General features: G+C 71.1%; 51 protein-coding genes and 1 pseudogene (2 of these 52 cut by a window edge). 29 read left to right on the top strand and 23 right to left on the bottom strand.

The window, feature by feature from the left end; translation table 11 throughout:
- Together malQ and CRP56_RS15000 are read left to right on the top strand one after the other, a co-directional pair.
- Window positions 1-1,563 carry the 3' portion of a 4-alpha-glucanotransferase gene (malQ, locus tag CRP56_RS15005; RefSeq protein ID WP_097264194.1) on the top strand. The gene continues 543 nt to the left of window position 1, outside the view, so 1,563 of the gene's 2,106 nt are visible here — the last part of the coding sequence; the start codon falls outside the window, past its left edge; its stop codon occupies window positions 1,561-1,563.
- A gap of 115 nt (window positions 1,564-1,678) precedes the next feature.
- Window positions 1,679-1,954 carry a hypothetical protein gene (locus CRP56_RS15000; RefSeq protein WP_097264192.1) on the top strand — a complete coding sequence of 92 codons (276 nt, stop codon included), beginning with the start codon at window positions 1,679-1,681 and terminating at the stop codon, window positions 1,952-1,954.
- Window positions 1,955-2,070: 116 nt separating this feature from the next.
- Here CRP56_RS15000 and CRP56_RS14995 read toward each other — a convergent pair whose 3' ends face one another.
- A complete protein-coding gene (locus CRP56_RS14995) occupies window positions 2,071-2,661 on the bottom strand; it encodes a TetR/AcrR family transcriptional regulator (protein ID WP_097264190.1) in 591 nt (196 codons plus the stop codon).
- A gap of 142 nt (window positions 2,662-2,803) precedes the next feature.
- Between CRP56_RS14995 and CRP56_RS14990 the strand changes: the two genes are divergently transcribed.
- On the top strand, window positions 2,804-4,282 hold the full coding sequence (locus CRP56_RS14990) for an FAD-dependent monooxygenase (protein WP_097264188.1): 1,479 nt from the start codon (window positions 2,804-2,806) through the stop codon (window positions 4,280-4,282).
- 26 nt (window positions 4,283-4,308) lie between these two features.
- Here the strand turns inward: CRP56_RS14990 and CRP56_RS14985 are convergent, their stop codons facing one another.
- Window positions 4,309-4,818: a MarR family winged helix-turn-helix transcriptional regulator gene (locus tag CRP56_RS14985; protein ID WP_097264186.1), complete on the bottom strand. Its 510-nt coding sequence runs from the start codon at window positions 4,816-4,818 to the stop codon at window positions 4,309-4,311.
- A 107-nt stretch (window positions 4,819-4,925) separates the two neighbouring features.
- On the opposite strand from CRP56_RS14985, the gene CRP56_RS14980 reads away from it, so the two are divergent.
- Genes CRP56_RS14980 through CRP56_RS14970 form a run of 3 tightly spaced genes read left to right on the top strand, consistent with a single transcriptional unit; the run spans window position 4,926 to window position 7,768 of the window.
- On the top strand, window positions 4,926-5,879 hold the full coding sequence (locus CRP56_RS14980) for an EamA family transporter (protein WP_097264184.1): 954 nt from the start codon (window positions 4,926-4,928) through the stop codon (window positions 5,877-5,879).
- A gap of 41 nt (window positions 5,880-5,920) precedes the next feature.
- Window positions 5,921-6,826 carry a DMT family transporter gene (locus tag CRP56_RS14975; protein ID WP_097264182.1) on the top strand — a complete coding sequence of 302 codons (906 nt, stop codon included), beginning with the start codon at window positions 5,921-5,923 and terminating at the stop codon, window positions 6,824-6,826.
- An 18-nt stretch (window positions 6,827-6,844) separates the two neighbouring features.
- A complete protein-coding gene (locus CRP56_RS14970; protein WP_097264180.1) occupies window positions 6,845-7,768 on the top strand; it encodes a LysR substrate-binding domain-containing protein in 924 nt (307 codons plus the stop codon).
- A gap of 310 nt (window positions 7,769-8,078) precedes the next feature.
- On the opposite strand, the gene pepN (CRP56_RS14965) is transcribed toward CRP56_RS14970, so the two are convergent.
- Entirely contained in the window at window positions 8,079-10,655 is a 2,577-nt protein-coding gene (gene pepN / locus CRP56_RS14965; protein ID WP_097264178.1) for an aminopeptidase N, read from the bottom strand.
- A 166-nt stretch (window positions 10,656-10,821) separates the two neighbouring features.
- Here pepN (CRP56_RS14965) and CRP56_RS14960 point away from each other — a divergent pair, with 166 nt between their 5' ends.
- A complete protein-coding gene (locus tag CRP56_RS14960; RefSeq protein WP_097274063.1) occupies window positions 10,822-11,295 on the top strand; it encodes a DUF1203 domain-containing protein in 474 nt (157 codons plus the stop codon).
- Here CRP56_RS14960 and CRP56_RS14955 read toward each other — a convergent pair.
- Window positions 11,292-12,308 (bottom strand): aspartate-semialdehyde dehydrogenase, encoded by a 1,017-nt coding sequence (locus tag CRP56_RS14955; protein WP_079308467.1) that lies wholly within the window; start codon window positions 12,306-12,308, stop codon window positions 11,292-11,294. The genes CRP56_RS14960 and CRP56_RS14955 overlap by 4 nt on opposite strands.
- A gap of 107 nt (window positions 12,309-12,415) precedes the next feature.
- Window positions 12,416-14,461 (bottom strand): TerD family protein, encoded by a 2,046-nt coding sequence (locus CRP56_RS14950; protein ID WP_097274061.1) that lies wholly within the window; start codon window positions 14,459-14,461, stop codon window positions 12,416-12,418.
- 112 nt (window positions 14,462-14,573) lie between these two features.
- Between CRP56_RS14950 and CRP56_RS14945 the strand changes: the two genes are divergently transcribed.
- The 7 genes from CRP56_RS14945 to CRP56_RS14915 all read left to right on the top strand — a co-directional run bounded on the left by CRP56_RS14945 (window position 14,574) and on the right by CRP56_RS14915 (window position 18,995).
- A complete protein-coding gene (locus CRP56_RS14945; protein WP_059191817.1) occupies window positions 14,574-15,113 on the top strand; it encodes a sigma-70 family RNA polymerase sigma factor in 540 nt (179 codons plus the stop codon).
- A 1-nt stretch (window position 15,114) separates the two neighbouring features.
- Window positions 15,115-15,816 carry a hypothetical protein gene (locus CRP56_RS14940; RefSeq protein WP_097264176.1) on the top strand — a complete coding sequence of 234 codons (702 nt, stop codon included), beginning with the start codon at window positions 15,115-15,117 and terminating at the stop codon, window positions 15,814-15,816.
- A 62-nt stretch (window positions 15,817-15,878) separates the two neighbouring features.
- On the top strand, window positions 15,879-16,406 hold the full coding sequence (locus CRP56_RS14935) for an RNA polymerase sigma factor (RefSeq protein ID WP_097264174.1): 528 nt from the start codon (window positions 15,879-15,881) through the stop codon (window positions 16,404-16,406).
- Window positions 16,403-17,134 (top strand): hypothetical protein, encoded by a 732-nt coding sequence (locus CRP56_RS14930; RefSeq protein ID WP_143664908.1) that lies wholly within the window; start codon window positions 16,403-16,405, stop codon window positions 17,132-17,134. The genes CRP56_RS14935 and CRP56_RS14930 overlap by 4 nt, the downstream gene beginning before the upstream one ends.
- A 106-nt stretch (window positions 17,135-17,240) precedes the next feature.
- A complete protein-coding gene (locus CRP56_RS14925) occupies window positions 17,241-18,005 on the top strand; it encodes a hypothetical protein (protein ID WP_143664907.1) in 765 nt (254 codons plus the stop codon).
- A gap of 82 nt (window positions 18,006-18,087) precedes the next feature.
- The gene (locus CRP56_RS14920) at window positions 18,088-18,612 is read left to right on the top strand and encodes a hypothetical protein (RefSeq protein WP_143664906.1); all 525 of its coding nucleotides are present in this window, start codon (window positions 18,088-18,090) and stop codon (window positions 18,610-18,612) included.
- On the top strand, window positions 18,609-18,995 hold the full coding sequence (locus CRP56_RS14915) for a hypothetical protein (RefSeq protein ID WP_097264166.1): 387 nt from the start codon (window positions 18,609-18,611) through the stop codon (window positions 18,993-18,995). The genes CRP56_RS14920 and CRP56_RS14915 overlap by 4 nt, the downstream gene beginning before the upstream one ends.
- A 116-nt stretch (window positions 18,996-19,111) precedes the next feature.
- Here the strand turns inward: CRP56_RS14915 and CRP56_RS14910 are convergent, their stop codons facing one another.
- Window positions 19,112-22,411: a S8 family serine peptidase gene (locus CRP56_RS14910; RefSeq protein WP_097264164.1), complete on the bottom strand. Its 3,300-nt coding sequence runs from the start codon at window positions 22,409-22,411 to the stop codon at window positions 19,112-19,114.
- Window positions 22,412-22,577: 166 nt separating this feature from the next.
- Entirely contained in the window at window positions 22,578-23,105 is a 528-nt protein-coding gene (locus tag CRP56_RS14905) for a CGNR zinc finger domain-containing protein (protein WP_097264162.1), read from the bottom strand.
- A gap of 121 nt (window positions 23,106-23,226) precedes the next feature.
- On the opposite strand from CRP56_RS14905, the gene CRP56_RS14900 reads away from it, so the two are divergent.
- From CRP56_RS14900 to CRP56_RS14870, 7 genes are all read left to right on the top strand, one after another.
- Window positions 23,227-23,670 carry a VOC family protein gene (locus CRP56_RS14900; protein WP_097264160.1) on the top strand — a complete coding sequence of 148 codons (444 nt, stop codon included), beginning with the start codon at window positions 23,227-23,229 and terminating at the stop codon, window positions 23,668-23,670.
- 2 nt (window positions 23,671-23,672) lie between these two features.
- The gene (locus tag CRP56_RS14895) at window positions 23,673-24,557 is read left to right on the top strand and encodes a pyridoxamine 5'-phosphate oxidase family protein (protein ID WP_097264158.1); all 885 of its coding nucleotides are present in this window, start codon (window positions 23,673-23,675) and stop codon (window positions 24,555-24,557) included.
- A gap of 9 nt (window positions 24,558-24,566) precedes the next feature.
- Window positions 24,567-25,010, top strand: coding sequence for an NUDIX hydrolase (locus CRP56_RS14890; protein ID WP_097264156.1), 444 nt, complete (start codon window positions 24,567-24,569; stop codon window positions 25,008-25,010).
- 236 nt (window positions 25,011-25,246) lie between these two features.
- Window positions 25,247-27,022: a TIGR03767 family metallophosphoesterase gene (locus CRP56_RS14885; RefSeq protein WP_097264154.1), complete on the top strand. Its 1,776-nt coding sequence runs from the start codon at window positions 25,247-25,249 to the stop codon at window positions 27,020-27,022.
- Window positions 27,023-27,113: 91 nt separating this feature from the next.
- Window positions 27,114-28,244, top strand: a complete 1,131-nt coding sequence (locus CRP56_RS14880) for a serine hydrolase domain-containing protein (protein WP_097264152.1) — start codon at window positions 27,114-27,116, stop codon at window positions 28,242-28,244.
- A gap of 143 nt (window positions 28,245-28,387) precedes the next feature.
- Window positions 28,388-29,545, top strand: coding sequence for a glycosyltransferase (locus CRP56_RS14875; RefSeq protein WP_097264150.1), 1,158 nt, complete (start codon window positions 28,388-28,390; stop codon window positions 29,543-29,545).
- A gap of 73 nt (window positions 29,546-29,618) precedes the next feature.
- The gene (locus tag CRP56_RS14870) at window positions 29,619-30,281 is read left to right on the top strand and encodes a hypothetical protein (protein WP_097264148.1); all 663 of its coding nucleotides are present in this window, start codon (window positions 29,619-29,621) and stop codon (window positions 30,279-30,281) included.
- 83 nt (window positions 30,282-30,364) lie between these two features.
- Here CRP56_RS14870 and CRP56_RS14865 read toward each other — a convergent pair whose 3' ends face one another.
- Both CRP56_RS14865 and pepN (CRP56_RS14860) read right to left on the bottom strand, forming a co-directional pair.
- A complete protein-coding gene (locus tag CRP56_RS14865) occupies window positions 30,365-31,411 on the bottom strand; it encodes a hypothetical protein (protein WP_097264146.1) in 1,047 nt (348 codons plus the stop codon).
- A gap of 228 nt (window positions 31,412-31,639) precedes the next feature.
- Window positions 31,640-34,213 (bottom strand): aminopeptidase N, encoded by a 2,574-nt coding sequence (pepN, locus tag CRP56_RS14860; protein WP_097264144.1) that lies wholly within the window; start codon window positions 34,211-34,213, stop codon window positions 31,640-31,642.
- Between the two features lie 149 nt (window positions 34,214-34,362).
- Here pepN (CRP56_RS14860) and CRP56_RS14855 point away from each other — a divergent pair, with 149 nt between their 5' ends.
- The gene (locus CRP56_RS14855; RefSeq protein WP_097264142.1) at window positions 34,363-35,025 is read left to right on the top strand and encodes a mycothiol-dependent nitroreductase Rv2466c family protein; all 663 of its coding nucleotides are present in this window, start codon (window positions 34,363-34,365) and stop codon (window positions 35,023-35,025) included.
- Between the two features lie 3 nt (window positions 35,026-35,028).
- Here the strand turns inward: CRP56_RS14855 and CRP56_RS14850 are convergent, their stop codons facing one another.
- Window positions 35,029-35,256 carry a hypothetical protein gene (locus tag CRP56_RS14850; RefSeq protein ID WP_097264140.1) on the bottom strand — a complete coding sequence of 76 codons (228 nt, stop codon included), beginning with the start codon at window positions 35,254-35,256 and terminating at the stop codon, window positions 35,029-35,031.
- A 139-nt stretch (window positions 35,257-35,395) separates the two neighbouring features.
- On the opposite strand from CRP56_RS14850, the gene CRP56_RS14845 reads away from it, so the two are divergent.
- The 3 genes from CRP56_RS14845 to CRP56_RS14835 are packed head-to-tail and all read left to right on the top strand — an operon-like array spanning window position 35,396 to window position 38,241.
- Window positions 35,396-36,829, top strand: a complete 1,434-nt coding sequence (locus CRP56_RS14845) for an FGGY-family carbohydrate kinase (protein ID WP_097264138.1) — start codon at window positions 35,396-35,398, stop codon at window positions 36,827-36,829.
- Window positions 36,826-37,452, top strand: a complete 627-nt coding sequence (locus CRP56_RS14840; RefSeq protein WP_097264136.1) for a histidine phosphatase family protein — start codon at window positions 36,826-36,828, stop codon at window positions 37,450-37,452. The genes CRP56_RS14845 and CRP56_RS14840 overlap by 4 nt, the downstream gene beginning before the upstream one ends.
- A 12-nt stretch (window positions 37,453-37,464) precedes the next feature.
- On the top strand, window positions 37,465-38,241 hold the full coding sequence (locus CRP56_RS14835; RefSeq protein WP_097264134.1) for an SAM-dependent methyltransferase: 777 nt from the start codon (window positions 37,465-37,467) through the stop codon (window positions 38,239-38,241).
- A gap of 117 nt (window positions 38,242-38,358) precedes the next feature.
- Here the strand turns inward: CRP56_RS14835 and CRP56_RS14830 are convergent, their stop codons facing one another.
- The 9 genes from CRP56_RS14830 to CRP56_RS49285 all read right to left on the bottom strand — a co-directional run bounded on the left by CRP56_RS14830 (window position 38,359) and on the right by CRP56_RS49285 (window position 47,017).
- The gene (locus tag CRP56_RS14830) at window positions 38,359-39,006 is read right to left on the bottom strand and encodes a superoxide dismutase (RefSeq protein WP_097264131.1); all 648 of its coding nucleotides are present in this window, start codon (window positions 39,004-39,006) and stop codon (window positions 38,359-38,361) included.
- 104 nt (window positions 39,007-39,110) lie between these two features.
- Complete coding sequence (locus CRP56_RS14825) at window positions 39,111-40,490, bottom strand: amino acid permease (protein ID WP_097264129.1); 1,380 nt, start codon at window positions 40,488-40,490, stop codon at window positions 39,111-39,113.
- Window positions 40,491-40,601: 111 nt separating this feature from the next.
- The gene (locus CRP56_RS14820; RefSeq protein WP_097264127.1) at window positions 40,602-41,492 is read right to left on the bottom strand and encodes a TauD/TfdA dioxygenase family protein; all 891 of its coding nucleotides are present in this window, start codon (window positions 41,490-41,492) and stop codon (window positions 40,602-40,604) included.
- Between the two features lie 12 nt (window positions 41,493-41,504).
- Complete coding sequence (locus CRP56_RS14815; protein WP_097264125.1) at window positions 41,505-42,839, bottom strand: LLM class flavin-dependent oxidoreductase; 1,335 nt, start codon at window positions 42,837-42,839, stop codon at window positions 41,505-41,507.
- Window positions 42,840-42,873: 34 nt separating this feature from the next.
- The gene (locus CRP56_RS14810) at window positions 42,874-43,599 is read right to left on the bottom strand and encodes an ABC transporter ATP-binding protein (RefSeq protein WP_097264123.1); all 726 of its coding nucleotides are present in this window, start codon (window positions 43,597-43,599) and stop codon (window positions 42,874-42,876) included.
- Complete coding sequence (locus tag CRP56_RS14805; RefSeq protein WP_097264121.1) at window positions 43,575-44,414, bottom strand: ABC transporter permease; 840 nt, start codon at window positions 44,412-44,414, stop codon at window positions 43,575-43,577. Before CRP56_RS14805 ends, CRP56_RS14810 begins: the two co-directional genes overlap by 25 nt.
- Window positions 44,411-45,478, bottom strand: coding sequence for an ABC transporter substrate-binding protein (locus CRP56_RS14800; protein WP_097264119.1), 1,068 nt, complete (start codon window positions 45,476-45,478; stop codon window positions 44,411-44,413). The genes CRP56_RS14805 and CRP56_RS14800 overlap by 4 nt, the downstream gene beginning before the upstream one ends.
- Before the next feature lie 198 nt (window positions 45,479-45,676).
- Window positions 45,677-46,864, bottom strand: a complete 1,188-nt coding sequence (locus tag CRP56_RS14795) for an ROK family protein (protein WP_097274059.1) — start codon at window positions 46,862-46,864, stop codon at window positions 45,677-45,679.
- Between the two features lie 66 nt (window positions 46,865-46,930).
- Window positions 46,931-47,017, bottom strand: a complete 87-nt coding sequence (locus CRP56_RS49285) for a putative leader peptide (RefSeq protein ID WP_373559756.1) — start codon at window positions 47,015-47,017, stop codon at window positions 46,931-46,933.
- Between the two features lie 273 nt (window positions 47,018-47,290).
- Between CRP56_RS49285 and CRP56_RS14790 the strand changes: the two genes are divergently transcribed.
- Complete coding sequence (locus tag CRP56_RS14790) at window positions 47,291-47,869, top strand: biotin transporter BioY (RefSeq protein ID WP_097264117.1); 579 nt, start codon at window positions 47,291-47,293, stop codon at window positions 47,867-47,869.
- On the opposite strand, the gene CRP56_RS14785 is transcribed toward CRP56_RS14790, so the two are convergent.
- Window positions 47,859-49,148, bottom strand: a complete 1,290-nt coding sequence (locus tag CRP56_RS14785) for an FAD-binding oxidoreductase (RefSeq protein WP_097274057.1) — start codon at window positions 49,146-49,148, stop codon at window positions 47,859-47,861. The two genes, CRP56_RS14790 and CRP56_RS14785, sit on opposite strands and share 11 nt — an antisense overlap.
- A 77-nt stretch (window positions 49,149-49,225) precedes the next feature.
- Window positions 49,226-49,945: a hypothetical protein gene (locus tag CRP56_RS14780; RefSeq protein WP_097264115.1), complete on the bottom strand. Its 720-nt coding sequence runs from the start codon at window positions 49,943-49,945 to the stop codon at window positions 49,226-49,228.
- A 285-nt stretch (window positions 49,946-50,230) separates the two neighbouring features.
- On the opposite strand from CRP56_RS14780, the gene CRP56_RS48355 reads away from it, so the two are divergent.
- Entirely contained in the window at window positions 50,231-52,627 is a 2,397-nt protein-coding gene (locus CRP56_RS48355) for a protein kinase domain-containing protein (protein ID WP_373559755.1), read from the top strand.
- Between the two features lie 7 nt (window positions 52,628-52,634).
- On the opposite strand, the pseudogene CRP56_RS14770 reads toward CRP56_RS48355, so the two are convergent.
- Window positions 52,635-53,459 (bottom strand): annotated as a pseudogene (locus CRP56_RS14770) (RNA-guided endonuclease InsQ/TnpB family protein).
- 209 nt (window positions 53,460-53,668) lie between these two features.
- Window positions 53,669-55,090, bottom strand: a complete 1,422-nt coding sequence (locus CRP56_RS14765; RefSeq protein ID WP_179851023.1) for an amino acid permease — start codon at window positions 55,088-55,090, stop codon at window positions 53,669-53,671.
- A gap of 215 nt (window positions 55,091-55,305) precedes the next feature.
- Between CRP56_RS14765 and CRP56_RS14760 the strand changes: the two genes are divergently transcribed.
- Window positions 55,306-55,794 carry a ribose-5-phosphate isomerase gene (locus tag CRP56_RS14760; RefSeq protein WP_097264110.1) on the top strand — a complete coding sequence of 163 codons (489 nt, stop codon included), beginning with the start codon at window positions 55,306-55,308 and terminating at the stop codon, window positions 55,792-55,794.
- A 34-nt stretch (window positions 55,795-55,828) separates the two neighbouring features.
- Window positions 55,829-56,457, top strand: the 5' portion of a protein-coding gene (locus CRP56_RS14755; RefSeq protein WP_097264107.1) for an Fpg/Nei family DNA glycosylase. 193 nt of this gene lie beyond the right edge of the window; the window shows 629 of its 822 coding nt (coding positions 1-629); the start codon lies at window positions 55,829-55,831; the stop codon falls past the right edge of the window.

The raw sequence follows: 56,457 nt of genomic DNA, 5'->3' as shown, positions 1-56,457 counted from the left end.
GGACGCGCGCTCGGCGCCGGATTCGTGCAGGTCAACCCGTTGCACGCGGCCGTGCCCGGCGACCCCACCGACCCCTCGCCGTACCGTCCCTCCTCCCGCCGCTTCCCCGACCCGGTGCACCTGCGCGTCGAGGACATCGACGAATACCCGTACGTCACCGACCGCGACCGCGTCCGCGCGCTCTCCGAGCGAGCCGCGCTCTTGCGTGAATCGGTCCTGGAGAAAGGGGCGTTGATCGACCGGGACGCCGTGTGGGAGCTCAAGCGCGAGGCGCTCGAACTCGTCCATGAAGTCCCCCTCGGGCCCGGCCGGCGCGCCGCCTACGCCGACTTCCTCGCCCAGGAGGGCGAGGCGCTGGAGGACCACGCCACCTGGTGCGCGCTCGCGGAGGTGCACGGCTCGGACTGGAGCCGCTGGCCGGCCCCGCTGCGTGACCCCCGGTCCGCCGAAACCGCCCGCGCCCGCGCCGAGTTGATGGACCGCGTCGACTTCTGGTCCTGGCTCGCCTGGCTCACCGACGCCCAACTCGCCGCCGCCCAGCGCGCGGCCCGCGACGCCGGGATGGGCGTCGGCGTCGTCCACGACCTCGCGGTCGGCGTGCACCCGCAGGGCGCCGACACCTGGGCGCAGCAGGAGTACTTCGCCGCCGGGATGTCGGTCGGCGCCCCGCCGGACGCCTTCAACGCGCGCGGCCAGGACTGGGGGCTGCCGCCCTGGCGCCCCGACCGCCTCGCCGAGTCCGGCTACGCGCCGTACCGCCGCCTGCTGCGCGCCCTGTTCCGCTATGCCGGCGCGCTGCGCATCGACCATGTGATGGGGCTGTTCCGGCTGTGGTGGGTCCCGCAGGGCCTGCCGCCGACCGAGGGCACCTACGTCCGCTACGACGCCGAGGCCATGCTCGCGATCCTGGTGCTGGAGGCCTCGCGCGCCGGGGCGATGGTCATCGGCGAGGACCTGGGGACCGTGGAGCCCGGGGTGCGCGAGACGCTGCGTGAGCGGGGGGTGCTCGGGACGTCGGTGCTGTGGTTCGAGCGGGACTGGGAGGGGGACGGCCGGCCCCTGCCGCCGGAACGCTGGCGCGCCGACTGTCTCGCCACCGCCACCACCCACGACCTGCCGTCCACCGCCGCGCGGCTCACCGGTGAACACGTCGAACTCCGGCACCGGCTGGGGCTGTTGACGCGCGGGCTGGCGGAGGAACGGGCCGAGGCCGCCGCCGACACCGGGGAGTGGCTGGAGGTGCTGGCGCGGCTGGGGCTGCTGCACGGTGCGGGGGGTGGGCGCGGGACGTCGACGGAGGAGGCGGAGGTGCAGGCCGTGCACCGGTTCCTGCTGCGTACGCCGGCGCGACTGGTGGGGGTCTGGTTGCCGGACGCGGTGGGGGACCGGCGGCCGCAGAACCTGCCGGGGACGTGGGATCAGTATCCGAACTGGCGGTTGCCCATCGCGGACGCCGAGGGGAGGGCGGTGACGTTGGAGGAGTTGGCGGGGGAGCCTCGGGTGTACGCGTTGGTGGAGGTGTTGCGGGAGAGGGGAGCGGAAGGGGCTGCGGGGGAGGGGTGAGCGGGTGTTGCTGGGTGCGGCTGGGTGGGGGTTGAGGTCGGGGCGTCGCGCTTGCCGACAGCCCATACGCACCCCCGGGCGCGCGGGCTCAACCCGCGTTCGATACTTTGGCACCGTGGACAAGAAGAACGCCCTGCGCGCCGGTGCTCTGGCTGCCGGTACGACGCTGATGATGCTGCTCATGACGTCTCCCGCGCTCGCGCTCACCCGGGACGACGGTGACGACCCCGGGTCCGGCCTGAGCGTCATCGAGACGCTGGGACTCTTCGTCGCGGCCCCGCTCGTGATCTTCGGGGTCATCGCGGGCCTGGTGCTGGTCCTGGACAAGTCGCACGCGGACCACCGGGTGAGCGTGCCCAAGAGCAAGGCGAAGGCCAAGGCCAACGCCTGACCGGGGTTCACCCAGGTCAACACAGGTTTCACGAGGGCGCCGGCCCCGTCCCGCGTACGCGCGTCCGCCGTACGGGGTGAGGTCGGCGCCCTCGGTGTGTTCGCGGGGCGGTGCTGCTACGGGTTCGGCGCCGTGAGATACCGCTGCACCGTCGGGCCCAGCCACGCCACGATCTCCTCGGGGTGCAGCGCCACCGCCGGCGGAATCCGCAGCACGTACCGGGTCAGCGCCAGCCCGAGCAGCTGCGACGCCGTGAGCGCGGCCCGCACCGGGATCTGCTCGGGGTCGGGGCACACCTGCCGGGCCACCGGCAGCAACTGGTCCCGGAAGATGCCCTGCATGCGCTCGGCCCCGGCCTGATTCGTCGCGCCGACCCGGAGCAGGGCGGTGAGGACCTCGTCGTCCTCCCACATGTCGAGGAAGTGCCGCACCAGGACCGCGCCGACGTCCCGCGGGGAGAGTCCGCCGACGTCCGGCAGCTTCAGGTCGACGGCGACGGCCGCCGCGAACAGGCCCTCCTTGTTGCCGTAGTAGCGCATCACCATCGACGGGTCGATGCTCGCGTCCTTGGCGATCGCGCGGATGGTGGCCTTCTCGTACCCGTCGGTGGCGAACCGCTCCCGGGCCGCGACGAGGATCGCGTCACGGGTCGCCTCGGAGCGACGGGGGCGAGGGCGGGGGTTGGGGGGTGCGGGCGTGGCGGTCATGCCTACGAGCGTAGGCCAACATCTGTTTGCCAACAACTGTTGACTTCCCGGCGTGCCCAGCCCTACTCTCGTCAGCGAGCGTTGGCAAACAACCGTTGGCAAACGCACGTTGGCAAACGCACGTTGGCAACAGGAGGCCACCATGAACGGCACCGGCACCGACAGCACCACACACCCCGTGATCGTCGTCGGCTCCGGCCCCACCGGCCTGCTCCTCGCCGGTGACCTCGCCGGCGCCGGCGTCCCGGTCACCCTCGTCGAGAAGCGCCCGCACCAGATCAGCAACCTCTCCCGGGCCTTCGGCGTCCACGCCCGCACCCTGGAGCAGCTCGACGCCCGCGGCCTCGCCGACGACCTGCTGGCCACCGGCGACACCATCACCGGCCTGCGGCTCTTCCGGCGGCTCTCGCTCGACCTCGGGACGCTGGAGTCCCGCTTCCCGTTCCTGCTCATCACCCCGCAGTACGAGGTCGAGCGGCTGCTGGAGCGGCGGGCGCGGGAGGCTGGGGTGGAGTTCCGGTACGAGAGCGAGGTCGTCGGGCTGCGGCAGGACGACGCCGGGGTCGACCTCGACGTGCGCGGCCCGGACGGGGCGACCGCCACGCTCCGCGCGGACTATGTCGTCGGCACCGACGGCCACCGCAGCGCCGTGCGCCGCGCGATCGGCGTGGACTTCCCCGGCGTCGCCGTCATCAAGTCCCTGTTCCTCGCCGACGTCCGGCTCGCCGAGCAGCCCGAGGGCGTGCTCACCGTCAACGGGGCGGACGACGCCTTCGCGATGATCGCCTCCTTCGGCGACGGCTGGTACCGGGTGATGGGCTGGAACCGCCGGCACGAGGTGCCCGACGACGCCCCGCTCGACCTGGACGAGATCAAGGAGGTCACGCGCCGCGCCCTGGGCACCGACTACGGCATGCACGACGCCCGCTGGCTCTCCCGCTTCCACAGCGACGAGCGCCAGGCGCCTCGGTACCGGGTCGGCCGGGTCTTCCTCGCCGGGGACGCCGCGCACGTGCACTCCCCGGCCGGCGGCCAGGGCATGAACACCGGCCTCCAGGACGCGGCCAACCTCGGCTGGAAGCTGGCCGCGGCCGTCCAGGGCCGGGCCCCCGAGGGGCTCCTCGACACCTACGAGGCCGAGCGGCACCCGGTGGGCAAGGCGGTGCTGCGCAGCAGCGGCGGGCTGGTCCGGCTGGCCCGCGCGCAGAACCCGGCGCTGCGTGCCGTGCGGGGCCTGGCGTCGGCCTTCGTCAACGTGGCCCGGCCGGTGCAGCGCAAGGCGCTGGGCCAGGTCTCCGGCATCGGCTACCGCTACCCCGCCCCCCGCGGCGCCCACCGCCTCACCGGCACCCGCGTCCCCGACGTCGCCCTGACGGGCGGCCGCCTCTACGAGGCCCTGCGCGGCGGCCGGTTCGTACTGATCGCCCCGGCGGCCGACTCGGAGGCGTACGACGACCAGGGCGCCCGCAAGGACCGGCTGACGGTGGCCCACTGGACGAGCGACCGCCGTACGACCGTGCTGGTACGGCCCGACGGATACGTGGCCTGGGCGGCGGACGGGGCGGACGCGGCGGACCCCGCCCGGGTCGAGGCGGCGCTCGCCGCCCACCTCGGGAGCTGACTGCTCACCTCGGCAGCTGACCGGTCCTAGCTGCCCGTCCCCTCCGTGCCCGCGAGCAACTCGCGCAGCAGGTCGGCCAATTGGTCGGCCTGTTCGGCGTTCAGGGTGGACAGGGCCGTCGTCTCGGCGGCCAGGCCGGCGCCGACCGCCTCGTCGACCGTGGTCAACCCCTTCTCCGTCAGGGTCACTTGGAGGCCGCGGCGGTCGTGGGGGTCGGGGGAGCGGCGGATCAGGCCCGCGCGTTCCAGCTTGTCGAGGCGGCCGGTCATGCCGCCGGTGGTGAGCATCAGCGTGCCGGAGAGCTGGCGCGGGGAGAGGGTGTAGGGCTCGCCGGACCGGCGCAGGGTGGCCAGGACATCGAACTCGCCGCGGGCGAGCCCGTGGGGGGCGTACGCCCGTTCCATGCGGTCGCCCATGGCGCGGGAGAGGCGGAAGATCCGTCCGAAGACCTCCATCGCCTTGGTGTCGAGGTCGGGCCGTACGGCCGCCCACTGGTCGACGATCGCGTCGACGGGGTCCTTGCGCGGTGCACTCATGCGGAGAGTATCCGCCCGGTTCCGGTTGCCCGCAAGAAAGTGGGTTGACAGTAAGTAGCTTAGTGCTAAGCTAATTACCACCAAGCGACCTTCAGAAGGGTGTCGTCGTGAACCGCGCCGCGACCGTCCTGCTCACCGCCCTCGCCCCCATCTCCTGGGGCACCACCTACGCCGTCACCACGGAGTTCCTCCCGGCCGACCGCCCCCTGTTCACCGGCCTCATGCGGGCCCTGCCCGCCGGCCTGGTCCTGCTCGCCCTCGCCCGCGTGCTGCCGCGCGGCATCTGGTGGGGGAAGGCCGCGGTGCTCGGCGCGCTGAACATCGGCGCCTTCTTCCCGCTGCTGTTCCTGTCGGCGTACCGGCTGCCCGGCGGGATGGCGGCGGTCGTCGGGTCGGTCGGGCCGCTGTTCGTGGTGGGGCTCTCGGCGGTGCTGCTGGGGCAGCGGCCCACGACCCGGAGCGTGCTCACCGGGGTCGTGGCGGCGTTCGGCGTCAGTCTCGTCGTGCTGAAGGCGGCCGGGGCCCTCGATGCCGTCGGCGTGCTGGCGGCGCTGGCGTCCGCCGCCTCCATGTCCACCGGCACCGTGCTGACCAAGCGCTGGGGCCGACCCGAGGGGGTGGGCCCGCTGGCGCTCACCGCCTGGCAGCTGACCGCGGGCGGGCTGCTCATCGCGCCGCTCGCCTTCCTGGTCGAGGGTGCCCCGCCGGCGCTCGACGGGCGGGCGATCGGCGGCTACCTCTACCTCGCGCTCGCCAACACGGCCGTCGCCTACTGGCTGTGGTTCCGCGGCATCGGCCGCCTCACCGCCACTCAGGTCACCTTCCTCGGCCCGCTCTCCCCGCTGACCGCGGCGGTCGTCGGCTGGGCGGCGCTCGGACAGGCGCTGACGCCGGTCCAGCTGGCGGGCATGGCGCTGGCGTTCGGGGCGACGGTGTTCGGCCAGCTCCGGCAGCGGAGCCCGGGGGCGACCGCTGGTACCCCGATCCGAACGTTCAGTTTCTCTGAAAAGAACGCTCGAAAAGATTCGATGGACGTGACAGGTCCGGCGCTGCGACGGTAGATCCACCGAGATCACCCAGCAGGTGCAGTGGAAGGACCCAGGTGACCGACGTCCTCGAAAGGACCCCCACCCGTACGACCCCGAGGGCCGCGCAGACCGCCGCCCTCGGGGTCGTTTGCGCCGCCCTCGCGACCGTCGTCTGGTCGGGCAGCTTCGTCACCTCCCGTGCGCTGCACGACAGCGTGCCGCCCGTTCAGCAGGCCTTCTGGCGCTGGATCGTCGCGCTCGTGGCGGTCGCCCCGTTCGGGGCGCGGCAGGCCTGGCGGCAGCGGGCGGCGATCCGCCGGCACCTCGGTTACGTCGTCCTCGCCTCGCTCCTCGGCGTCACCGTCTACAACACCCTCGTGAACCAGGCCGGGTTGACCACCCCCGCCGCCACGATGGGCATGATCATGGCCGCGTCGCCGGTGCTGATGGCGGTGTTCGAGCGGGCGTCCGGCGTATGGCCGGGGCGGCGCCGGGTCGCCGGGCTGCTCGTGGCCTGCGTGGGAGTGCTGCTGCTGATGGGGGGCGGTGCCGGGTTCGCGGCCGGGGACCTGTGGATGATCGGCGCGGCCTGCTGCTTCGCCGCGTACAGCGCGCTGTTGCGGCGCCGGCCCGCCGAACTCGGGGGTACGGCCTTCCTGTTCACCACGTTCCTCGTCGGCGCCGGGCTGCTGCTGCCCGCGCAGGGCGTGAGCCTGGCGGTCCAGGGCGGGTTCACGCCGACGACCGCGACGGTGCTGCCGCTGCTGTACGTCGGAGTCGCCTCCTCCGCCGTCGCCTTCTTCGCCTGGAACAAGGCGATCGCCCTGGTCGGCGCGGCCCGTGCCGGGGTCGTCTACTACCTCCAGCCGGTGTGTGTGGCCCTGCTGTCCTGGGCGGTGCTCGGGGAGACGGTCGGGCCGGTGCAGGTGCTGTGCATGGCGCTGATACTCGGCGGGGTGATGTTGGGCGCCGCCTCCTAGCTTGCGTAGGTTGCCCTCATGGTCGAGTGGGACATCCGGAAACTGCGCATCCTGCGGACGCTGCGGGAGCAGGGCACCGTGACCGCGACGGCCGAGGTGCTGCGGATGACTCCGTCGGCGGTGTCGCAGCAGCTGACCAATCTGGCGAAGCAGGTGGGGGTGCCGCTCCTGGAGGCGCAGGGGCGGCGGGTGCGGCTCACGGACGCGGCGCTGCTCGTGCTGCGGCATGCCGAGGCGGTGTTCGAGCAACTGGAGCGGGCGGACGCGGAGTTGGCGGCGCATCTGCGGGGTGAGGTGGGGGAGGTGCGGGTCGGCGCCTTCTCGACCGCGGTGCCCGCGCTGGTCGTACCCGCGGTGCGGGCGCTGCGGGAATCCGCTCCCGGGGTGAGGGTGAGGGTGCGGGTGCGGGAGGCGGAGGCGGGGGAGGCGTACGAGCTGCTGGCCGCGGGGGAGGTCGACCTCGCGCTGTCGCTGGCCGTGCAGGCGCCGGTGGTGGGGGACGGGCGGTTCACGCGGGTGCAGCTGCTGGCGGACCCGCTGGATGTGGCGTTGCCGCGGGGGCATGCGCTGGCGGGCGTGGCGGGGCTGCGGCTGGCCGACCTGGCCGGGGAACCGTGGATCTTCGGGGGGAGCGGGCCGTGGTCGGACATCACGCGCGGGGCGTGCGAGGCGGCCGGGTTCACGCCTCGGCAGGGACACTCGGCGGCGGGGTGGACGGCGATCCTGGCGATGGTGGAGGCGGGGATGGGGGTGGCGTTGGTGCCGCGGATGGCTGCGGTGGGGAGGGGCGGGGTGGTGATGCGGGAGCTGGGGGCGGACCGGCCGGTGCGGCATGTGGTGGCGGCGGTACGGAGGGGTAGTGAGGCGGGGGTTGTGGTGGGGCGGGTGCTCGGGGCGTTGGAGGGGGTTGCTGCGGGGTGGGCTGAGGGTGCGGCGGGGTGAGGGCTGAGGTCACGGGGTGTCACTCACCCGCGTTGGCGGGGTGCCGCTGCGCCCACCCGTGCCGCCCCAGCGGCACGACTGCCCGCAGCTACGCGGCTTTGTGGCTGCCCGCAGCTTCGCCGCTTCGCGGCCACGGCGCTGCGCGGGGATGCAGGCGCGGGCGTATGTCATCGGCGCCCGCTGCAGGTGCCCAAGGGGCGCGGGGAACTGCGCGACCAGCCCCCACCGGCCCGCGCCCGCGCACACTCCTGGCATCCCATGACAAGGGGCGCCCGGCATCGCACCGGGCGCCCCATCGACGTACCGCCTACTACTCCGTAGCGGCCGCGTCCGCCGCCTGGGCCTTCAACGCGCGTTCCACGCCCGAGCGGGATTCCGAGACCAGGCGGCGCAGGGCCGCGTTGGGCTCGGCCGAGGTCAGCCACGTGTCCGTCTTGGCCAGGGTTTCCTCGGAGACCTGGACGGACGGGTAGAGGCCGACCGCGATCTGCTGGGCGATCTCGTGGGAGCGGGTGTCCCAGATGCCCTTGACCACCTCGAAGTACTTGTCGGTGTACGGGGCGAGCAGCTCACGCTGGCCGGTCTGGACGAAGCCGCCGATCACCGCTTCCTGGACCGCGTTCGGGAGCTTGTCGGACTCCACGACCTGCGCCCAGGCCTCCGCCTTCGCCTCCGCCGTCGGACGGGCCGCGCGGGCGGTCGCCGCGTGGCGCTCACCGGCCGCCGTCTTGTCCCGCTCGTACTCGCCGGCGATCTCGGCCTCGTCGAAGCGGCCCACCGCCGCGAGGCGCTCCACGAACGCCCAGCGCAGCTCCGTGTCCACGGCCAGGCCCTCGATCGTCTGCGAACCGTCCAGCAGGGCCTCCAGGAGGTCCAGCTGCTCCGGCGTACGGGCCGTCGCCGCGAACGCGCGCGCCCACGCCAGCTGGTGGTCGCTGCCCGCGGTCGCCGACCGCAGGTGCGCCAGCGTGGCGTCGGTCCAGCGGGTCAGCAGCGCCTCGCGGGCCGCCGGGTCGGCGTACAGCTCGATCGCCAGCTTCACCTGCCGGTGCAGGGACTGCACGACACCGATGTCCGACTCCTTGCCGATGCCGGACAGGACCAGGGAGAGGTAGTCGCGGGTCGCGAGTTCCGCGTCGCGCGTCATGTCCCAGGCCGACGCCCAGCACAGGGCACGGGGGAGGGAGGACTCGAAGTCGCCCAGGTGCTCCGTGACGAACGCCAGGCTCTGCTCGTCGAGGCGGACCTTGGCGTACGACAGGTCGTCGTCGTTGAGCAGCACGACCGCCGGGCGGCGCTTGCCGACCAGCTGCGGCACGGCCGTCAGCTCACCGTCGACGTCCAGCTCGACGCGCTCGTCGCGGACCAGCTTGCCGCTGTCCTCGTCGAGCTCGTACAGGCCGACCGCGATGCGGTGCGGGCGCAGCGTCGGCTCGCCCTGCGCGCCCGCCGGGAGGGCCGGGGCCTCCTGGCGGATGGCGAAGGACGTGATGACGCCGTGCTCGTCCGTCTCGATCTCCGGGCGCAGGATGTTGATTCCCGCCGTCTGGAGCCACTTCTGCGACCAGGTGCCCAGGTCACGGCCGGAGGTCTCCTCCAGCGCGCCCAGCAGGTCCGACAGCCGCGTGTTGCCGAACGCGTGCCGCTTGAAGTACGCCTGCACGCCCGCGAAGAACTCGTCCATGCCGACGTACGCCACGAGCTGCTTGAGGACGCTCGCGCCCTTGGCGTACGTGATGCCGTCGAAGTTGACCAGGACGTCGTCCAGGTCGCGGATCTCCGCCATGATCGGGTGCGTGGAGGGCAGCTGGTCCTGGCGGTACGCCCACGTCTTCATCGAGTTGGCGAACGTCGTCCACGAGTGCGGCCAGCGGCTGTCCGGCGCGTACGCCTGACAGGCGATCGACGTGTACGTGGCGAACGACTCGTTCAGCCACAGGTCGTTCCACCACTCCATGGTGACCAGGTCGCCGAACCACATGTGGGCCAGCTCATGGAGGATCGTCTCGGCACGGACCTCGTACGCGGCGTCCGTGACCTTCGAACGGAACACGTACTGGTCGCGGATGGTGACCGCGCCCGCGTTCTCCATCGCGCCCGCGTTGAACTCCGGCACGAACAGCTGGTCGTACTTCTTGAAGGGGTACGCGTAGTCGAACTTCTCCTGGAACCAGTCGAAGCCCTGTCGCGTCACCTCGAAGATCGCGTCCGAGTCGAGGAACTCGGCGAGCGAGGGACGGCAGTAGATGCCGAGCGGGACGGACTGGCCGTCCTTCTCGTAGACGCTGTGCACGGAGTGGTACGGGCCGACGATCAGCGCCGTGATGTACGACGAGATCCGCGGGGTGGGCTCGAACTCCCAGACGTCGTCCTTGGGCTCCGGCGTCGGGGAGTTGGAGATGACCGTCCAGCCGGTCGGCGCCTTCACGGTGAACTGGAAGGTGGCCTTCAGGTCCGGCTGCTCGAAGGAGGCGAAGACGCGGCGGGCGTCCGGCACCTCGAACTGGGTGTACAGGTACGCCTGCTGGTCGACCGGGTCGACGAAACGGTGCAGGCCCTCGCCCGTGTTGGTGTAGGCGCAGTCCGCCGCCACGCGCAGGACGTTGCGGCCCTGGAGCAGGCCGGGGAGCGCGATGCGGGAGTCCTTGAAGACCTCCGCCGGGTCGAGCGCGTCGCCGTTCAGGGTGACCTCGTGGACCTCGGGGGCCACCAGGTCGATGAAGGACTCCGCGCCGCTCTCGGCCACGTCGAAGCGCACCGTGGTCACGGACCTGTAGGTACCGCCCTCTTGCGCGCCGGAGAGGTCGAGATCGATCTCGTAGGACTCGACGGTGAGCAGCTGGGCTCGCTGCTGAGCCTCTTCGCGAGTCAGGTTTGTGCCAGGCACGCGGTCATCTCCTCGTTATGGGTAGGTTCGGCGGTTCCGCCATCCTTCCATGGGAGCCGGACGAAACGCGATGTCCGGAACCCGCCGGTGACCGGGGAAGACAGGCGGGAGGGTGGAGTCCATGGCACCCATGACACCCACGGCACACATGACACCCGTGACGCACATGACCACCTACACCGCACGCCCCGTCCCCCCGTCCGCTCTGAAAGAGCTCCGCTCCACCGACGACTCGGGGCGCGAGATGGTTCCCGTGACCGACGACGAGGGCGGCGCGCCCCTCCGGTGCTGTCTGCGCCGCAGCGTGCCGGGGGAGCGGATCGCCCTGGTCTCCTACGCCCCGCTGCGCCGCTGGGCCGCGGAGACGGGCGCCGAGCCGGGGGCCTACGACGAGCAGGGCCCCGTCTTCATCCACGCCGAGGAGTGTCAGGGACCCGAGGGCGACGGATATCCGTTCGACAACGCCCACCGGACCGTCCGGCGCTACTCCGCGGACGGGCACATCCTCGGCGGCGAGCTGGTCGCCACCCTCGACGACGACGCCTTCCGGAACGCGTTCGACGACCCGTCCGTGGCGCTCGTCCACGTCCGGGCCGTCGAGTACGGCTGCTTCCTCTACGAGGTGCGCAGGCCCGCCTAGCCCTTCAGCTCCGCCGCCACCAGCTCCGCGATCTGCACCGCGTTCAGGGCCGCGCCCTTGCGGAGGTTGTCGCCCGAGACGAACAGGGCGAGGCCGTTGTCGACGGTCTCGTCGCTGCGGATGCGGCCGACGTAGGAGACGTCCTTGCCGGCGGCCTGGAGCGGGGTCGGGATGTCGGAGAGCGCGACGCCGGGGGCGCCGGCGAGCAGCTCGGTCGCGCGCTCCGGGCTGATCGGACGGGCGAAGCGGGCGTTGAGCTGGAGCGAGTGGCCGGAGAAGACCGGGACGCGCACGCAGGTGCCGGAGACCTTCAGCTCGGGGAGCTCCAGGATCTTGCGGGACTCGTTGCGGAGCTTCTGCTCCTCGTCCGTCTCGTTGAGACCGTCGTCGACGAGGTTGCCGGCGAAGGGCAGCACGTTGAAGGCGATCGGACGCTTGTAGACCTGCGGCTCGGGGAAGTCGATCGCCTCGCCGTCGTGGGTCAGCTTGTCGGCGTCGGCGACGACCTTCTGGACCTGGCCGTGCAGCTCCGCCACGCCCGCGAGGCCGGAACCGGAGACCGCCTGGTAGGTGGTGGCGACCAGCGCCGTCAGGCCCGCCTCGGCGTCCAGCACCTTCAGGACCGGCATCGCGGCCATGGTGGTGCAGTTCGGGTTGGCGATGATGCCCTTGGGGCGGTCCGCGATGGCGTGCGGGTTCACCTCGGAGACCACCAGCGGCACCTCGGGGTCCTTGCGCCAGGCCGAGGAGTTGTCGATCACGACCGCGCCCTGCGCGGCGACCTTCTCGGCCAGCGCCTTCGAGGTCGCGCCGCCCGCCGAGAACAGCACGATGTCCAGGCCCGTGTAGTCCGCCGTCGCCGCGTCCTCCACCGTCACGCCGTCCAGGACCGTCCCCGCCGAGCGGGCCGAGGCGAACAGACGCAGCTCGGTGACCGGGAACTCCCGCTCCACGAGGATCCTGCGCATGACCGTGCCGACCTGGCCGGTGGCTCCGACGATTCCTACCTTCACGACGACTCCTTCTACATGGCGGGTGCGTGGCCTGGACGTTTCCATCATGCGTCTCTTACCGGCCGGTGTGTCCAATCGTTTGCCCGAGGCGTGGGACGGCATGCCGGTCAGGGCCGCAGCTCCAGCGTCCACTCCCCGAGGCACCGCACGTGGAGGATCGAGTCGGATATGCGGTACGGACCGGAAGAAGCGGTGAGTTTCCGGTGCGGGAAGAGATTTTCGTCCAGTTCGAAGACATGGATCATGGCCGTTCCGACGACCACCAGCTCGGCCTCGGGCCCGGTGTGACGTACGACTCCATACCAGCCACCCGGCGTCCGCGCGCCGAGCACGGGGGCCGCGCCGATCGGGGCCGGCTCCAGCCGCCACTTCGTGTCCTCGGCGGCCCGGACCGTGACGAAGCAGGTGCCGCCGGGGTCGACCCACACCGGACCCAGGGTGGGGCGGCGCCGGCCGAGCGTGTCGGCGATCATCGCCGACTTGCCGTAGGGGTGGTTCAGGGACCAGGCACTGAGGTGCTCGTCGTTGCCCCGTGACGTCCGGGTCACCGTCATCAGGGTCGGCGGGCCCTGGTAGCGCAGGACGGTGCTGCCGCGGCCCTCGGCCGGGCCGGTGAGGAGCGGCGCCTGCTCCTCGGGCAGCAGCCGCAGCGTCCAGTCGCCCGCGCACGTGACCCGTACGGCCTGCTCGGCCCTGCCGTCGGCGAACAGCACGGCCGTCCCCCGGGTGCCGCGCTGGCGGCCGGTGAGCCACTCGTCCTCGTCGCCGTACTCATCGACGAGCTTGACTTCGAGGCTGTAGTCGGCCTTCGCGCCGGGGAAGTCGTACTGGACCAGGGCCGGGCGCCCCGGGCGCGGGTTGCGGAGCGTGATGGTCCGGTCGCCGCGGCCCTCGTAGGCGCCGGTCTTGACACCCGTAGAGGGGTCCCGGACGGGCAGCGGCTTGGCGGTGAGCTCCCAGGTGCCGTCGCCGTGCTCGACGACGAGGAGCAGCGGGCCGTCGGGGACCGGGACGGTCTGCTTGAGCTTGCCGGTCTCGTTGCACAGCATGTCGTGCTCGTCGAGGTCGTCGAGGTGTTCGGCCTCGTGGCAGTTCAGCACGAACCACTCGTCGCGGTCGGCGCCGCCGTCGAAGCGGACCTTCACATCGGCCATGGTGCCGGTGTACGAGACGACGTCGGGGCCCCGGCCCGTGAGCGTCTGCGGGCCGAGCGGACGGGCCGCCGACAGCGGCAGCACGCTGATCGTCCAGTCGTCCTCGTAGGAGACCTTCATCCGCAGCGGGCGGTCGCGCGGGGGCTGCACCAGGGCGCGGCCGTGGAAGTCGCGCAGGGTGGTGTTGAAGACGGTGTCCTCGTCCTTGTTGCGCCGGTTCAGCGTCTCGACGAGCAGCCACTCGTCGCCCCGGACCCGCGCCTCCACGATCACCGGTCCGGGCGGCAGCGGTACGTCCACGGAGACGACGCCGTTGCCGCGGCCGCTCTGGGTGTGCGGCCGGAAGTCGGCGCCGAGGGGGGTGGGGGCGGGGACGGGGGTGTACGCGGACGGCGGTACGGCATCGGCGATCGGCGCTACGGCCGCCTTGGTGACCTCGGTCTGCATCACCGGTACCGGAGCGGCCGCCACCGGTTCCTCCACCACGATCCCGAAGTCCGTGGCCAGCCCCGCAAGCCCCGACTCCCACCCTTGCCCGACCGCCCGGAACTTCCACGCCCCGTTGCGCCGGTAGAACTCCCCGAGCACGAACGCCGTCTCCCCGGCGGCGTCCGTCACGTCGTAGTGCGCGACGATCGTGCCGTCGCCCGCGACGGTCTGCAGCGCCAGCCCCGGCACCGCCCCGAACGTGCCGCCGTCGCAGGACGCGGCGACCAGCACCCGCTGCACCGCCGGCTCCACCCGGGGCAGGTCCAGCTCCAGCCACTCGGCGAGCTGGTCCACGCCGTCCCCGGTGCCGAGGTGCCGGACCGCGCCCGACGGATGCGCGGGCTGGTTGTGGAAGACGAGGTCGGCGTCGCCGCGCACCTTGCCCGTCGCGTCCAGCAGCAGCGCCGAGACGTCCACGACCGGCGACCCCGGTACCTTCCGGCGGCAGACGGCAACCCTCAGAGAACCGGTGGGGACAGGGGTGTTGGCCCCCTTCACGATGTGGGTCATGGGGCACATGGTGACAGTGACGATCATGTGAAGAAAGAATTCCGCGCATCGGGCCGAACGTTTCCGCCCGCACCGGCGTCATAGAGGAAACGCGGCGAGGAGAGGGGGAGCCGTGCTGCGCAGAAAGGCCCGCCGCGGCCAGGGGGAGGGCGTCCACGACGGGCCGGACGACCCCCTCGACGCGGCCCAGGAACGTCGGGTGCGAGCCGTGCTCGCGCTCGGCGGCGTACCGCAGGCGGACCTGCCGGACGGGGTGCAGCAGGTCCGTCTGCGGTTGCTGGAGCGGGCGGCCAAGGGGTACGAGGCGCCGCGCGACGTCTCCGCGTGGGCGGCCGTCGTCGCCTCCAACCTCGCCATGGACTGGCACCGCGCCAAGCGCCGGCAGGAGCGCATCGGCGAACGCCTCGCCTCCCTGCGGCAGTTGGAGCACCCCTCCGGCGAGGACACCAGCGTGCTCTCGCTCGCCGTCGCCCAGGGGCTGGACGAACTCCCCGACGCCCAGCGCCAGGTCCTCGTCCTGCGGTTCTACGCCGACCTGCCGGTCCGGGACATCGCCCAGGAACTCGGCGTCCCCGAGGGCACGGTCAAGAGCAGGCTGCACACGGCGGTCCGCGCGCTGCGCGCCCGTCTGCACGAGGACGAGGTGGTGTGACATGACCGCCGAACACCGGGACGTCGACGCGCTGATGGCCGCGCTCACCGGCGAACCCCTGCCCGACGACGCGGACGCCGCGCTCCGCGCCGAACACCGGGCGGCCAGCGATGACATCACCCTGCTGCGTGAGCAACTCGGCCTCATCGGAGATGCGTTGGCGCACGATCCGCGCCCCGCGCCACGACCTGCTCCGGTACGTCCCTCACGCGTCCGCGTCTGGGCCCCCAGGCTCGCCTTCGGCACCCTAGTGGCCGCCGCGGTGGCCTCCGTGGTGACCGGGCTCGGCTGGCTGGTCGCGACGGGCGGCAACGACAGCGCGGACGCCGGCAGCAGCGCCAGTGACAAGTCCCAGGTGGGCGCCCAGGCCGGTCGCTTCGGCAGCCCGCACTACCTGGCCTGCACCCGGCTGGTGGTCGAGGGGAAGGTCGCCTCGGTCGAACGCCTCGCGGACCAGGCGCAGTTGCGGATCACCGTGGACGTGGACCGCTACTACAAGCAGGACACGAAGGGCCCGAAGCGGCTCACCTACGTCGTCGACGACAACTTCGTCGACGGCCTGCACCAGGGCGACCCGGTGCTGTTCGGGGTGCCCCAGGGCGACGCCGTACCCGACCACTGGGTGGTCGGCGAGCAGGAGGTGGCCCGCGAACGGGCTTGGGTCCAGGCGTCGTTGCCGGAGTCGCGCAAGTTGACCTGCTGAGTGATCGAACGATCCGGGGTGTTCCCGCGTCATAGGAGAAACGCGACCTAGGGAGATCACGGGTGCCGATCAGGAGAGCTCGGGCCAGGGAGGCGGACGGGGACCTGCTGAACGCGGCGCAGGCCGACCGGGTCCGGGCCGTGCTGGCCCTCGGCGGCGTGCCGCAGGACGACCTCCAGGACGGCCTCCAGCAGGTGCGGCTGCGGCTGCTGGAACGCCGGGCGAGGGGCGAGGAGCCGCCGCGGGACCTGGGCGCCTGGGCGGCGGTGGTGGCGTCGAACCTCGCCGTGGACTGGCACCGGGCCAGGCACCGTCAGGAGCGTGTGACCGAGCGACTCACCCTGCTCAGCACCCCGGACGACCGCTTCGAGGAGGGCGCGGACTCCGGACTCCAGGCCCTCGCCGTGGCCGAGACGCTGGACGCCCTCCCCGTCGGGCAGCGGCAGGTGCTGATCCTGCGCTATTACGCGGATCTCTCGGTCCCGCAGATCGCCGAGCACCTGGGCATCCCGCTGGGCACCGTCAAGAGCAGGCTGTACGCGGCGGCGCGGCTGCTGCGCGAGCGGCTGAACGTGGAGGAGGTGGCGTGAGGGTGGGTGACGAGCAGCCGAGGGAAAGCGTGCGGCCGATGAACGACGACGAGTTGATGGCGGTGCTGCTGGGCGAGCCCCCGGCGACGGATGGCGACGGGTACGCGGCCGCGGAGCGGGACATGGCCGTCGCACGGGAGCAGCTGCGGCGGATCGGCGACGGGCTCGCGCGACAGGCGCCCTCGTCGTCGCCGGTCGCGCGGGAGCCGGTCCCTCGGGGGCGGAGGCTGCGTCGCGGAATGCTGGCGCTCGCCGTGTCGGTGGCCGTCGCGTTGACGGGTACGGCGGTTGCCTATCTCGTCGCGCACAACGGGATCTCCGAAGCCGACGACGTCCGAAGCAAGCTCACCGCCGAGGGCGTGCTGGCCTGCGCCGGCACGATCGCCGAGGGCACGGTCGACAAGGTCGACGAGCTGGGCGGCGGTAGGTTCCGGGTCGTACTGGATGTGGAGCACCGCTACAAGCCGGAGGGCGGCGGGGCGCGGCTGAGCTTTGTCACCGAGGGGGCGGAGACGAAGACGTACTACCGCACCGGTGCGCGGATCCTGGTTCTCGTCCCCGAGAACGCGGCGGAGGGGCCCGAGACGTTCCGGGAAGGCGATCCGCCGCTGCCGGACGGCGGACCGGGCGCCCCCTCGGGGCCGGTGCGCGACGCCCTGGACTGGGGGCGGCAGTGGGTCGAGCAGGCCCTTCCGGGCTCCCGGGGGGTCGACTGCCCTCACGAGTGATCACGACCTTCCGAAAGTCGTTGCAGATTTCACCACTCTCCCTTTACCTTTCCCTTGCCCGATCTTTATGGCAGGTACATGCCATTAACGTGCAGGGGGATGTGCTGTGAGTACAGGCAGATCGAAGCTCTCGTGGCGGACCGCGGCAGCCGTGGCCGCCGCGAGCGCCGTCATCGGGATCGGCGCGTGGAGCGCCGTGGGGGAGGAGCCGGCGGGCCCGCGCCTCGACACGCGGGCCGAGCGGATCATGTACGGACGGGAGACCCGCCAGTTCGACACGCTGGAGCAGCTGGTCGGATCGACCCCGTACATCGTCAAGGCGACCGTGACGGACATCCAGCCCGGCCGGAGCGTCGGCGACGCGGAGAGCGGAGGGGTCGAGCAGGCGCGCGACGTGACCCTCGCCGTCGAGGTGAAGTACAAGAAGGCGCTGCTTCCCTCCACCCTCGTCGTCGAGGAGTGGGGCTGGGACTCGGAAGGAGCGGGGTACCAGGTCGAGAACGTGGCCTGGAGCAAGGTCGGCGACAAGGGCTACTACTTCCTCACCAAGAGCTCGGCCGCCGACCGCTACAAGCTGATCAACACCCAGGGGCGGGCGCTGGAGACCAGCGACGGCATGCTCGAACTGTCGGCCGACCCCGACTCGGACCTCGCCACCTACTTCAACGGGTGGACCTCGGTCGATCTCGCCGGGCAGATCATGTACCTGCTCCGGCCGGAGAACAGCGACCAGTTGCAGACCGTGCCCCAGGCACCGGCCGCCCCCACCGCGTCCATGACGGCGCCCGCGGCCGAGGACGGCACCGAGGAGCCCTACCCGGACGACTCGGTCGACGACGGCTCGGAACCGAGCGCGTCGCCCACGAGCTGAGCGATGCGGCGCCCGCTCGCGCACACCGCCTCTCCATGCGTCCGTCTCACCATGCGTCCGTCCCGACAGAAAGCGAACCGACGTGCCCAGACTCTCCCCCCGGCTGAGCGCCGTGCTCGCCGTGGCCGCCTCTCTCACACTGGCCCTGCCCTCCGCGGCCCGCGCCGACCATGACGACTCAGGGACGGATCCCGACAACAGGAACCAGGCCGTCAAGGGCTTCAACCTGAGCACCAACGGCACCAACGCGATGAACCACGGCAAGGCCGAACTGGAACGCAGTGTCATCACCACCTCGTGGGGCGGCGGCGACATCGAGGTCTACGACTCCAACTACGGCGACACCGACTGGGCCGGACGCACGGACTGCACGGACTGGAACGCGCTGTGGACCTCGTGCGACATCATCCGCGTCCGGTTCAACCAGTACTACGGCATGTCCGCTTCGCAGTGGCGCAGTCTCGGCTGCCACGAGTTCGGCCACACCGCGGACCTCGGACACCGCAAGAAGTCGAACGACACCGACAACAACTCCTGCATGCGTGAGGAGATCTGGCCCACCCACTACGACCAGCACGACCTCAACGCGATCAAGGCGGGGACGTGACCACGCGCAAGAGCCTGCTGGTCGCCTTGGCGGGCGCCGCCGCACTCGCGATCGGCGCCACCGCGTTCCTCCCCGGCGGGCAGTCGGAGGCGGACGAGTTCAAGGCATCCGCGAAGAGCGCGGAGTTCTGCCGCACCGCCGCTCCGCTGGATCTCCAGCAGACCGAGCAGCTCACTCCGCACAAGCGCGAGCACATCATCGAGGACCTCAACGACGGTCTCCCCGAGGGCGCCGCGGAGGACTTCGGCCGACTCCTCGCCTGGTACGAGCATCCCGAACCGGAGCACGAGGAGGCCGCCCGCGAGTCGAGCTACGCGGTCGGCGAATTCATCGAGCTGGTCTGCGCGGACATCAACATCGGCGGGATCCGGGCGTCCCGCTGAGCCCTCAGCCGGAGGCGCGGTGACGGATCGCTCCGGCCCGCTGGGCCAGGGCGCCAGGAACACGAGAGGGGCGGGTGTCCGTCGGACACCCGCCCCTCCCCTGTCTTACCCGTGCGTCACGGGGTGACCTTCTCGATCTTCACGCTGCCGATGCCCGCGACCGTGCCGCGCGCGTTCACCAGCTGGACCTGGCCGAAGAACTCACGGCCCTCCGGAGCGGCCGCCAGGGCGGTGACGCTCGCGGACACGTTCGCCGAGGCACCCGTGGCCAGCTTCACCGCGGCCGAGTCGTCGACCGTGACGGCGCCCAGGGCGGCGGAGAAGAACACGTCCTGGTAGTCGTACGCGGTGGAACCGGACGGCACCGCGTAGCCGATGACCTGGACGGTGTACGTACCGGCGGCCGGGTTCGCCACCGAGACAGCCTCCTCCGAGTCGCCGTCGGCGGAGGTACCCGCCTCGCTGCCGTCGGGGGCGAGGACGACCAGGTCGAGGTCGGCGGCGGCGTCGGAGACGTTGCCGATCACCACGTCGAGCGACTTGGCGCCCTCGGGGACGTCGACCGTGGAGGTCTGCGTGACGCCCTCGGTGATGGTCGGACGGGCCGACTTGGCCGAGCCGAGCGGACCGCCGACCAGCTTGCCGTCGAGGGCGGCGAAGTTGTTCGTCACCTTCCAGGAGGCGGCGACCGGCGTGCCGACCTTGGCCTCGGGAACCGTCACGACCTCCGGGGCGAAGGCGGCGCCGAGGACGGTGACGTCCAGCTTGTACGGGTTGTCGAGCAGCGGCGACGTACGGCGCGACTCGACCTCGATCTCCCAGACGCCGGCCTGCGGGTCCGCGTACGAACGCACGTCGGGCTTGCAGCCGTTGCCGTCGAGGTAGTTGTTGTAGCAGTACGGGGTGCCGGTGTTGTCGACCGGAGTGCCGTACGGGTGGATCGCGATGAACCGGGTCTGGCTCTTGTCCTTCAGCCCGCCGATCGCGACCTCGAGGGACTTGGCGCCCTCGGGGACGGTCACGAAGTAGGACTGCGAGCTGTTGCGCTGGACGGTGTTGGACGCCGCGAAGGTGTACTTCACCGGCGTCGAGACCACGACCGTGTTCAGGATCTGCTTGTCGACGCCCTCGGTGAACGGGTCGTCGACGTTCAGGATCACACTCTTGATGCCGGCGGACGGCGCCTTGGCGACGATCTTCACGGTGACCGGCTTGTTCAGCTCCAGCTTGACCAGCGGGGAGCCGGCGATGGAGAAGGTGCCGGAGGCGTTGTTCTCCAGGCTCAGCCGGTGCCAGATCGGCTTGGCGTCGCCGGTGGTACGGGTGATCGTGACGTCGTACGACTTCTTGACGCCGACCTTCAGGCCGCCCTCACGGTCGTAGATGCCGGTGCCGAAGCCCGGCGTCTTCAGGAACTGGTCGATCGCGGTGTCGACCGGCGCCTTGACGGTGTACTCGTCGGCACTCGCGCCGTCCCGGATCGCGTCCCAGGCGTCGACGATGTCGATGCGGCCCGCGCCCTCCTCGTACGCCTGCACACCCTTGATGTGGTGGGCGGTCGAGGTCAGTGCCGTGCGCAGGGTCGCCGGGCTGAGGGCGATGTGCTTCTGCTTGGCGGCGGACAGCAGCAGCGCCGAGGCGCCCGCGGCCTGCGGGGAGGCCATCGAGGTGCCCTGGAGCATCGAGTAGCCGGCCGGCAGCGTGTAGCCCGACTCGGCGACCGGAGAGCCCGGCAGCCAGGTCTGGGTGGTGTTGATCGAGGCACCCGGGGCGACGAGCGTCGGCGTGAAGCCGCCGTCCTCACGCGGGCCGCGCGAGGAGAAGGGCAGCAGCGCGTACGGCTTCGTCACGGCGGAGCCGTAGTTGGACGCCCAGGTCTCCTTGGAGATGGCGGCGCCGACCGAGATCACCTTGTCGGCCAGACCGGGGTCGCCGATGGTGTTGGCACCCGGGCCGGAGTTGCCCGCGGAGATCACGAGCTGCACACCGTAGGTGTCGATGAGGCGCGTGTAGAGCTCGGCGCGCGCGTTGTTGCCGTCGTTCAGCGCCGGCAGACCGCCGATCGACATGTTGACGATGTCGACACCGCGCTTGGTGACGAGGTCGATCATGCCCTCGGTGAGCGCGACGTTGGTGCAGCCGCCGGTCCAGGTGCAGGCACGGGACGAGACGATCTTCGCGCCCGGGGCCGCGCCGTTCATCCTGCCGCCGAACAGGCCGTTGGCGGAGGTGATGCCGGCGACGTGGGTGCCGTGCTCGGACTCGATGACGCCGATGTTGACGTAGTCGGACTTGGCACCGGCCGCGTTGTAGACGACGTCCTTGCGGATCTCGACGACGAACGGCTGGCGCTCGACGACGTCCGTGGCCGGGTTGTCGGTACCGAAGTAGCCGATCTGGAACCCGTCCTTGTACGGCTTCATCGCCGTGTCGTCGGTGAAGTCGTGGTTGTTGTTCAGGTCGACCCGGACCGTGCCGGCGGCGGCGTCGTAGAGCACGCCCCATTCGTCGGTGGTGTCGCCGTCGCGGTTGGCGTCGCCCTTGGCGTCACCGCCGGTGGTGGCCGCCTCGCGGAACAGGTTGAACTGGTAGGCGCCCGCCGGGGCCTGCCAGGTGGCGCCCGCGATGGTGAAGGTCGGGCCGCTGACCGGGTTGTTCATCCGCCGCCAGGTGGCGTCCTGGTCGTTGACCGGGTCGGTCGAGGTCACCCAGTCGACGATCTTGCGCTCGCCGGTGGTGGTCTTCTGCAGCGCCGGGTGACCGAGGTCGACACCGGAGTCCAGGATGCCGATGGTGACGCCGCGGCCGTCCGCCTTCGGGTGGTCCTGCACGAACTCGACGGCGCCCGTCTCGAAGGACGGGTTGTACGGGTTCACGGCGGGGGTCTTCTTGTCCGGCGCCGGGTAGGTCTTCGTCGTCGCGGCGGACGCGGCACCCTTGGCGGTGTCGGCGGCCGGCGTCGGGTCGTCGAGCGCGATCTCCTGCCGCAGGTCGATGCCGTGCACGGAGGAGAGCTTGGCGGCGGCCGCGATGGCCGCGTCGGCCTTGGCGGTCGGCACGGTGGCGCGGACGTAACCGAGCTTGTCGTAGGTCTTGCCCACGAGTCCGCCCTTGACCGCGTCCAGCTCCTCGGCGACCTGCTCGGTCTTGCCGGGGGCGGTGGCGACCATCATAGTGACGTTCTTGTCGCCGGCTGCCTTGGCCTCGGTGAGGAGCTCCGCGTCGTCCGAACCGAGCTTCTCGGCGGCGGACTTGACGCCCGGGTCGGCCGCGGCCGGCGTGCCGGCGTCGGCGGAGAAGGCCAGGGGAATCGGTCCGGCCGCGGAGAGGGCGGCCACGAGACCGGCGGCCACGGCTATGCGCACCACGCGTCTCGCGCTGCCCGATATCGGATCGCGCTGGGGGGTGTGGGTCATCGGCATCCCTTGTAGGTAAAGGAACGTGCGTTCTGCGAGCGCACAGCTTTACGCATGGGAAGGATGTTTAGGGAGAGTTGACCGAATCGATATGGGGTGGTGGGGAAAACCCGCGATCCCTTTTGGGAAGTTGAGCAGCAAAAGGGACAAGTCTCTTACGTTTCTCTCAGCTTTCTCTGGCGCGCGCATAGTGCCGCGACGCCTTCGCCCGGTTCCCGCACGCCGCCATCGAGCACCAGCGGCGCGTGCCGTTCCGCGACGTGTCGAAGAAGTGCAGGATGCACGCCTCGTGGGCACAGCCCCGGATGCGGTCCGGCGCGGTGGCGAGGAGCTCCAGGTAGTTGCGGGCGGCGAGCCAGGCGGGCCCCCACGCGGGGTCGCGGAACTCCGGGACCTCGCCCGGCCCTGCGGCGGTGAGGGTGGCCCGGATGCGGCCATGATCGAGCACGGCGTCCAGCGGGGCCGTCTCGCCCCCGTCGACGGCCTTCCGCAGCGCGTCCCGCGCCTGGAGGGTGTGCCGCAGCGTCGGCGCGTCGGCCGCGAACCGTCCGTCGAGCGCGTTGGCCGCCAGCCATACGGCGAGCCCGTCGTCGTCCCGGAGCAGGTCCTGGACGGAGCCTTCCCGCATCCACCGCGTGTTGAGCAGGTCGAGGGCGAGGGGCTCGCCGGTGAGGGGGCGCGGGTCGGCCGACATGTGGAGGCTCCTTCGGTGCTAACCGCTCAAGGGTACGTGAGGGGTTGCGACCCTCGCATCTAACCACTAACTTTAATGACAGAGGTTAGCCATGAGGGCGGCCGTTTCCCTGGGGAGAGTCATGACCTTGCGCACCGGACACGTCGGCCTGAACGTCACCGACCTCGACCGCTCGCTCGCCTTCTACCGGGACGTCCTGGGCTTCACGCTGATCGGCGAGGGCAAGGAGGAGGGCCGCCGGTACGCGTTCCTGGGTGACGGCTCGGCCCTCGTCCTCACGCTCTGGCAGCAGGCGGCGAACGGCTTCGCGGGCGACCGCGCCGGCCTGCACCACCTCGCCTTCGAGGCGGGCTCGATCGAGCGGGTGCGCGAGTACGAGGAGGCGCTGCGGACGTACGGAGTGGAGTTCGCCTACGAGGGGGTCGTCGCCCACCGTGAGGGCGCGGCGTCCGGCGGCATCTTCTTCCACGACCCTGACGGGACCCGGCTGGAGATCTCGGTGCCGAGCGGCGCGGAGGGCGCGCCGGCGCCCGTGGAGTCGGCTCCGACCTGCGGGTTCTTCTAGCCATGGGCGCGTATCACGCGGGTTCGCGTGCCGTGCAGGACCGGGTGGGTGTGCGGGAGCGGGCGGACCACGTGGGGGCCTCGATCGGCGAGGGCATCAAGCCGGTCGCCGCCGCCTTCCTCGGCTTGCAGCCCCTGCTGGTCGTGGGCGCCGCGGACGCGTCGACGGGTGAGGTCTGGGCGTCGGCGCTGCACGGGCCGCCGGGTTTCGTGCGGGCGACCGGCCCTCACCAGATGTCGGTGACGGGAGGGGGGCCGGCCTCGGACCCGCTCGCCCCGGCCCTCACCCGCGACGGCACCCTGGTCGGCACGATCGCCCTCGACCCCCGCACCCGCCGCCGGATGCGCCTCAACGGCCGACTCCGGCCCACCGAGCGGGGGTTCACGGTGACGGCGGAACAGGTCTTCGCCAACTGCCCGAAGTACCTGCAGAAGAGGGACGCGTACGAGGTGGTGACCGACCGGCCCGAGCAGGAACCCCACCACGGCTCCGAACTCACCGTCTCCCAGGCGGCGTTCATCACCGCGTCCGACACCTTCTTCCTGGCGACCGTCCACCCGGGCGGCGCCGACGCCAGCCACCGCGGCGGCAACCCCGGCTTCGTGCACGTCGCTTCACCGCGCGAGCTCAGCTGGCGGGACTACCCGGGCAACTCGATGTTCCTCTCCCTGGGGAACCTCGACGCCGACCCCAGGGCGGGCCTGCTGTTCCTGGACTGGACGACCGGCACGACCCTCCAGCTCACGGGCGAGGCACGGACGGAGTTCGCAGGCACGGAACGCCGGGTCCGTTTCACCGTCACGCAGGCCGTCGAACGGCCGTCGGCGATCCCGCTGCGCTGGTCGGCCCCGGAATACTCCCCGGCCAATCCTGACCCGGCGGGCTAACTTCACTGCATGCGCAAGAAGTTGAGGGTGGCGGCCTACGCCATGTGTGTCCGTGAGGATCAACTGCTGCTCGCCCGCTGGATCGGTGACGACGGCCGGCCGGAGTGGACCCTGCCGGGCGGCGGGACGGAGCACGGGGAGGATCCGTACGACACGGTGCTGCGGGAGGTGGAGGAGGAGACGGGGTATCTGGTGGAGATCACCGGCCTGCTCGGTGTGAACTCCTTCCGCCACCCCATCCCGCGCGGCCTGGGCCAGGACATCGACCAGCACCAGGTACGGCTCGTCTACGAGGCCCGCGTCACCGGCGGTGAGCTCCGGCACGAGATCGGCGGCTCCACCGACATGGCGGCCTGGCACCCCCTGACGGAGGTACCCGCGCTGAACCGGGTCGGGCTGGTGGACGTAGGGCTCGCGCTGTGGCGGGAGCGGCCGGTGACGGGACGGCTGTAGACCCCTCCAGTACCCCGCCAGATGAACAGGGAGTGACCATCACCCCGTCGACAGGCGAGCCCTCGTAGACACCCAGGGTCCCCCAAGATCCACGTACGGTGATCGGCGTCGGGCGTTGCCATCTCGTTCACGTACAGGTCATTCCCGGTGCCAACGATCCAGAGCGAGCGGGGAATTCGCGACAGCGAGCGCCCCGCGACCACTGCCGACGCGTTCGCACTCGGGGAGATCGCGCCATGTCGCGCATACGCTCTGTCGCCACCTCCGCCCTGGCGGTCAACCGCCGTACCGTCCTCGCCGCCACCGGCGCCGCAGCCGTCTCCGCCGGCGTCGGCTACGCCCTGCGGCCCACCGACAGCCAGGCCGCCACCACCACGCCCGCCGCCGGCACCCCGGCGGAGGCGCCGGTCGCCCAGTCCCGGCGGGCCCCGGCGGCCGCCCCCCTCGCGCCCTACACCCGTGGCACGACGGTCGCCACCGTCGCCGCTCCGCGCACCTCCTCCGGCTTCCGGCGCCTCGGCGACGGTCCCGGCTGGGCGCGGGTCGTGCGCGGCGACCTCGCCGCCGCGAAGTCCGGCCGGGCCGGCCGCCGTACCGCGCTCGCCGCGTTCGTGCAGCTCACCGACATGCACATCATCGACGCCCAGCACCCGATGCGCCTGGAGTACCTGCGCTCGACCGACGTGCACGCCTGGCGCCCCCAGGAGGCGCTCACCGTGCACGGCGCGATCGCCCTCGTCGAGCGGATCAACGCCCTGCGCGGCGCCCCCGTCACCGGCGCCCCGCTGCACTTCGCGATGACCACCGGCGACAACACGGACAACAACGCCAAGACGGAGCTGGAGTGGTTCCTGACGGTGATGAGCGGCGGCCGGATCAGCGCCAACTCCGGTGACGCGCGGCACTACGAGGGCGTCATGAACAGCGGCATCAAGCAGTACTGGCAGCCCGACAGCACGGTCCGCGACGCCGACAAGCAGCGCGGCTTCCCGCACCTCGCCGGCTTCCTCGCCGCCGCGATCCGCGAGCTCAACAGCCCCGGCCTGAACCTGCCCTGGTACTCCACGGTCGGCAACCACGACGCCATGCCGCTCGGCTGCTACGGCTCCCACGCCGACCCCTGGCTCACCGAGTACGCGATGGGCGGCAAGAAGCTCATGAGCCTGCCGGCCGCCGAGGCGAAGAAGCTCCAGGACGCCATCAAGACGGCCAAGGACCCCAAGGGCGCCGGCTTCCGCGAGCTGCTCAAGGCGCACGCCCGCGACATGCGCTCGGTCACGCCGGACGAGAACCGGGCACCGTACACGCCGACCGAGTACCTCAAGGCCCACCTCGACCCGGCCCACCGCGGCCTCGGACCCGTGGGCCACGGCTACTCCACCGCCAACCTCGACGCGGGCACCCAGTACTACTCCTTCCGCATCGCCGACGACGTCATCGGCATCAGCCTCGACACCACCGACGCCGGCGGCCACTACGAAGGGTCCGTGGGGACCGCCCAGCTGAAGTGGCTGGAGAAGACCCTGAAGGACAACAAGGACTCGTACGCCATCGTCTTCAGCCACCACACCAGCAAGTCGATGGACAACACCCGCCCCGACCCGGCCCGCCCCGGCGAGCGGCGGCACAGCGGTGCGGAGGTCGTCTCCCTGCTGTCCCGCCGGCGCAATGTGCTGGCCTGGGTCAACGGCCACATCCACCGCAACGACATCACCGCGCACAGCGGCTCCGGCGGTGGCCACGGCTTCTGGGAGATCTCCACCGCCTCCCACGTCGACTACCCCCAGCTCGCCCGCGTCATCGAGCTGGTGGACAACAAGGACGGCACGCTCTCCCTGTTCACCACCTGCGTGGAGTCCTCCGCCCCGCACCGCACCGACTTCGCCGACCTCTCCCAGACGGGCCTGGCGGCGCTGTACCGCGAGCTGTCCTTCAACGCCCCGGGTGCCAGCACCACGCTGGGCGGCGCGGCGCGGGACCGCAACACGGAGCTGGTGCTGAAGAAGGGCTGAAACCGGCTCAACCGCAGCACCCATCTCAACCCCGGACGATTCACCCGTGTCTCCCTCCCCGACCAGCAGCGAAGGCCGGAAGGGGAAGCGCATGAGGACGGTACGGACGACTCTCGTGGCGGTGACGGCGGTGGTGCTGTCGGCGGCACTGGCGGGCCCCGCGTTCGCCGCCCCGAGAGGTCACGGCGACCACAAGGCGACCCGGGAGGCGATCGAGGCCGCCGTGCAGGACGGCGTCCCCGGTGTCACCATCGCCGCGGGGCATTGGTCGGCGGCGGCCGGTGTGGGCAACCTGCGGACCGGTGCGCCCCGTTCGGGCGACGACCGCTACCGCGTCGGCAGCATCAGCAAGACCTTCCTGTCGACGGTGCTGCTCCAACTGGAGGCCGAGGGACGGCTGTCGCTGGACGACACGGTGGAGAAGTGGCTGCCGGGCGTGGTGCGGGGCAACGGCAACGACGGCGGCAAGGTCACCCTCCGGCAACTCCTCAACCACACCAGCGGCATCTACGACTACACCGAGGACGAGGATTTCGTCCGGACGTACTTCACGGCGGACGGCTTCTTCAAGCACCGCTACGACACCAGGTCGCCGCGGGACCTGGTGGCGATCGCCATGACCCACCAGCCGGAGTTCGCGCCGGGCACGACGTGGAAGTACTCCAACACCAACTACATCGTCGCCGGGATGGTGATCGAGAAGGTGACGGGAGCGCCGTACGGCGACGAGATCCGGCGGCGGGTGATCGAGCCGCTCGGCCTGCACGCGACCTCCGTCCCCGGTACCCGCGCCACCCTCCCGCAGCCCAGCAGCCGCGCCTACTCCAAGCTCGCCAGGACGACGACGGGCGCGACGTACGACGTCACGGAACTCAACCCGTCCCTCGCGGGCGCGGCGGGCGAGATTATCTCCGACTCCAGGGACCTCAACCGCTTCTACGCGGCCCTGCTGAAGGGACGGCTGCTGCCGCCGAAGCAGCTGAAGGAGATGAAGACGACCGTGCCGACCGGCGGACCCGGCCAGTACGGTCTCGGCATCGCGAATGTGCAGCTCAGCTGCGGTGTGCGCGTCTGGGGCCACGACGGCGGCATCCACGGCTCCGATTCGGTTGCCCTGACGACTGCGGACGGCCGGCATTCCGTCGCCTTCAACTTCAACGGCGACTGGTCGCAGGAGACGGCCGCGGACGCGGTGGTCGAGGCGGAGTTCTGCGGGGAGTAGCCACGCCGACCCGGATACGAAGCACCGCGTTCATCCGGACGTAACGTCCGTACCGCCTCATATCGGCTAACCCGCAGTTCACGGGGATGGCTCGATCTGAGTGCAAGGCGGGTGGTCGTGTGCGTACGGGACGCGGACTACGGGTGTTGTCGGTCTACGAGGGGTTCTTCTCCGGCGGTGCCCGGATCGTGCACACCGATGTGGTGCTGGGCCTGGTGGAGGGCGGCCAGCACCACCACGTGCTCAGCGTGCACGCGGAGATGTACCGGGAGGCCACCCGCCAGCGCATGCAGGACGACGCGTGCCATCGCGCGCTGACCTCGGCGGGCGTGGTGGTCTCCGCCCTCGACCGCAGGCAGGGTGATCCGGCCGCCTTCACCGGGCCGGACCTGGCCGAAACGGCGAGGGCGATGGCGGCGGCGGACGTCATCCTGTCCCTGAAGGAACAGCCGCTGGCCCTGCTGAACCAGTCCGGCCTGCCCCGCCGCCCGGTCGTGGTCTGCCTGCACCGCTCGGACCCGCAGAACCAGGGCGAGGCGCTGGACGCGCTGAAGGCGGCCATCGCCGACGGCACGGTCGCGGCCGCCGTGTGCTGCGCGGAGTCGACGAGAGCGGCGTACCAGGCGGCGGGCATCCCCGCCGAGCTCCTGCACGTCATCCCCAACGGCGTCGACCTGCTCCGCTTCCGTCCGGACGCGGCCCGCCGCCTGGCGCTCCGCGAGGAGCTGCGCATCCCGGCGTCGGCCCCCGTGGTCGTCTTCGCCGCCCGCTACGACGCGATGAAGAACGTCCCGCTGTTCCTGCGGGCGGCGAAGGAGTGGCTGGACCGGGAGCCGGCCGGGCACGTCCTGATGTGCGGGGCGGGCATGACCCCGGCGAACACGGACCTGATGGCGGACCTGGGCACGCTGGACCGTTCCCGCCTGCATCTGCTGGGTGTGCGCCGGGACATGGAGACCCTGTACGCGGCGTCGGACGTCGTCGCCCTCACCTCCGCCTGGGGCGAGGCGGCCCCGCTCTGTCTCATCGAGGGCATGATGTGCGGCGCGGTCCCGGTGACGACGGACGTCGGCGACAGCGCGGCGATCGTGACCGGCCTCGGCTTCGTGACCCCGCCGGACCCGACGGCGATCGCCACGGCCTGGACGGAGGCGGTGACCGCCCGCCCGGACCTGGCACCCGCCCTCGCGGCCAGCCGCGAACGCTTCAGCCGTACGAGGATGATCGCGTCGTACGCGGCCCTCCTGGACGGCATCCACACCCGCACGACGACCCGCCCGAGCCTGCCGGAGCCGCTGTGAGGAGGCCGGTGAAGCCGGAGCCGGCGGCGTTCCGGCTGGGCCGGTTGTCAGTGGGGTCCGCTTGGATGGGGGCATGTCCGTTCACGCCCTGATCAGCCGCCTGCCCGCGATACCGGCCCTCCGCGACCGCTCCCGGGCCCTGGCCGTGCTCGACGCCGTTCTGTCCCCCGACTGGGAGGACCGTTACTTCTCGTACGACGCCCGCTGGTCGCCCACCGAGGAGATGGCGTCGATGCGGGACGGCAGCGGCAACGAGTACGCGATCGTGTTCTCGCCGGCCGGCGCCTACGCCCGCGGCTTCGACCACGAGTCGCCGATGAGCCCGTACGCGCAGGAGGACCACGAGCCCTGGCCCGGCCTCTTCGACGGGCTGCCCGAGGTGTTCCGGCCGTATGTCACCGAGCCGTCCTTCACCGACGAGAACGGGACGCCGCTGGCCACGGTGTGCTTCTGGCGGGAGGCGGCCGACCCGGCCTGGCGCGCGGGGGCGGTCGAGGCGGGCGGGGAGGACGACGGCAGTGCCGAGTGGCTCTTCGAGGTGCTGCTCGACGGACGGCCCGAGGGATACCGGGAGTTCGCCGAGGAGTACTACGAGACCGGGGTGGACCTCGACGCCGTACGCCATGTCTGGGACCTGCGTCCGCTGACCCAGGACGTGGTGTCCCGGCTGAACCCGTCCCTGGACCTGGGCGAGCTGGAGAAGGAGCTGGCCCTGGTCGGTTACCCGGCCTCCTGATCCGGGCGCGCGAGGAGGGGCCGCCCGGTCCCCTCCGCCCGGCGGCCCCTCCTCTCCCCTCCTGGTCCCGCCCCGGTCCGTCACTACCGGGGCAGCACCACGACATACGCGGCCGGGTCGCGGTCGCCGGACGCCATCAGGGCCGTACGGACCACGGCCGCCTGCTGCTCCATCGACTCGCGGAGCTTCTTCGGGGTGATGTGGACGACCGTGATGCCGAGGCGCTCCAGGTGCTCGCGCTTGCGGGCGTACTCGGACCAGAGGGCGTCCTCGTCCTGGCGGGGGGCTCGGGTGTCCAGTTCGACCGCGACCGCCTGCTCCGGCCAGTAAGCGTCCAGGCCGCCCAGGTGCGGGCCGCCGGGCAGCCGCAGGTCGACGTTCCACACCGGGTCCGGCAGGCCGTGTTCGCGGACCATGCGGTAGAGACGGTCCTCCGCGATCGCCCGGCCCTCGGCGAGCAGGGAGTCCACCGCGTCCACCACGTGCGGCCGGGACAGCAGCTTCGCCGTGTTCAACTCCCGTACCACCGCCGCCGGTTCGCAGTGACCGCCGCGGACGGCCTCGGTGAGCAGCCGGCGCACCGCGCCCGCGTCCGTCAGCTCCGACACCGCGTCCGCCAGCGCCCGCGGCACCGGCGCCACCGGGACGCCCGTCACCTGCTGCGGGGCCGGCAGGGACGCCGTACGGACGATCCGCGCGCTGCCCGTCGAGCGCAGCCGGCGCAGCCGCGGGACCAGGACGTCGATCTTGTCGATGGACATCAGCGGCGGCGAGGACGTGAAGCCGTGCAGGGTCAGGGCCGCGAGGCCGGTCAGCATCGCCTCCGTGTACATCGGGGCGTGCGCCTCCTCCGCGCCGGGCTGTGTCGGGACCCCCGCCGGGCGCTCCTTCGCCGCGTACATCAGGACCGCGTGCAGCCGCTCCTCGCTGGTCGGCGGGCCCGGGTGGAGCAGGATCACGCCCGGGAGGATCTGCTGCCAGGGGCCACCGGGGCGGCACTGCTCGGTCACGTCGGCCGGCGAGACGCCGTGCGTGCGCAGCTGCGCCGTCGTCATCACCCGGCGGTGCACCTCCGAGAGGTGGCGGACCGGGCGGGGGGAGAGCGGGGGGACCGGGGTGTTGTGGTTCATGCAGCGGGGATTCCCGCCGCCGGACCGGCCTCTAACCGCTGTTACGTGCCTGTCGATAAATGCGGACAACACGGTACTAAAGGACGGGTGTTCGGATGCCGAGTAGGCGGCGAAAACCCCTGGTCCGAATGGGGTGGACCAGGGGTTACGGCCGTTATTGACTGAACTTCGTAACGGCTACCTACCGCCCAAGCTCAGGGCAGAGATCGGGCCGTGAAAAGCGGATGGTCAGCCCGCCTTCGCGTCGCACGCCTGCCCCCGCAGCGCCCGCGCCAGGTCGTCCCGCGCCTCAAGCACCAGCCGGCGCAGCGCCGGCGGCGCGTCCTCGTGGGCCGACAGCCACGCGTCCGTCGCGGCGAGGGTGGCGGGGGAGTCCTGGAGCGAGGGGAACAGGCCCCGCACCACGTCCATCCCGATCTGGATCGACCGGTCCGCCCACACCCGCTCGATCGCCGCGAAGTACTTCTGGACGTACGGCGCCAGCAACTCCCGCTGCGAGGACTGGTTCCAGCCCCCGATCGTCGCCTCCACCAGCGCGTTCGACAGCGCGTCCGACTCCACCACCTGCGCCCACGCCTGCGCCTTCACCGCCGCCGACGGCCGCGAGGCCAGGCAGCGGACCTGGTGGCGCTTGCCGGACGCGGTGTCGTCGCGGGCGAGCTCGGCCGCCAGCACCTCCTCGTCGGCGACCCCGTGCGCGGCCAGCGGACCGAGGAACGCCCAGCGCAGCTCCTGGTCGACCGTCAGACCGTCGATCTTCGCCGACCCCTCCAACAGGCCCTGGAGCAGCTGGAGATCGGCCTCGCCGGACGCCGCGGACGCGAAGAACCGCGCCCACGCCAGCTGGTGCTCGCTGCCCGGCTCGGCCAGCCGCAGCTCCTTCAGCGCGCCCTCGGCGAGCAGCCGCTCACCCGTCGGACGCCACTCGGGCGCCACATAGTTGACCAGCGAGGAGTGCGCCCACGCGTGGAGCATCTGGAGCACGCCGATGTCCGACTCGCGGCCCGCGAAGCGCAGCACCAGGTCCACGAAGTCGCGGGCCGGCAGCAGCGCGTCCCGCGTCATGTTCCACAGCGCGGACCAGCACAGGGCGCGGGCGAGCGGGTCCGTCAGATCGCCGAGGTGCGCCTTCAGTGTCTCCAGCGACTCCGTGTCGAACCGCGTCTTGCAGTACGTCAGGTCGTCGTCGTTGACCAGCACCAGCTCCGGCGCCTCGGCACCCACCAGCTCCGGCACGACCGTGCGCGGCCCGTCGACGTCCACCTCCACGCGCGCGTACCGCTCGACGGCGCCGTCGGCGCCCTTGCGGTACAGGCCCACCGCGATCCGGTGCGGGCGCAGTTCGGGGTGCGACTCGGCGGCCTCCTGCAACACCGCCAGCTCGGTGATCCGGCCCTCGGCGCTCAACAGCACCTGCGGGGTGAGGGAGTTGACGCCGGCCGTCTGGAGCCAGGACCGCGACCACGCCGCCATGTCCCGGCCGCTGGTCTCCTCCAGCACCGACAGCAGATCGCCGAGGCGCGTGTTGCCGTACGCGTGCCGCTTGAAGTAGCGCCGCGCGCCTTCGAGGAACGCGTCCTGCCCGACGTACGCCACCAGTTGCTTGAGCACCGAGGCGCCCTTGGCGTACGTGATGCCGTCGAAGTTGAGCTTCGCGTCCTGGAGGTCGCGGATGTCGGCGGTGATGGGGTGCGTGGAGGGCAGCTGGTCCGCGCGGTACGCCCAGGCCTTGCGGCGGTTGGCGAAGGTGATCCAGGCGTCCTTGAAGCGGGTCGCGCCCACGTTGGCGAACGTGCCCATGAAGTCCGCGAAGGACTCCTTCAGCCACAGGTCGTCCCACCACACCATGGTGACCAGGTCGCCGAACCACATGTGCGCCATCTCGTGCAGGACGACGTTGGCCCGGCCCTCGTAGGACGCCTGCGTCACCTTGCCGCGGAAGATGAACTCCTCGCGGAAGGTGACCAGTCCCGGGTTCTCCATCGCGCCGAGGTTGTACTCGGGCACGAACGCCTGGTCGTACTTCCCGAACGGGTACGGGTAGTCGAAGTGGTCGTGGAAGAAGTCCAGGCCCTGCTTGGTGACGAGGAAGATGTCGTCCGAGTCGAAGTGCGGGGCGAGCCCCTTGCGGCACATCGCGCCGAGGGGGATCTCCAGCGTGCTGCCGTCGGCGAGGGTGCGGGAGTAGGAGTCGGTCACGTAGTGGTACGGACCGGCCACCACGCACGTGATGTACGTCGAGATCGGCTTCGTCTCCGCGAACCGCCACACGCCGTCCGCGCGCTCCCCGACCCCGTTGCTCCAGACCGTCCACTCCTCCGGCGCGCGCACCTCGAAGCGGAACGGGGCCTTGAGGTCGGGCTGCTCGAAGTTGGCGAAGACCCGGCGGGAGTCGGCCGGCTCGTACTGCGTGTAGAGGTAGACCTCGCCGTCCTCGGGGTCGACGAAGCGGTGCAGGCCCTCGCCGGTGCGGGAGTAGGCGCACTGGGCGTCCACCACCAGCTCGTTCTCGGCGGCGAGCTCCTCCAGCGTGATCCGGGAGCCGTCGAAGACCTGACCCGGGTCGAGATCACGGCCGTTGAGGGAGACGGAGGTCACACTCGGCGCGATCAGGTCGGCGAAGCTGGTGGCGCCGGGCTCGGCGCAGCGGAAGCGGATCGTGGTGACGGACCGGAAGGTGCGCGGGGACTCGTCGCCGTCCTCGACGGCCGAACGCACGTCGAGGGACACGTCGTACCCGTCGACGGAGAGCAGGGCGGCCCGCTCCCGGGCCTCGTCACGGGACAGATTCTCACCGGGCACGGGCGGCACTCCCTGAAGTCGACAGCGGGTGGTGTTCGGTATGTGGACAGCACCGATCCTGCCATGTGCCCCTGACGCTCGGGAGCAGGGAATGGGGTGCGGGTGGACGGCGTTGTCCGTACGAATCGAACACTTTCCTTAGGAGACGCATGTCCGAGACCGCGAGCACCGCCGCGAAGACCCCCGTCGACTTCTGGTTCGACCCTCTGTGTCCCTGGGCGTGGATGACCTCGCGGTGGGTGCTGGAGGTGGAGAAGGTCAGGGACATCGAGGTGCGCTGGCACATCATGAGCCTGGCCGTGCTCAACGAGCCCAAGCTGGACGAGCTGCCCGAGGAGTACCGCGAGCTGCTGGAGACCAAGGCCTGGCAGCCGATCCGCGTGGTCACCGCGGCCTGGCAGAAGCACGGCGACGACATCCTCGGCCCGCTCTACACCGCACTCGGCACCCGTATCCACAACGAGGGCCAGGGCCCGGCCCGCGAGGCCGTCGAGGGCGCCCTGGCGGAGGTCGGCCTGCCCGCCGACCTGATCGAGTACTTCGACCAGAAGGACTTCGAGTTCGACGCCGAGCTGCGCGCCTCCCACAAGGAGGGCATCGAGAAGGTCGGCCAGGAGGTCGGCACCCCCGTCATCGCCGTCCCCGGCCCCGACGGCGAACAGATCGCCTTCTTCGGCCCGGTCGTCACCCCGGCCCCCAAGGGCGACGACGCGGCCCGCCTCTGGGACGGCACCCTGGCCGTCGCCTCGGTCCCCGGCTTCTACGAGATCAAGCGCACCCGGACCAAGGGTCCGGACTTCAGCAACCTGTAGGGATCACTCCGCGGGCTCGGCGGCCGGGTTCTGGAACTCCTCCGGGAGCCGGGCGCCGTCACGCTGGTGGTGTGCGGGCTGGTAGAAGCGGCAGCCCGCGGAGGTGCAGCGCCACAGGTCGGTCCGGCCGCGGTGCCGCTGCTCCACCACCGTCCACTCCCGGCCTTCGAGCATGCGGAACTTCCGGTCGTACTTCTTGCAGGTCGGGCAGTACTTCTTCGCGAAGAACATCGGCCCCTCCTCGGCTTCTCCGAGTTCGTAGTACAGCGCGTACGCGCCGAACCCGCCCCCGAAATCCCTCGCTCCGCTACCGCACCGGGCTCGATCGGTCCCAACGGCGGAAGATGGTCCTGGATGTGTGGGAGGCCGGATGGAGCAGGAGACGTGGCTCGGGATCGACCTCGGGACGCAGAGCGTCCGCGCCCTGCTCGTCACGGCCGACGGCACGGCCCTCGGCAGCGGCTCGGCCCCGCTGCGCGGGCGGCGTGACGGCGTACGGCACGAGCAGGACCCGGGGGAGTGGTGGACGGCGGTGTGCACGGCGTCCCGGGTGGCGCTGCGCGAGCGTCCCGGCCGGGTGGGCGGGCTCGCGGTGTGCGGGACGTCCGGGACCGTGCTGCTGACGGACGGCGGCGGGCGGGCGGTGAGCCCGGCGCTGATGTACGACGACGGGCGGGCGTGGGCGGAGGGGGAGCGGCTGCGCGGGGCGGGCCTCGCGGTGCCGAACACCTGGGGGCTGCCGAAGGCCCTGTGGCTGCGCCGCGTGCACGGCCCGGGCCGGGTCACCCACCAGCCCGACGTGATCACCGCCCGCCTCACGGGCGGCCCCGTCCCCACCGACTCCAGTCACGCCCTGAAGACGGGGTACGACGTGGCGGGCGGCGCCTGGCCGCATCTTCCGGGCGGGCCGGAACTGCCCGACGTCGTACGCCCCGGCACCCGCCTCGGCGAGGTCTGCGCGAGCGCCGCCGACGCCACCGGCATCCCCGCCGGCACCCCGGTCTTCGCCGGCATGACGGACGGCTGCGCGGCCCAGATCGCGTCCGGTGCCCTGCGCGCGGGCTCCTGGAACTCGGTGCTCGGCACCACCCTGGTCCTCAAGGGCGCCGCCCCGGCCCCGGTCCACGACCCGACCGGCGTGCTCTACAACCATCGCGCCCCCGACGGGAGTTGGCTGCCCGGCGGCGCCTCCGGCGTGGGCGCGGGCGTGCTGACGGCGGCGTTCGCGGGGGCGGACCCGGTGGTGATGGACCAGCGGGCGGCGCGCCACGAACCGGCCGGCGCGATCGCCTACCCCCTGGCCTCCCCCGGGGAACGCTTCCCCTTCCTGGCCCCCGGCGCGACCGCCCTGCTGCTCGGCGAGCCCGCGGGCGAGGCCGACCTGTGGGCCGCGCTCCTCCAGGGCGTCGCCTTCACCGAACGGCTCTGCCTGGACTACCTCCACCATCTCGGCGCCCCCCTCGACGGCCCCCTCACCTTCACCGGCGGCGCGGCCCGCAGCCCGTACTGGAACCAGCTGCGCGCCGATGTCCTCGGCCGCGAGGTACGGGTACCGGAACAGACCGAACCGGCCCTGGGAATGGCCGCGTTGGCCGCCCACGGGGTCACCCGGGACGCACTGCCCGACATCGCGGAGCGGATGGTCCGCATCCGGGCCGTCCTCGAACCCCGCCCGGACCGCACGAGCCGCTTCACCGAGCCGTACGCCCGCCTGGTCGACGAACTCACGGCGCGGGGCTGGCTGCCGCCCCCGGTCGCGGCCCATGCGCACGCCCGTCTCGGCCGGGATACTGCGGACTCATGAGCAGCACGACCCTCCTCCTCGCCCGCCACGGCCAGACCGTCTGGCACGCCGAGAACCGCTACGCCGGCGTCAGCGACATCGCCCTCACCGACGAGGGCCGCGCCCAGGCCGAGGCGCTCGGACGCTGGGCCGCCACCCACCCCGTGGACGCGATCTGGACGTCCACGGTGTCCCGGGCCATCGCCACCGCCGCCCCCGCCTGCCGCGCTCTCGGCCTCACCTCCCACCCCGAACCCGGCCTGCGCGAATGCGACTTCGGGGTGCTGGAGGGCCGTACCCTCGCCGAGTTCGCGGCGCAGGACCCGCGGGCGGCGGAGGCGTACCGCGCCGACCCGGTGGCGCACCCGTTCCCCGGCGCCGAGGACCCGAAGGAGGCGGCGCGGCGCGGTGTCGCCGCCCTGCGCCGCATCGCGCGGGCCCATTCAGGCGAGCGCGTTCTCGTCGTCGCCCACAACACCCTGCTGCGGCTGGCCCTGTGCGAGCTGCTGTCCGTTCCGCTCGGCGAGTACCGCCGGGTGCTCCCGCGGTTGCGGAACGCGGCGATCACCGAACTCCGGGTGACCGCCACGGGATCCGCCGGACTTCTCTCCCTCAATGTGCCGTGCGACCTGCGCCTTCCGTAGCACCATGGGCACATGACGGAGATCGACACCTCGGTACCCCATTCGGCCCGCATCTGGAACTACTGGCTCGGCGGCAAGGACAACTACCCGGTGGACGAGGAGGCCGGCGACGCCTACACGGCCGTCTTCCCCGGCATCGTCACCATCGCCCGCAGCAGCCGCGCCTTTCTCGGCCGCAGCATCCGGTACCTGGTGCAGGAGGCGGGCGTACGGCAGTTCCTGGACGTCGGCACCGGCCTGCCGACCGTCGACAACACCCATGAGGTCGCCCAGCGGATCGCCCCCGAGGCGCGGATCGTCTACGTCGACAACGACCCGCTCGTCCTGACCCACGCCCGCGCCCTGCTCACCTCCACCCCTCAGGGCGTGACGGCGTACGAGGACCTGAGTCTGTACGAGCCCGAGCGCATCCTGGAGCAGGCGGGCCAGACCCTCGACCTCTCCCGGCCCACCGCCCTGATCCTCAGCGGCATCCTCGGCCATGTCGCCGACTACGACCTGGCCCGGGACCTCGTCGCCCGCCTCCTCGCGGGCCTGCCCTCCGGCAGCTATCTGTGCGTCAACGACGGCTCCCGCGGCACCGACCCGGACTACGAACAGGCCCAGGACGGCTACAACGAGACCGGTGCCGTCCCCTACTTCCTGCGCCCGGTCGAGCAGATCACCGCGTTCTTCGACGGCCTGGAACTGGTGGAGCCGGGCGTCGTCTCCGTCCCCCTGTGGCGCCCGGACGCCGGCAGCACGCCGGAGCCGATCGGCCAGCACGGCGGCGTGGGCCGCAAGCCGTAGGCTCCCCGCACACGGGAAGGCCCCCGCGAGTCACGTCCTCGCGGGGGCCTTCCGTCATGCCGCCTGCCACGTGAAGGGTGAGAAGACGATCACGAGCAGGACGCATTCATACACCCGTCAGGGCGCGAGCAGCAGCACATCCGCGCGGGACCTGGCCGCCTCGTAACGCCGGGCCACGTCCTGCCAGTTGACGACGGCCCACATGGCGTCGATGAAGTCGACCTTCTGGTTCTTGTACTGGAGGTAGAAGGCGTGCTCCCAGGCGTCGAACACGAGGATCGGCACCGCGCCCTGGCCGACGTTGCCCTGGTGGTCGTAGACCTGCTCGACGACCAGCCGCCCGCTCACCGGCTCGTACGCGAGCACGCCCCAGCCCGAACCCTGCGTGGTCGCGGCGGCCTTGGTGAGCTGCGCCTTGAAACCGGCGTACGACCCGAAGGACTCGGCGATCGCGTCGGCGAGGTCCCCGACCCCGTCGGCGGCCAGCGGCTCGCCGCCGCCGTCCTTCGGGCCGGTCATGTTCTGCCAGTAGATCGAGTGCAGGATGTGCCCGGACAGATGGAAGGCCAGGTTCTTCTCCAGGCCGTTCAGCGCCGCCCACTGCTCCTTGTCCCGTGCCTCCGCGAGCTGCTCCAGCGTGTCGTTGGCGCCCTTCACGTACGCCGCGTGGTGCTTGTCGTGGTGCAGCTCGATGATCTCGGGGCTGATCACGGGGGCGAGCGCGGAGTAGTCGTACGGCAGTTCAGGCAGCGTGTAGACGGGCATGACGGGTCCCCTCAAGAGCTTGTTGCAAGTAGCTTGCAACAACAAGCTAACAGCAAAAAGCCCCCGTGTGGATCACACGGGGGCCTTCGGGGCATTGCGCGAGGTCAGTCCGCGGCCCGCCTGCGCTGCCACGCGTAGCCCACGGTCGCCAGCACCACCGTCATGACGCCGGTCGAGTACAGCTGCACCCGGGTGTCCGCCTCCCGTGCCATCAGTACGAAGATCCCGGCCATCCCGGCCAGCGCCACCCACGTCAGCACCGGGAACGCCCACATCCGCACGGCCAGCTTCTGCGGCGCCTCCCGCTCCAGCTGCCGGCGCAGCCGCAGCTGCGAGACGGCGATGAGGATCCAGACGACCAGGATGACCGCGCCGATCATGTTGAGCAGCCAGGAGAAGACGTCGTCCGGGCGCCAGTAGCTCAGCACCACGCACCCGAACCCGAACACCGAGGACACCAGGACCGCGACCCGCGGCACCCCGCCCGACACCCGGCCCAGCGCCTTCGGGCCCTGCCCGCGCTCCACCAGGGAGTAGGCGATGCGCGAGGCGCCGTAGATGTTGGCGTTCATCGCGGACAGCAGGGCGACCAGGACGACCACGTTCATGAGCTGTCCGGCGCCCGGGATGCCGAGGGAGTCGAGGGCGGCGACGTAGGGGCCCTTCTCCGTGACGGCCGCGGAGTCCCACGGGACCAGCGTCACGATGACCGCCATCGAGCCGATGTAGAACAGCGCGATGCGCCACATGGCCGTGCGGACCGCGCTCGCCACGCCCTTGACCGGGTTCTCCGACTCCGCCGCAGCGATGGTGACCGTCTCCATACCGCCGTACGCGAACACGGAGGCGAGGACCCCGATGATCAGCCCCTCGCCGCCGTTCGGCAGGAACTCCGTCAGGTGCGCGGTCCCCGGCGAGTCCGTGCCCGGCAGGACACCCGCGATCGCCAGCACCCCGAGCACCAGGAACAGGCTGATCGCCCCGACCTTCAGGGCCGCGAACCAGAACTCGAACTCGCCGAAGTTCTGCACGGCGGCGAGGTTCGTCGCGCAGAAGACGACCATGAACAGCGCCACCCACGCCCACTCCGGCGTCCCCGGCAGCCACCCGGTCACGATCTTCGCCGCGCCGATGCCCTCCAGGCCCACGGCCGTGCACAGCAGCACCCAGAACGACCAGCCGGCGGTGAAGCCCGCCCAGGGGCCGATCGCGCGCTCGGCGTGCGCGGAGAAGGAGCCCGACGACGGATACGCGGCCGACATCTCGCCCAGCATCCGCATCACCAGCATCACGAGGAGTCCGGAGAGCGTGTAGGCGAGGACGATCGACGGACCGGCGGCGGCGATGCCCGCCCCGGAGCCCACGAACAGACCGGCGCCGATGACCCCGCCGAGGGCGATCATCGACAGATGGCGCTGCTTGAGACCGTGGGAGAGCGAGGTGCCGGGCTCGGGCGGGGCCTCGACGGGGGTGGTGCTGGGCATGAGCGCGATTCGTCCAGTACGTGAGACGGCAAAACGCCCACAGTCTGGGCGGCCTCTCCGCTCAGAAGGAGAGGCCGCCCAGTATGCGGACGCCGTCCGTACCGGCTGTGATCAGGCGGCCACGCTCGTGTAGTGCGAGGCGTCGCCCTCCACCGAGTAGCTCTCCTTGCCCTCGATGCCGACCGGGATGTCACCGGCGACGGTGACCCGGTGCAGCCGGCGGGCCTGGCGGTCGTAGTTGTCGACGGCGTAGTGCTGGGTGATGCGGTTGTCGAACAGGACGAGCTGGTTCGGCGACCAGCGGTGGCGCAGGATGTGCTCCGGCTTGACCACGTACGACTGGAGCAGGTCAAGGAGCGTGCGCGACTCCGTCACCGACAGGCCCACGATGCGCTGCGCGAACCCGCCGATGAACAGGCCGCGTTCACCGGTGAGCGGGTGGACGCGGACCACCGGGTGGGCGGTGCGGTACTTGATCGACGTGAACTGGGCGCGCTGGGCGGCCTTCTTCTCGTCGATGTCCTCCGCCGGTACGGCGTAGTCGTAGTCGTTGGTGTGCTCGGCCCACAGGGTGTCCGCCAAGTGGCGCAGCGGCTCGGGCAGACTCCGGTACGCCGCCGCGGAGTTGGCGATCAGGGTCTCGCCGCCGTACGGCGGGAGCGTGATGCTGCGCAGGGTGCTGGCCTGCGGCGGGTTGAGGACGAAGGTGACGTCCGTGTGCCAGTGGCTGGCGCTGCCCTGCTCGCTGTCGACGGGCAGCACGTTCGCCGCGCCCGCGACGGCGGGGACCGTGGGGTGGGCGGTGGTGAGGTCGCCGAAGTGGCGGGCGAAGGCCTGCTGGCCCTCGTCGTCGAGGTGCACGTCGTCGAAGACGAGCGCCTTGTGGACGTTGAGGGCGTCGCGGAGGGCGGCGACGGTCTCGCCGTCCAGCGGCTTCGCGATGTCCACTCCGGAGACCTGGGCGCCGATGTGGGCGGTGACCTTGCGGATGTCGAGCGTCATGATCGGGTCCTCTCAGACGAGCGTGGCGGTGTACTGGTTGGCGGGGCGGGGGAGGCCGTAGCGCTCCCGCAGGGTGCGGCGCGGGCCGTACTCCTCGCGGAGCAGGCCGCGGGCGCGCAGGATCGGGACGACGTGATCGACGAAGAGGTCGAGGCCGGAGGGCAGCACGGCCGGCATGATGTTGAAGCCGTCGGCGGCGCCGAGCGTGAACCAGCGCTCGATGGCGTCGGCGACCTGCTCGGGCGTCCCGGCGAAGGTGAGGTGCCCGCGCCCGCCGCCGAGCCGCCCGATCAGCTGCCGTACGGTCAGCCGCTCACGCCGGGCGAGCCCGACGACCAGCGTGTACCGGCTCTTGGCGCCCTCGATGGCGTCCTCGGAGGGCAGGTCGGCGGGGAGCTCGGCATCCAGCTCCAGGGTTCCGGCGGGCAGTTGGAAGAGGCGTTCCAGGTTGGCCACCCCGTGCGCGTGCACGATGTGGTCCTCCAGCTCCTGCTCCGCCGCCCGCGCCTCGGCCTCCGTCGAGCCCAGGACCGGGACGATGCCGGGCAGCACCTTGAGGTGCTCGGGGTCCCGGCCCGCCCGTACGACACGGGACTTGAGGTCGGCGTAGAAGTCCTGCGCGTCCTTCAGCGTCTGCTGGGCGGTGAACACCGCCTCCGCGTACCGGGCCGCGAACGCCTTGCCGTCCTCGCTGGAGCCCGCCTGCACCAGCAGCGGGTAACCCTGCGGCGAGCGCGGTACGTTGAGGGCGCCCTCGACGCTGAAGTACGTCCCCTGGTGCCGCGGCGGGTGGATCTTCGTGTCGTCGCCCCAGACGCCGGACGCCTTGTCGGCGACGATCGCGTCGTCCTCCCAGCTGTCCCACAGCTTCAGCGCCACGTCCAGGAACTCGGCCGCACGCGCGTACCGTTCGGCGTGCGCGGGTTCCGCGGCGAGGCCGAAGTTGCGGGCCGCCTCGGCACCGGCGGTCGTGACGATGTTCCAGCCCGCCCGGCCGCCGCTGATGATGTCCAGCGAGGCGAACTTGCGGGCCAGGTTGTAGGGCGAGTTGTAGGACGTGGACGCGGTGGCGATCAGCCCGATGTGCTCGGTGGCCGTGGCCAGCGCGGTGAGCAGCGTCAGCGGCTCCAGGGCGCCCGCGGGCCGCTGCGAGACCGAGCCCCACAGCTGCGGGCCGTCGGCGAGGAAGAGCGAGTCGAAGGTGCCGCGTTCGGCGATCCGGGCCAGCCGGACGTAGTGGTCCAGCTCGACATGCGCGTACGGGTCGCTCTCCGGGAGCCGCCAGGAGGCCTCGTGATGGCCGGTGTTCATCAGGAACGCGTTGAGATGCAGCTGTCTGGTGGTCATGCGTGGTTCTCCTCCGTCGCGCGGGGGCCGATGGTCATGCGTGGTCCTCCGTCACTCCGAGCGCCTTCAGCAGCCGCTCCCGGTACTCGCCCAGCAGCGGATCGCGGTACGACCGCGGATGCGGGGGCTCGATGGCCAGGTCGAGGCCGATCCGCCCCTCCTCCAGCACCAGCACCCGGTCGGCCAGCACGATCGCCTCGTCCACGTCGTGCGTGACCAGCAGCACCGACGGCCGGTGCCGCTCCCACAGCTCGCGCAGCAGGGCGTGCATCTTGATCCGGGTCAGCGCGTCCAGCGCCCCGAACGGCTCGTCGGCGAGCAGCAGTTCGGGCTCCCGGACCAGCGACCGGGCCAGCGCCGCCCGCTGCGCCTCCCCGCCGGACAGCTCGTTGGGCCAGGCCCGCTCCCGCCCCTTGAGCCCCACCTCTTCGAGGGCGGCCCGGCCTTTGCCTTCCCCGTCCGTGCCCAGCAGTACGTTGTCCAGCACGCGGCGCCAGGGCAGCAGCCGTGAGTCCTGGAAGACCACCGAGATCCGCTCGGGGGCGGTGAGTTGGCCGCTCCCGGTCACCTGGTGGTCGAGGCCCGCGATGGCCCGCAGCAGGGTGCTCTTGCCGGAGCCGCTGTGCCCGAGCAGGGCCACGAACTGTCCGGCGGGGATGTCCAGGTCGATGCCGTCGAGGACCGTACGGCGGTCGAACGACCTGGTGAGGCCGCGCAGTTGGACGGCAGGCCGGGTCAGCTGCTCAGTGTGCGTCGCCACGACAGCACCCTCCTTTCGATGAGGCGGACCGCGCTGTCGGAGACGAGGCCGAAGACTCCGTAGACGACCAGGCCGACGAGGATGACGTCCGACTGGCCGTAGTTCTGGGCCTGGAACATCAGGTAGCCGAGCCCGCTGGTGGCGTTGATCTGCTCCAGCACGACCAGGCCGAGCCAGGAACCGGTGACGCCGAGCCGGAGTCCCACGAAGAATCCGGGCAGCGCGCCGGGGATGACGATCTGCCGGATGAACTGGAACCGGCTGAGCCCCTGCACCTCGGCGAGTTCGACGAACCGGCTGTCGATGCCGGCCAGCGCGGCATGGGTGTTGAGGTAGATCGGGATGTAGACGACGATCGCGATGATGGCGATCTTGAAGGTCTCGCCGATGCCCAGCCAGAGGATGAACAGCGGGATCAGACCGAGGGTCGGGATCGCCCGGTTGAGGTTCACCGTCCCGTCGATCAGCGCCTCCCCGACCCGGCTCAGCCCCGCCGCCAGCGCCAGCGCGACCCCGGCGACCAGGCCGATCGCGAAGCCGGAGGCGGCCCGCTGGAGCGAGGTCAGGATGTCGTCCGGCAGCGTGCCCGAGGTCCACAGGCGGGCGCCCGTCTCCAGCACGGTCCAGGGCGCCGGGATCGCCCCCGGGTCCAGCCGGCCGGCGGCGGAGGCGGCGGCCCACAGGGCGAGCAGCAGCACCGGGCCGATGAGCCGGGTGGCGGGCAGCCGGCGACCGGGGGCGAGGCTGCGGCGCCTGCGCCGTACCGCCGGCGGGGCCTCGGTGACGGCGGGGGCCGTCGTCGTCACGGCGCTCACTTTCGATACTCCTCGGACACGGACTTCGCGGCGATGCCCTCGAAGCGGTGGTCGAAGAGCGAGGCCACGTCGAACTTCTTCACGAAGCCGCCCTCCGCCAGCAGATCGGCGGTCTCCTGCTCCCACCGGATCGCCTCGTCCCAACTCGGCGGGAACAGCGGCTTGTTGGCGAGGTCAGAGATCGACTTGGCCTGGGCTGCGGTCAGGTTCTGCGTCTTGACGTAGAACTCCTCGTTCCAGACGTCCGGGTGCTCGTACGCCCACACCGTGCCCTTCGCCCAGTACGGGATGTACGCGGCGACCGCGGCGGCCTGCGCCTCGTCGTTCAGCACGGAGGTCGGCGCCCACAGCAGGTTGAGCAGGTCGACGACGTCGGTGGTGATGAGCCGGGCGCCCTTCGCCTCGTACTGCGCGATGTACGCGGGCGACTGGGTGTTGGGCAGCGGGGCGATGTCCACCTGGCCCGACTGGAGCGCGGTGAGGAACTGGTTGCTGGTCAGCGGGACCAGCTTCACCTCGTCATAGGCGAGGCCCGCCTTCTTCAACGCCCGCAGCAGCACGACCCCTTGGGCCTGACCCTGCGAGAACGCGAGCTTCTTCCCCTTGAAGTCCTGCACCGAGCGGATGTCGCTGCCGGGCTTGGTGGCGAAGACGTAGTTGGGCCTGCGGGTGATGTTGATCGCGACGATCTTCGCGTCGAAGCCCTGGTAATGCGCCTGGATCGGCGGAATTCCCGCGTTGTTGGCGAGGTCCAGGGACTTGGCGCGGAAGGCGTTGATGACATCGGGACCGGCGGCGACATTCACCCAGCTGGACACCTTGAACGGCAGTTCTCCCAACTCCGCGAGCTTGAACTGGAGTTGCTGGGTGCCTTGATACGAGGAGATCCTGAGGGCGGCGCCTGGTGGGACCTTGTCGGCGAGCGGCGCGGTCGAGGCGCCCTTGGTGCTCGTGGCGGCACTGGACTCGGCGCAGCCGCTCAGCCCGGCGACACCGGCCGCGGCGCCCACGAGCGAGGTGAGGAACAGTCGTCGGTCCATTCCGGACGTACGGGAAATGGGCATGGGAGGACTCCCTGAATTGGTGCAGGAAAAAGCGCGGGAAAGGCGGGGAAGGCGTGGGAAGGAAATTCACGCAGCGGAAACGAGCGCGTCACACGGGGCAGCGTGTCAGCAACAGAAGGCGCGACAGTGCAGGTGAGGGCTCATGAACACGATGCTCGCGGCCCCGCGGAACCCCTGTCAACATTCGGAGTTTCTGAATTAAATCCGCTCAGGTGACACGGTCAGCGGATCCCGGTAGAGCACGTCGAGCGCCACCGCTCCGCCCGCCACCGCGAGCACCGAATCCGGGAAACTCGTCGGGATCACCGACCCCGACCGACCCGCCCCGACCTCCGCGCGCAGCGCCGCGAGGCAGTCCTCCCGATGGATCGCGCCGACCTCGGTGACGACGACCACGTCCGGATTGAGGACGTCGAGCAGCAGTCCCGCCGCCCGCCCCGTCATCCGCGACCGCTCCACCAACAGCCGTACCGCCACCGCGTCGCCGTCCGCCGCCGCCCGCACGAGATGCATCGGGTTCACCCCGGCGATCACCCCGGCGGCCCGCGCCTTCCGGCACAGCGTCCGCTCGCTCAGCTCCACCTGGAGGCAGCCGGTCCGCCCGCACTCGCACGGCTCCGCGCCGCCCGGCACCGGCAGATGGGCGATGAGGCCCGCCTGCGAGCGCGGCCCGTGATGCACCTCGTCATGGGTGGCGAACGCCGCGTCCACCACATTGCCGACGAACAGATGCAGCACGCTCCGGCTGCCGCGCGCCCGCCCGAAGAGGCGTTCCGCGTTCACCAACGCCCGTGCGTGCCCGTCCACATGGACCGGCAGCCCGGTGTGCGCGCCGAGCAGCTCCCGCACCGCCACGTCGCGCCAGCCGAGCAGCGGATGCTCGACGACCGTCCCGGTCTCCCGGTCCACCCAGCCCCCGGCCGCGAAGCCCACGCCGAGCGGCCGGCACCCGGGGTGCGCCGCCAGCAGCGCGCCCAGCCCCTCGGCGGCCCGTGCAAGGACCGGCCCCGGATCGGTGCCGTCCGTGTGCTTGAGCTCCCGCGAGGCCACCACCCGCCCCCGCAGATCCAGCAGCGCGACCGTCGTATGGGGCACCGCCACATGGACTCCGCCCACGACGAAACGCGAGGAATCGAGGTCGACCGGCACATGGGGGCGCCCCACACCGCTGGTCCGCCGGGGTACCGCGGCCTCCTGGATCAGGCCGAGCCGGGTGAACCGGGCGCAGTAGTCCGTCACGGACGCCGGGGACAGCCCGGTCAGCCGGGCGATGGTGGAGCGCGCCACCGGTCCGTGCTCCAGCACGGACCGCAGGACGACACTCGCGCTGGTCCGCCGCCGGTCACTGTCGGCGGCGCGGGCCAGGGGAGACGTAAGGGTGGACATGGTGATCACCTCGGGGGGCCGGTCCGACACTGCGCCGTACGCGAGGGGCGAGACCGGGACGGGGCCTCACCCGGGACGGCGACAGGCGGCCGCGCCCACGCGTCGCAGGTCGACATGGCGACGCGACGTGAGGAAGAGGGCCTGGGCAACCATGGCTCGAAGGGTAGGCGGCACCGACCGCATCCGGCCAGACCGCATCGTCCCATTTGGTGGGACCCTACAGACGCCGTTCACATTCGACACGTGAGTGAAACGTCCCGGCCTCAGTGACCGGCATCACGCCGAACCGGGTGTAACCGACACCCTTTGTATGGAGACCACCAACCCGCGACTCCAGCCTTTGTCGAGCGCTGACGGTGATCGACACGAGGCGCCCGGGATAGCGTCGCGATGTCCTGTCCCCGTCACCCACCTCGCGGAGTCCCCATGAGCACCGCTGTCGCCCCTGCCCGCCCCGGTGAGGTCCTCGCCGACCTGCTCCCGGCCTCCCGCGTCCGCGACATCGCGCTCGTCGTCGGCGGCGCCGCGCTCACCGGCCTCGCCGCCCAGATCTCCGTTCCCGTGCCCGGCTCCCCGGTGCCGGTGACCGGCCAGACCTTCGCCGCCCTCCTCGTCGGCACCACGCTCGGCGCGGGCCGCGGCTTCCTCTCCCTCGCGCTGTACGCGATCGCGGGCGTCGCGGGCATGCCGTGGTTCGCGGGCGCCGGCTCCGGCTCGGCCGCCCCCTCCTTCGGCTACATCCTCGGCATGATCCTCGCCTCCACGGTCGTCGGCGCCCTGGCCCGCCGCGGCGCCGACCGCTCCGTGCTGCGCACGGCCGGCGCGATGCTGCTCGGCGAGGCGATCATCTACGCCGTCGGCGTCCCCTACCTCGCCGTCGCCACCGGCATGTCCGCCTCCGCCGCCGTCGCGGCCGGCCTCACCCCGTTCCTGCTCGGTGACGCCCTCAAGGCGGCCCTGGCGATGGGCCTGCTGCCGAGCGCGTGGAAGCTCGTCAAGCGCTGAGGTCGGTGGAGTTGCGGAAGAGGTTCGCCGGGTCGTAGGTCGACTTCACCTCGGCGAGCCTCTTCCGCGTCTCCGGGTCGTACAGCCCCTCGTTCCGATCCCCGCCCCCGAATGCGAAGTTGACCGTCCGTCCGAGGGTGCGCGGCGCGAGCACCCCGAACGCCGGATCGAGCAGGGCCCGCGCCTCCTCCCGTTCCCCCATGGTCAACAGCCGCACCAGGAACCGCCCGTCCCGCCACGGCACCGAGTTCCCGGCGGGCCGCGCGAGCGCCCCACCCAGATGATTGACCTGTACGACGACCATGGCACCGACCTCGGGCCCGGTGAGCCGCAGCAACTCCCTACTTTCCTCGGGGTCCAGCTCGCTCAGCACCGCACTGTCCCCGTAGTAGGCGTGCGGGAAGTCCGGGTCGCTGTGGATGGTGTGGCTCTCGGCGTACGGCATCTCCCGCAGCGAGTCGGTCAGCACCGGCCCGATCTCCCGCAGCGGAGCGACGAGGCGATCGCCGTCCTCGCCCGTGTACGCCACCCGCACGGAGACGACGTACCGCCCGCGCAGCTGCGGCGGCAACGCCGGCAGGTCCGGGTACGGCACGGCGGCGAAGGACGAGGTCAGCCCGTCCGGCACGGTGCGCGTCCAGGCCTCGTACGCCCGCAGGACGGCCGCCGGATCGACCTGCCGTCCGTCGAACGCGAGTGAACCCCCGTACAGCGTCCGCACCGGGACGAGCCCGATCTCCAACTCGGTGACCACACCCAGGCGGTGGCCGCCACCGAGGAGCGCCCAGTACAACTCGGAGCCGGGGGTGGCATGGTGCACCCGCCCGTCGCCGGTCACCACCTCCAGCCACCGCACATGATCGGCGGCGTACCCGAACTCCCGCGCCAGGATGCCGAGTCCACCGCCCAGGGTGTAGGAGACGGCACCGACGCCCGGAGCCGACCCGTTGAGCGGCGCCAGCCCGTACGGCGCCGCCGCCGCGACCACCTGCCCCCAGCGGACGCCCGCCTGGACGCGGGCGGTACGGGCGACGGGGTCGACGCTGACGCGGTCCATGCCCTTCGTCGAGACGAGCACACCGCCCGTGACCGGCCCCGGCCGCCCGTGCCCGGTCGCCTCGACGGCGACGGACAGTTTCCGGTCGGCCGCGTGGCGGACGGCGGCGACGACGTCGTCGGTGTCGGAGGGGGTGAACACGGCATCGGGCCGCAGGTCGAACGCGGTCTGGAACCCGATGAGTTCGCTGATGAGTGCAAGGTGGTCGGTCTCGTGGTCCATGCACCGCAGGATGGAGGCATAACCTGACACCCGCCGTCAGGTTATGCCTCCATCGGTTTCTGTCTGTCCCCGTCCGGTCAGATCACCTGTCGCGGCCGCCGCGTCGACCACCACAGCCCGGCCACACCGGCCGCCATCAGAGCCGCGCCGGCCGCCCCCGCCGGGAGCAGATCGCGCGCGACACCGGTCTTGGGCAGCTGGTCACCGCCGGGTCCCACCGGCTTGTTGTCGGTACCGAGGAGCAACGGGGTGACCGGGGCGTTCGGCGACGTGTTCGTCGTACCGAACGGAACCGGGCCCTGCTGCCAGTACGTCTTCTTCCCGTCGCCGGGCTGCACCGGCAGACAGATCTTTCCGGTCTTGCGGAGATCGAACGACGCGTCTACGGCGTACGACTTCGACTTACCGGCCGCGAGATTGTCGATCGGGCAGGCGAAACCGCTGTTCGAACCCTCCGGAAGATCGCTTTTGGCAATCGAGGAGCAGCCTTGAACGCTATTGACCGTGAGGCCGTCGAAACCGACGACCAGAAGCTGGATCTTTCCGCTGTCCTTGGTCCCTTCGTTCTTCACCGTGGCGGTGATGTCGGTCTTCTCGGACTTGTTGTCGACCGAGATCTGTTCGGGCAGCAGCGTGGTCAGCTTCACGCCGTCCGGTGCCTCGTCGACAACCTTTCCCCCCTTGCTGCTTCCGGGCCCCTGGTCGTCCGCGCCGGCGGTGCCGGAAAGGATCAGTACGGCCGAGAAAGATGCCGTGACCAGCGATGCCGCGATGGTCGTCATACGACGAGAACTCATGTTCGCCCCCCTTGGCTGCGCCTGAATTCGCAGTACTTGAAGAGCTACCACAAGATTTCTCCGCACTATGCTGGTACGGCGCGAAGTGTGACCATTGTGTTGAAGTAGGCGTTGACCGGTGCACGGTGGAGGGGGGCGACGGGATTGCCGGGGAATATGGGAAACGCGGAGAACGAGGGAAGCGCGGGGAGTTCGAGGAACGCGGGAAACACCCGGAGTGGCGGGGTGCCGGGGATCCTCGTGGCGAGCCGATATCGGCTGGTCGAGAGTATCGGCCAGGGGGGAATGGGGCGGGTGTGGCGGGCCGCCGACGAAATGCTCGACCGGCAGGTCGCGGTCAAGGAAATGCGCATCGACGGCCTCGACGCGGAGGACGCCCGCACCCGCCGTGAACGCACCCTGCGCGAGGCCCGCGCGACGGCACGCATCGACCATCCCAACGTCGTACGGATCTACGACGTCGTGGACGAGGGCGAATGCCTGTGGATCGTCATGGAGTTGGTGGCGGGCCGCTCCCTGGAACGGATGATGGCGGAGGACGGCCCGCTCGGCCCCAGGGAGGCGGCCCGGATCGGCATCGGCCTGGTCACCGCCCTGCGGCAGGTCCACGCCCGCGGCGTCCTGCACCGGGACATCAAGCCGGGCAACGTGTTGGTGGAGGGCGCCGGCCACCGCGTGGTCCTCACGGACTTCGGCATCGCGGCCATCCAGGACGCGAAGGCGCTCACCATGGTCGGCATGCTGGTCGGTTCCCCCGACTACATGGCCCCCGAACGCATCGCGGGCCGCCCCCAGGGCCCACCGTCCGACATCTGGTCCCTGGGCGCGACGCTGTGCGCGGCCCTGGGCGGCGACTCCCCGTTCTCCCGGGACACCACGCTGGCGACACTCCACGCGGTCCTGTACGAGGAGCCGGAACTCCCGCCCACGGTCGGCCCGTTGCGCGACATCCTGGCCGCGCTCCTGGAGAAGGAGCCGGAACTACGCCCCGGCCTGGACGAACTGGAGGAGGCCCTCCACCCAACAGCCTTCCCGGCACCGACGCCGACGGTGGTGGTGGGGGGCCAGGAGGAGCCGGAGGAGCGGGAGCAGCAGGGGGAGCAACGGGAGGAGCCTGAGGGGCCCGAGGCAACCGGGTCGCTCGGGGAACCCGGGGCACTTGAGGAGTTCGGGGTACCCGGAGCATCCGAGGAGTTGGGGGAGTTCGGGGTTGCTGAGGGGTTCGGGCCAGCCGGGGTGCCTGGGGAGCCCGGGGAGTTCGGGGGGCCTGAAGAGCCTGTCGTGCTTGGGGAGTTCGGGGTTGTTGAGGGGTTCGGGCCAGCCGGGGTGCCTGGGGAACTCGGGGAGTTCGGGGGGCCTGAAGAGCCTGTCGTGCTTGGGGAGTTCGGGGTTGTTGAGGGGTTCGGGCCAGCCGGGGTGCCTGGGGAGCCCGGGGAGTTCGGGGCGCCTGAAGAGCCTGTCGCGCTCCGGGAGTTCGGGGCGGTCGAGGGATTCGGGGAACCCGGAGCATTTGGGGCACCCCCGGGGTTCGGGGTGGCCGAGGAGCCCGAGATGCCCAGGGAGTTCGGGGCAGCCGAAGGGTTCGAAGAGCCCGAGAGGCTTGAGGAACCCGAGGACGAGCGGCCCCCCACCCCCCACCTGGACACGCCAACCCCGGTCTTCCCCTGGCCGAGGCCGGAACTCCCCACCCCACCTTTCCTGAACGCCTCCCAACTCCCGGCCCACCGACCCTCAAGCCACACACCACCCACCGAAGCCCCCACCCCCACGCCCACATGGGAGCGAGCGCCTGGCCAGGCGTCCGAGCCCGCGCCCACGTGGGAATCCGCCCCCACACCACCGCCCCCCACCCACGAACCGGCACCCGCCGACGTCGCTCAGCCCCCACAGGGGCCACCCGCACCCGACCACGAAAGCCGCACGGGTGGTGCGGGTGGGAAACAGATCCGGGCCGAAGGCCCGGGAACACCCACCCACAACGCTTCCTCAGAGGCCCACGCCGGCATCTCCCTCATACGCTCAGAGGCCATCACCGAACAACGCCCCCTCCCAGCACACCAACCCCACCCCCACCGCCCCCGCACCCGCCTCCTCACCATCGCCGCCCTCACCACAGCCGCCGCAGTCACCACCGCCCTGATCCTGCTGAACACCCACTCACCCGGCACCAAGGACGAGGCACAAACCACCCCGACCCCGACACCCACCCCAACCGCCTCCCCGTCCCCCACGGTCGCCGGCACCTCCCGCCCCCAGACCCTCCCACCCGGCGCCCACCGAGAGGCCGGCGGCTTCGCCTGGGCGACTCCCAAGGGCTGGCGCAGAGATGTGAAGACAGGCGCGGAGGTGCACTACACGTCCCCCGACGGCACCCAGGAGCTCGCCGCGCTGTCCTCCCTCGCCCGAGGCGACTTGATGGACACCTGGAAGACCTCGGAGCAGAACGCCCACCAGGGCCAGGACTACCGAAAGATCCGTTTGGAGGACACGGAGTTCCAGGGCCACCCGGCGGTGGTCTGGGAGTACACCTTCACGCTCAAGGGCGTCCCCTGGCACGCCCGCCTGCTCGGCTTCAACGCGGACGGCAAGTCGTACCAGGTGAACACGTGGTACCAGCCGCAGACGGAGACGCAGGCACTCAAGACGTACGAGAAGGTCAAAAAAAGCTTCACGGTGCTTTGACATGCTCCTAGCCCTGAAGGGCGAGGATTCTGGCCTTCCCCGGCGGGTTGCTGTGCCGCTGCGCGGCACGGTTTCCGGTCGGGAATCCGTGGCTTCCTGTTTCTTCGCGCTGTGCCGGGATCGCTCCTGGTCTTACCGACGCTCCGCAGGCTGCTGCCGCCAGTCCGGCGGCCGTTTCGATGTTGATCGCGGCATTGTGGTCCCGGTCGTGGAGGGTGCCGCAGGCAGAACAGGTCCATTCCTGCACTCCAGCATGCTGAACTGTGCCCATCCGGCGTCGTGAACGGACTTGGCCAGTCGGGTGCGTGCCAGTCCCGCCACCGCGAGGTCCTCCACGGCGATTCCTTGGTTCTCGGAGATCAGCTTCGTGGAGAGCTGGTGGTGGAACTCCCGGCGGGCGTCAGCGACTTCGGCGTGGGCGCGGGCGACCTTCAGGCGGGCCTTCTGTCTGTTCTTCGATCCCTTCTGCTTGCGGGACAGCTCCTTTTGGGCTTTCTTCAGCTTCTTCTCCGCCCGGCGCAGGAAGCGCGTGAGTCGATCTTGGTGCCGTCGGAGAGTACGGCGAAGTGAGTGCGGTCTCGGCGTCGCGCAGGGACTGCTGGAGGACCACCGAGGAGACCTCGCCCAGCCAGGACCGCTCCACCGTCTGTTTCGCCTGTGTGATCAGCTTCTTGGACAGCTCGCCGGCCGTCGGGAAGGCCTCGCCCGCCTTCCGGGCGTCCTCACGGGCGCGCACGCAGTCGTTGAACACCACGCGGGCGCACCCGAACGCCCTGGCCAGGGCGGTCCGACCGGCGTTCGGGTACAGCCTGAAGACATACCGGAGCTGCATGACGATCACGCCAGCCACGCCGAACACGTGCCGTAACCGGGAACAAACGAACGAGGCGTCACCGTCGCCGGGCAGAGTCCGGCTCCGCGTCGCAACCGCCTGATGCGCTTCGCCCCCGGCGTGAACGCCGGGGGCTTGCGCATGAATTCAGGTAGCGGCCACAACAGCCACAGCACCGTGAAGAGACAGAACCCGGTCAGGACGACGCGTCAACCGACCTTGATCTTGTCCTGCACATCCGGTCCGCCGACGACATCCGAGGAACGCCCGCCCCGCACCCGCTCCTTGAGCACGGCAACCCCCAGTACGAACGCCGCGACGAGCAACGACAACAGCACCGTCGTACGCCCACTGCTCGCCCCCTCCGTGTCGGTCAGCATGTAACCGAGCACGAAGACGATCAACCCGGCCGTCGCCCAGGTCAGATACGGGTACAGCCACATCTTCACGACCAGCTTCTCCGGCGCCTCGGCCTGGATGATCTTCCGCATCCGCAGCTGCGAGAAGCAGATGACCAGCCACACGAACAGCGCGACCGCACCGGAGGAGTTGACGAGGAAGAGGAAGATCGTGTCGGGGGAGAGGTAGTTGAAGAACACGGCCACGAAGCCGAAGATCACGGACGCGAGGATGGCCGTCATCGGCACACCGCGCGAGGTCGTCCGCGCGAACGCCTTCGGCGCGTCCCCCCGCTCACCGAGCGAGAACGCCATCCGCGAGGCCGTGTAGAGCCCGGAGTTGAGACAGGACAGCACCGAGGTCAGCACGATGAAGTTCATGATCTGACCGGCGTGCGCGATCCCGAGGGAGTCGAGGGCGGCGACGTAGGAGCCGGACTCCTTGATGGACGGGTCGTCCCACGGCAGCAGCGTCACGACGACGAAGATCGAGCCGAGGTAGAAGACGCCGATGCGCCAGATGATGCTGTTGGTCGACTTGGTAACAGCGCGCTGCGGGTTCTCGGACTCGCCGGCGGCCAGCGTGGCGATCTCGCTGCCCATGAAGGAGAAGACGACGAGCAGAACACCGGTGAGGATGGCGCCGGGCCCGTTGGGCAGGAAGCCGCCGTGGTCGGTGAGGTTGGACAGGCCGGCCTTGTCGGCGTCGACGCCGGGCAGCACACCGAAGACCGCGAGTCCGCCGATGACGATGAACGCCCCGATGGCGACGACCTTGATCCCGGCGAACCAGAACTCGAACTCGCCGTAGGAGCCCACGGAGACGAGGTTCGTGGCGGTCAGCACCACCATCACGATCAGCGCCCAGCCCCACTGCGGGACGGCGGGGATCCAGCCTTCGAGGATCTTGGCGCCGGCGGTGGCCTCCACCGCGAGCACCACGACCCAGAAGAACCAGTAGAGCCAGCCGATGGAGAAGCCGGCCCAGCGCCCGAGCGCCCGGTCGGCGTGGGCGGAGAACGAACCCGAGGTCGGGTTGGCGGCGGACATCTCGCCGAGCATCCGCATCACCAGCACCACGAGCGTGCCGACGAGGGCGTACGACAGGAGGATGCCGGGTCCTGCGGTGGCGATGCCGGAACTGGAGCCGACGAACAGTCCGGCCCCGATCACACCGCCGATGGCGATCATCGACAGATGTCGGTTCTTGAGTCCGGCCTGGAGACCAGTCATGGGGGGAATTCCTTTGCGCCGGGTGAGCGGTCCCCGTACGGGTTGCGTACGGATCGGTCCAGTGAATCGGAGGCAAAGGAATTCGTGAACCTATGAATCCGGATTGTTACTTGAGGTTTTCATGAGGTTCCATGGTTGAGGCTTGATCGGGGCGGTATTTTTCCTCCCTGACACCCAGAGCGGCTGCCCCGAAACAGCCATGTCACACTCATCCCATGCGCGTGTATCTCGGCTCCGACCATGCGGGCTTCGAACTCAAGAACCACCTCGTCGAGTGGCTCAAGGCCGCCGGCCACGAGGCCGTCGACTGCGGCCCCCACATCTACGACGCCCAGGACGACTACCCGCCGTTCTGCCTCCGCGCCGCGGAGCGTACGGCGGCGGACCCCGACGCCCTCGGCATCGTGATCGGCGGCTCGGGCAACGGCGAGCAGATCGCCGCGAACAAGGTCAAGGGTGTCCGCGCGGCTCTCGCCTGGAGCGAGGAGACGGCGTCGCTCGGCCGCCAGCACAACAACGCCAACGTCGTCGCGGTGGGCGCCCGGATGCACACCCAGGACGAGGCGACCAAGTTCGTCGAGACCTTCCTCGCCACCCCGTTCTCCGGTGACGAGCGCCACATCCGCCGCATCGACATGCTGGCCGACTACGAGACGACCGGCGACCTCCCGCCGATCCCGGCGCACCACCCGCAGCAGGACTGACGCACGCCCCAGGGGGCTGGAAGGAACAGGCACCGTGCCAGAGGGGCACACGATCCACCGGCTGGCGGCCGACTACGCCGACCGCTTCTCCGGCACGGCGCCTCGCGTCACCAGCCCCCAGGGCAAGTTCTCCGACGCCGCCGCCCTCCTGGACGGCGCCGGACTCACCCGGACCGAAGCCCACGGCAAGCACCTCTTCCTGGGTTTCCGCGGCACCGGCCGGGACACCGACTGGGTCCACATCCACCTGGGCCTCTTCGGCAAGGTGACCTTCGGCGACGCCCCCGCGCCGCCGCCCACCGACACCGTCCGTCTGCGGCTCGCGAACGCCACGTCGTACGTCGACCTGCGCGGCCCGACGACCTGCGCCCTCATCACGGACGCCGAGAAGGACGCGATACACGGCCGCCTCGGCCCCGACCCGCTCCGCGAGGACGCCGACCCGCAGACGGCGTACCGGCGCATCTCCCGCAGCCGTACGACGATCGCCGCGCTGCTGATGGACCAGAAGGTCATCGCCGGCGTCGGCAACGTCTACCGCGCCGAGGTCCTCTTCCGGCACGGCATCGACCCGTACCGGGCGGGGAAGGATGTCACCGCGCGCGAGTGGGAGGCGATCTGGCGGGATCTCGTCGACCTCATGCGCGAGGGCGTGCGCCACAA

The sequence above is a fragment of the Streptomyces sp. TLI_55 genome (assembly GCF_900206255.1).
Classification (GTDB): domain Bacteria; phylum Actinomycetota; class Actinomycetes; order Streptomycetales; family Streptomycetaceae; genus Streptomyces; species Streptomyces aquilus.
The sequence above is the reverse complement of the archived record's forward strand: the minus strand, read 5'-3'. Positions and strand labels throughout refer to the sequence as shown.

What these genes read in the sequence shown, in the direction of transcription:
- CRP56_RS14995 (WP_097264190.1), bottom strand. Translation starts at nt 2,661, where the DNA reads ATGACCGCCACGCCCGCACCCCCCAACCCCCGCCCTCGCCCCCGTCGC.
- CRP56_RS14990 (WP_097264188.1), top strand. Translation starts at nt 2,804, where the DNA reads ATGAACGGCACCGGCACCGACAGCACCACACACCCCGTGATCGTCGTC.
- CRP56_RS14985 (WP_097264186.1), bottom strand. Translation starts at nt 4,818, where the DNA reads ATGAGTGCACCGCGCAAGGACCCCGTCGACGCGATCGTCGACCAGTGG.
- CRP56_RS14970 (WP_097264180.1), top strand. Translation starts at nt 6,845, where the DNA reads ATGGTCGAGTGGGACATCCGGAAACTGCGCATCCTGCGGACGCTGCGG.
- CRP56_RS14960 (WP_097274063.1), top strand. Translation starts at nt 10,822, where the DNA reads ATGACCACCTACACCGCACGCCCCGTCCCCCCGTCCGCTCTGAAAGAG.
- CRP56_RS14950 (WP_097274061.1), bottom strand. Translation starts at nt 14,461, where the DNA reads ATGACCCACATCGTGAAGGGGGCCAACACCCCTGTCCCCACCGGTTCT.
- CRP56_RS14940 (WP_097264176.1), top strand. Translation starts at nt 15,115, where the DNA reads ATGACCGCCGAACACCGGGACGTCGACGCGCTGATGGCCGCGCTCACC.
- CRP56_RS14910 (WP_097264164.1), bottom strand. Translation starts at nt 22,411, where the DNA reads ATGACCCACACCCCCCAGCGCGATCCGATATCGGGCAGCGCGAGACGC.
- CRP56_RS14905 (WP_097264162.1), bottom strand. Translation starts at nt 23,105, where the DNA reads ATGTCGGCCGACCCGCGCCCCCTCACCGGCGAGCCCCTCGCCCTCGAC.
- CRP56_RS14900 (WP_097264160.1), top strand. Translation starts at nt 23,227, where the DNA reads ATGACCTTGCGCACCGGACACGTCGGCCTGAACGTCACCGACCTCGAC.
- CRP56_RS14895 (WP_097264158.1), top strand. Translation starts at nt 23,673, where the DNA reads ATGGGCGCGTATCACGCGGGTTCGCGTGCCGTGCAGGACCGGGTGGGT.
- CRP56_RS14890 (WP_097264156.1), top strand. Translation starts at nt 24,567, where the DNA reads ATGCGCAAGAAGTTGAGGGTGGCGGCCTACGCCATGTGTGTCCGTGAG.
- CRP56_RS14885 (WP_097264154.1), top strand. Translation starts at nt 25,247, where the DNA reads ATGTCGCGCATACGCTCTGTCGCCACCTCCGCCCTGGCGGTCAACCGC.
- CRP56_RS14880 (WP_097264152.1), top strand. Translation starts at nt 27,114, where the DNA reads ATGAGGACGGTACGGACGACTCTCGTGGCGGTGACGGCGGTGGTGCTG.
- CRP56_RS14870 (WP_097264148.1), top strand. Translation starts at nt 29,619, where the DNA reads ATGTCCGTTCACGCCCTGATCAGCCGCCTGCCCGCGATACCGGCCCTC.
- CRP56_RS14865 (WP_097264146.1), bottom strand. Translation starts at nt 31,411, where the DNA reads ATGAACCACAACACCCCGGTCCCCCCGCTCTCCCCCCGCCCGGTCCGC.
- CRP56_RS14855 (WP_097264142.1), top strand. Translation starts at nt 34,363, where the DNA reads ATGTCCGAGACCGCGAGCACCGCCGCGAAGACCCCCGTCGACTTCTGG.
- CRP56_RS14850 (WP_097264140.1), bottom strand. Translation starts at nt 35,256, where the DNA reads ATGTTCTTCGCGAAGAAGTACTGCCCGACCTGCAAGAAGTACGACCGG.
- CRP56_RS14845 (WP_097264138.1), top strand. Translation starts at nt 35,396, where the DNA reads ATGGAGCAGGAGACGTGGCTCGGGATCGACCTCGGGACGCAGAGCGTC.
- CRP56_RS14840 (WP_097264136.1), top strand. Translation starts at nt 36,826, where the DNA reads ATGAGCAGCACGACCCTCCTCCTCGCCCGCCACGGCCAGACCGTCTGG.
- CRP56_RS14835 (WP_097264134.1), top strand. Translation starts at nt 37,465, where the DNA reads ATGACGGAGATCGACACCTCGGTACCCCATTCGGCCCGCATCTGGAAC.
- CRP56_RS14830 (WP_097264131.1), bottom strand. Translation starts at nt 39,006, where the DNA reads ATGCCCGTCTACACGCTGCCTGAACTGCCGTACGACTACTCCGCGCTC.
- CRP56_RS14825 (WP_097264129.1), bottom strand. Translation starts at nt 40,490, where the DNA reads ATGCCCAGCACCACCCCCGTCGAGGCCCCGCCCGAGCCCGGCACCTCG.
- CRP56_RS14820 (WP_097264127.1), bottom strand. Translation starts at nt 41,492, where the DNA reads ATGACGCTCGACATCCGCAAGGTCACCGCCCACATCGGCGCCCAGGTC.
- CRP56_RS14815 (WP_097264125.1), bottom strand. Translation starts at nt 42,839, where the DNA reads ATGACCACCAGACAGCTGCATCTCAACGCGTTCCTGATGAACACCGGC.
- CRP56_RS14800 (WP_097264119.1), bottom strand. Translation starts at nt 45,478, where the DNA reads ATGCCCATTTCCCGTACGTCCGGAATGGACCGACGACTGTTCCTCACC.
- CRP56_RS14795 (WP_097274059.1), bottom strand. Translation starts at nt 46,864, where the DNA reads ATGTCCACCCTTACGTCTCCCCTGGCCCGCGCCGCCGACAGTGACCGG.
- CRP56_RS49285 (WP_373559756.1), bottom strand. Translation starts at nt 47,017, where the DNA reads ATGGTTGCCCAGGCCCTCTTCCTCACGTCGCGTCGCCATGTCGACCTG.
- CRP56_RS14790 (WP_097264117.1), top strand. Translation starts at nt 47,291, where the DNA reads ATGAGCACCGCTGTCGCCCCTGCCCGCCCCGGTGAGGTCCTCGCCGAC.
- CRP56_RS14785 (WP_097274057.1), bottom strand. Translation starts at nt 49,148, where the DNA reads ATGGACCACGAGACCGACCACCTTGCACTCATCAGCGAACTCATCGGG.
- CRP56_RS14780 (WP_097264115.1), bottom strand. Translation starts at nt 49,945, where the DNA reads ATGAGTTCTCGTCGTATGACGACCATCGCGGCATCGCTGGTCACGGCA.
- CRP56_RS48355 (WP_373559755.1), top strand. Translation starts at nt 50,231, where the DNA reads ATGGGGCGGGTGTGGCGGGCCGCCGACGAAATGCTCGACCGGCAGGTC.
- CRP56_RS14765 (WP_179851023.1), bottom strand. Translation starts at nt 55,090, where the DNA reads ATGACTGGTCTCCAGGCCGGACTCAAGAACCGACATCTGTCGATGATC.
- CRP56_RS14760 (WP_097264110.1), top strand. Translation starts at nt 55,306, where the DNA reads ATGCGCGTGTATCTCGGCTCCGACCATGCGGGCTTCGAACTCAAGAAC.